The 45040-nt window shown below is 38.9% G+C and carries 39 protein-coding genes, 1 tRNA gene and 1 pseudogene (1 of these 41 only partly in view); 26 read left to right on the top strand and 15 right to left on the bottom strand.

Going from position 1 to position 45040, the window contains the following annotated elements; all coding sequences use genetic code 11:
- The 16 genes and pseudogenes from B9T27_RS12895 to htpG form a co-directional block, all read left to right on the top strand.
- Window positions 1-286, top strand: a pseudogene (locus B9T27_RS12895) (elongation factor Tu); the annotation flags it as partial.
- Between the two features lie 55 nt (window positions 287-341).
- A tRNA-Trp gene (locus B9T27_RS12890) sits at window positions 342-417 on the top strand.
- 78 nt (window positions 418-495) lie between these two features.
- Window positions 496-936: a preprotein translocase subunit SecE gene (secE, locus tag B9T27_RS12885; RefSeq protein ID WP_086207216.1), complete on the top strand. Its 441-nt coding sequence runs from the start codon at window positions 496-498 to the stop codon at window positions 934-936.
- A 7-nt stretch (window positions 937-943) separates the two neighbouring features.
- Window positions 944-1477: a transcription termination/antitermination protein NusG gene (gene nusG, locus B9T27_RS12880; protein WP_086207215.1), complete on the top strand. Its 534-nt coding sequence runs from the start codon at window positions 944-946 to the stop codon at window positions 1475-1477.
- 118 nt (window positions 1478-1595) lie between these two features.
- The gene (gene rplK, locus B9T27_RS12875) at window positions 1596-2024 is read left to right on the top strand and encodes a 50S ribosomal protein L11 (protein WP_086207214.1); all 429 of its coding nucleotides are present in this window, start codon (window positions 1596-1598) and stop codon (window positions 2022-2024) included.
- Between the two features lie 3 nt (window positions 2025-2027).
- The gene (gene rplA / locus B9T27_RS12870) at window positions 2028-2723 is read left to right on the top strand and encodes a 50S ribosomal protein L1 (RefSeq protein WP_086207213.1); all 696 of its coding nucleotides are present in this window, start codon (window positions 2028-2030) and stop codon (window positions 2721-2723) included.
- A 319-nt stretch (window positions 2724-3042) separates the two neighbouring features.
- Entirely contained in the window at window positions 3043-3558 is a 516-nt protein-coding gene (gene rplJ / locus B9T27_RS12865) for a 50S ribosomal protein L10 (RefSeq protein ID WP_086207212.1), read from the top strand.
- 42 nt (window positions 3559-3600) lie between these two features.
- Window positions 3601-3966, top strand: coding sequence for a 50S ribosomal protein L7/L12 (gene rplL / locus B9T27_RS12860; RefSeq protein ID WP_086207211.1), 366 nt, complete (start codon window positions 3601-3603; stop codon window positions 3964-3966).
- A gap of 304 nt (window positions 3967-4270) precedes the next feature.
- Complete coding sequence (rpoB, locus tag B9T27_RS12855; protein WP_086207210.1) at window positions 4271-8359, top strand: DNA-directed RNA polymerase subunit beta; 4089 nt, start codon at window positions 4271-4273, stop codon at window positions 8357-8359.
- 89 nt (window positions 8360-8448) lie between these two features.
- Entirely contained in the window at window positions 8449-12642 is a 4194-nt protein-coding gene (gene rpoC, locus B9T27_RS12850) for a DNA-directed RNA polymerase subunit beta' (protein WP_086207209.1), read from the top strand.
- 175 nt (window positions 12643-12817) lie between these two features.
- Window positions 12818-13174, top strand: a complete 357-nt coding sequence (locus B9T27_RS12845; protein WP_086207208.1) for a DNA transfer protein p32 — start codon at window positions 12818-12820, stop codon at window positions 13172-13174.
- 290 nt (window positions 13175-13464) lie between these two features.
- Entirely contained in the window at window positions 13465-14355 is an 891-nt protein-coding gene (locus tag B9T27_RS12840; RefSeq protein ID WP_086207207.1) for an alpha/beta fold hydrolase, read from the top strand.
- Window positions 14356-14463: 108 nt separating this feature from the next.
- The gene (locus B9T27_RS12835; protein WP_086207206.1) at window positions 14464-15837 is read left to right on the top strand and encodes a Na+/H+ antiporter family protein; all 1374 of its coding nucleotides are present in this window, start codon (window positions 14464-14466) and stop codon (window positions 15835-15837) included.
- Between the two features lie 217 nt (window positions 15838-16054).
- Window positions 16055-16636: an OmpW/AlkL family protein gene (locus tag B9T27_RS12830; protein WP_086207205.1), complete on the top strand. Its 582-nt coding sequence runs from the start codon at window positions 16055-16057 to the stop codon at window positions 16634-16636.
- 137 nt (window positions 16637-16773) lie between these two features.
- Window positions 16774-17121 carry a lysozyme inhibitor LprI family protein gene (locus tag B9T27_RS12825; RefSeq protein WP_086207204.1) on the top strand — a complete coding sequence of 116 codons (348 nt, stop codon included), beginning with the start codon at window positions 16774-16776 and terminating at the stop codon, window positions 17119-17121.
- A gap of 94 nt (window positions 17122-17215) precedes the next feature.
- Window positions 17216-19135, top strand: coding sequence for a molecular chaperone HtpG (gene htpG / locus B9T27_RS12820; RefSeq protein ID WP_086207203.1), 1920 nt, complete (start codon window positions 17216-17218; stop codon window positions 19133-19135).
- Between the two features lie 60 nt (window positions 19136-19195).
- Here htpG and B9T27_RS12815 read toward each other — a convergent pair whose 3' ends face one another.
- The 5 genes from B9T27_RS12815 to B9T27_RS12795 all read right to left on the bottom strand — a co-directional run bounded on the left by B9T27_RS12815 (window position 19196) and on the right by B9T27_RS12795 (window position 24005).
- A complete protein-coding gene (locus B9T27_RS12815) occupies window positions 19196-19924 on the bottom strand; it encodes a hypothetical protein (protein WP_086207202.1) in 729 nt (242 codons plus the stop codon).
- A 290-nt stretch (window positions 19925-20214) separates the two neighbouring features.
- Window positions 20215-21348 carry a hypothetical protein gene (locus tag B9T27_RS12810; protein ID WP_086207201.1) on the bottom strand — a complete coding sequence of 378 codons (1134 nt, stop codon included), beginning with the start codon at window positions 21346-21348 and terminating at the stop codon, window positions 20215-20217.
- 729 nt (window positions 21349-22077) lie between these two features.
- Complete coding sequence (locus B9T27_RS12805; RefSeq protein WP_086207200.1) at window positions 22078-22779, bottom strand: DsbA family oxidoreductase; 702 nt, start codon at window positions 22777-22779, stop codon at window positions 22078-22080.
- A gap of 115 nt (window positions 22780-22894) precedes the next feature.
- Window positions 22895-23557 (bottom strand): CDP-alcohol phosphatidyltransferase family protein, encoded by a 663-nt coding sequence (locus B9T27_RS12800; protein WP_086207199.1) that lies wholly within the window; start codon window positions 23555-23557, stop codon window positions 22895-22897.
- A 40-nt stretch (window positions 23558-23597) separates the two neighbouring features.
- Window positions 23598-24005 (bottom strand): hypothetical protein, encoded by a 408-nt coding sequence (locus B9T27_RS12795; RefSeq protein ID WP_086207198.1) that lies wholly within the window; start codon window positions 24003-24005, stop codon window positions 23598-23600.
- A gap of 181 nt (window positions 24006-24186) precedes the next feature.
- Here B9T27_RS12795 and B9T27_RS12790 point away from each other — a divergent pair, with 181 nt between their 5' ends.
- Window positions 24187-24933: a hypothetical protein gene (locus B9T27_RS12790; RefSeq protein WP_086207197.1), complete on the top strand. Its 747-nt coding sequence runs from the start codon at window positions 24187-24189 to the stop codon at window positions 24931-24933.
- A gap of 127 nt (window positions 24934-25060) precedes the next feature.
- Here B9T27_RS12790 and B9T27_RS12785 read toward each other — a convergent pair whose 3' ends face one another.
- The 3 genes from B9T27_RS12785 to fadB all read right to left on the bottom strand — a co-directional run bounded on the left by B9T27_RS12785 (window position 25061) and on the right by fadB (window position 29287).
- Window positions 25061-25546, bottom strand: a complete 486-nt coding sequence (locus B9T27_RS12785; RefSeq protein WP_171263400.1) for a hypothetical protein — start codon at window positions 25544-25546, stop codon at window positions 25061-25063.
- Window positions 25547-25948: 402 nt separating this feature from the next.
- Entirely contained in the window at window positions 25949-27121 is a 1173-nt protein-coding gene (fadA, locus tag B9T27_RS12780) for an acetyl-CoA C-acyltransferase FadA (RefSeq protein WP_086207195.1), read from the bottom strand.
- A 12-nt stretch (window positions 27122-27133) separates the two neighbouring features.
- Window positions 27134-29287 (bottom strand): fatty acid oxidation complex subunit alpha FadB, encoded by a 2154-nt coding sequence (gene fadB, locus B9T27_RS12775; protein WP_086207194.1) that lies wholly within the window; start codon window positions 29285-29287, stop codon window positions 27134-27136.
- Between the two features lie 664 nt (window positions 29288-29951).
- Between fadB and uvrC the strand changes: the two genes are divergently transcribed.
- The 3 genes from uvrC (at window position 29952) to pgsA (ending at window position 33399) form a co-directional block, all read left to right on the top strand.
- A complete protein-coding gene (uvrC, locus tag B9T27_RS12770) occupies window positions 29952-31751 on the top strand; it encodes an excinuclease ABC subunit UvrC (protein ID WP_086207193.1) in 1800 nt (599 codons plus the stop codon).
- Between the two features lie 152 nt (window positions 31752-31903).
- The gene (locus B9T27_RS12765) at window positions 31904-32698 is read left to right on the top strand and encodes a thioesterase family protein (RefSeq protein ID WP_086207192.1); all 795 of its coding nucleotides are present in this window, start codon (window positions 31904-31906) and stop codon (window positions 32696-32698) included.
- Between the two features lie 113 nt (window positions 32699-32811).
- Window positions 32812-33399 carry a CDP-diacylglycerol--glycerol-3-phosphate 3-phosphatidyltransferase gene (pgsA, locus tag B9T27_RS12760; RefSeq protein ID WP_086207191.1) on the top strand — a complete coding sequence of 196 codons (588 nt, stop codon included), beginning with the start codon at window positions 32812-32814 and terminating at the stop codon, window positions 33397-33399.
- Between the two features lie 108 nt (window positions 33400-33507).
- Here pgsA and B9T27_RS12755 read toward each other — a convergent pair whose 3' ends face one another.
- Window positions 33508-34317: an IclR family transcriptional regulator gene (locus B9T27_RS12755; RefSeq protein ID WP_086207190.1), complete on the bottom strand. Its 810-nt coding sequence runs from the start codon at window positions 34315-34317 to the stop codon at window positions 33508-33510.
- Between the two features lie 329 nt (window positions 34318-34646).
- Window positions 34647-34808 (bottom strand): hypothetical protein, encoded by a 162-nt coding sequence (locus B9T27_RS14930; RefSeq protein ID WP_171263399.1) that lies wholly within the window; start codon window positions 34806-34808, stop codon window positions 34647-34649.
- Here B9T27_RS14930 and B9T27_RS12750 point away from each other — a divergent pair.
- The 3 genes from B9T27_RS12750 (at window position 34807) to B9T27_RS12740 (ending at window position 38185) form a co-directional block, all read left to right on the top strand.
- Window positions 34807-36894 carry an FUSC family protein gene (locus B9T27_RS12750; protein ID WP_086207189.1) on the top strand — a complete coding sequence of 696 codons (2088 nt, stop codon included), beginning with the start codon at window positions 34807-34809 and terminating at the stop codon, window positions 36892-36894. The two genes, B9T27_RS14930 and B9T27_RS12750, sit on opposite strands and share 2 nt — an antisense overlap.
- A gap of 2 nt (window positions 36895-36896) precedes the next feature.
- On the top strand, window positions 36897-37103 hold the full coding sequence (locus tag B9T27_RS12745) for a DUF1656 domain-containing protein (RefSeq protein WP_086207188.1): 207 nt from the start codon (window positions 36897-36899) through the stop codon (window positions 37101-37103).
- 68 nt (window positions 37104-37171) lie between these two features.
- Window positions 37172-38185, top strand: coding sequence for an HlyD family secretion protein (locus B9T27_RS12740; RefSeq protein WP_086207224.1), 1014 nt, complete (start codon window positions 37172-37174; stop codon window positions 38183-38185).
- A 55-nt stretch (window positions 38186-38240) separates the two neighbouring features.
- On the opposite strand, the gene B9T27_RS12735 is transcribed toward B9T27_RS12740, so the two are convergent.
- From B9T27_RS12735 to recN, 4 genes are all read right to left on the bottom strand, one after another.
- On the bottom strand, window positions 38241-38954 hold the full coding sequence (locus B9T27_RS12735; protein WP_086207187.1) for an SDR family oxidoreductase: 714 nt from the start codon (window positions 38952-38954) through the stop codon (window positions 38241-38243).
- A gap of 14 nt (window positions 38955-38968) precedes the next feature.
- On the bottom strand, window positions 38969-39412 hold the full coding sequence (gene ruvX / locus B9T27_RS12730) for a Holliday junction resolvase RuvX (RefSeq protein WP_086207186.1): 444 nt from the start codon (window positions 39410-39412) through the stop codon (window positions 38969-38971).
- On the bottom strand, window positions 39405-39959 hold the full coding sequence (locus tag B9T27_RS12725; RefSeq protein WP_086207185.1) for a YqgE/AlgH family protein: 555 nt from the start codon (window positions 39957-39959) through the stop codon (window positions 39405-39407). Before B9T27_RS12725 ends, ruvX begins: the two co-directional genes overlap by 8 nt.
- A 334-nt stretch (window positions 39960-40293) precedes the next feature.
- Window positions 40294-41967: a DNA repair protein RecN gene (gene recN, locus B9T27_RS12720; RefSeq protein WP_086207184.1), complete on the bottom strand. Its 1674-nt coding sequence runs from the start codon at window positions 41965-41967 to the stop codon at window positions 40294-40296.
- 356 nt (window positions 41968-42323) lie between these two features.
- Between recN and B9T27_RS12715 the strand changes: the two genes are divergently transcribed.
- The 3 genes from B9T27_RS12715 to B9T27_RS12705 all read left to right on the top strand — a co-directional run bounded on the left by B9T27_RS12715 (window position 42324) and on the right by B9T27_RS12705 (window position 44565).
- Window positions 42324-42647 carry a pyrimidine/purine nucleoside phosphorylase gene (locus B9T27_RS12715; RefSeq protein ID WP_086207183.1) on the top strand — a complete coding sequence of 108 codons (324 nt, stop codon included), beginning with the start codon at window positions 42324-42326 and terminating at the stop codon, window positions 42645-42647.
- A gap of 137 nt (window positions 42648-42784) precedes the next feature.
- The gene (rlmB, locus tag B9T27_RS12710) at window positions 42785-43531 is read left to right on the top strand and encodes a 23S rRNA (guanosine(2251)-2'-O)-methyltransferase RlmB (RefSeq protein WP_086207182.1); all 747 of its coding nucleotides are present in this window, start codon (window positions 42785-42787) and stop codon (window positions 43529-43531) included.
- 104 nt (window positions 43532-43635) lie between these two features.
- Complete coding sequence (locus B9T27_RS12705) at window positions 43636-44565, top strand: DMT family transporter (protein WP_086207181.1); 930 nt, start codon at window positions 43636-43638, stop codon at window positions 44563-44565.
- A gap of 16 nt (window positions 44566-44581) precedes the next feature.
- Here the strand turns inward: B9T27_RS12705 and coaE are convergent, their stop codons facing one another.
- Window positions 44582-45040: the 3' portion of a dephospho-CoA kinase gene (coaE, locus tag B9T27_RS12700; protein WP_086207180.1), read on the bottom strand. The gene runs 144 nt beyond the window's last position; 459 of the gene's 603 nt are visible here — the last part of the coding sequence; the start codon falls outside the window, past its right edge; the stop codon is at window positions 44582-44584.

Below are 45040 nucleotides of genomic sequence, written 5' to 3'. Positions count from 1 at the left end.
ACCGCATACTAAGTTTGATGCTGAAGTATATGTACTTTCGAAAGAAGAAGGTGGTCGTCATACTCCGTTCCTTAACGGTTACCGTCCACAGTTCTATTTCCGTACAACTGACGTAACTGGTGCTATCCAATTACAAGACGGCGTTGAAATGGTTATGCCAGGTGACAACGTTGAAATGTCAGTAGAACTAATTCACCCAATCGCAATGGACCCAGGTCTACGTTTTGCGATCCGTGAAGGTGGTCGTACAGTTGGTGCTGGTGTAGTTGCTAAAGTAACTGCATAATAGAATTGAAGTATATTCATGCCGAGAATTTCGATTTTCGGCATGTTTTTGTAAAAGGTTAGTAGTTCAATTGGTAGAGCGTCGGTCTCCAAAACCGAATGTTGGGGGTTCGAGTCCCTCCTGGCCTGCCAAATTATTTTTTTAATAAAAAGCTTGATGCCAGCTAAATTGTCATATAATAAGTCGCGAAACCTACGACGAGTACAAAAATGTCGAATGATAAATCACGTGACGCCATGGGCGACGCAGCAATTCCTCAAAGAAATAATTCAGCTGAAGTAGTTGGTTCTGGTTCTCCACTCGATATTGTGTTGTGGATTATTGCATTGACTTTAATCATTGCTGCACTTATGGTGAATCAATTCTTACCTGGATATTGGGCGCCAGCAAATAGTATTTGGGTACGCATCGGGGTAATTATTGCTTGTATCGTTGTGGCTTTGGGTTTATTATACGCCACCCATCAAGGCAAAGGCTTTGTTCGTTTGCTTCAAGATTCGCGTATAGAATTACGTCGAGTAACTTGGCCAACGAAACATGAAACAGTAACCACTTCATGGCAGGTTTTACTGGTCGTTGTTGTTGCTGCAATCGTTTTGTGGTGTTTTGACTACTTAATTGGTTGGTTTATGAAGTTTATTATCGGGTAAGAGAGCTATGAAACGTTGGTACATTCTTCATGCCTATTCAGGTTATGAAAAACAAGTGATGCGTTCACTTAATGATCGAATCCAGCGTAGCGCTGTTGCTGATAGTTTTGGTGAAGTCCTCGTTCCTACCGAAGAAGTGGTAGAGATGAAGGATGGTAAGAAACGTAAGTCAGAGCGTAAATTCTTTCCAGGCTATGTATTGGTCGAAATGGAAATGAATGATGATACTTGGCATATTGTCAAGGAATGTCCAAAAGTATTGGGCTTCATTGGTGGTACAGCAGAAAAACCTGCGCCAATTACGCAAAAAGAAGCTGATGCAATTCTTGCTCGTGTACGCAATACTGGTGAAGCACCTCGTCCTAAGACAATGTTTGAGCCAGGCGAAGAATTATTAGTTACAGATGGTCCATTCACAGACTTTAAAGGTGTGGTGGAAGAAGTCTTGTACGATAAGTCGCGTTTAACGTTGACGATTAATGTATTTAATCGACCAACTCAAGTTGAATTGGAATTTCGCCAAGTCGAAAAAACAATTTAATTTCAATTGGTTGGAAAAACGCCCGATTTATCGGGCATTATTATTATAACAATGATTTATTGTTGTTATACGTAGACTTGGGGAGCCTAGCGGCGTTTGTACCCAGAGGTAATTTGAAATGGCTAAGAAAATTGACAGCTATATCAAGCTGCAAGTTCCAGCTGGTAAGGCAAATCCATCTCCACCGATTGGTCCTGCATTGGGTCAACGTGGTGTTAACATCATGGCATTCTGTAAAGAATTCAATGCTGCGACACAAAAAGTTGAAGTTGGTCTTCCAATTCCAGTTGTGATTACTGTGTATAACGATAAATCGTTCACATTTATCATGAAAACTCCTCCTGCTGCTGTTCTTCTTAAGAAAGCTGCTGGTATTCAAAAGGGTTCAGCTGTACCTAACAAAACTAAAGTTGGTACGTTGACTCGCGCTCAGTTAGAAGAAATTGCGACTACTAAAGAACCAGATTTAACTGGTGCTGATTTAGACGCACGTGTACGTACCATTGCTGGTTCTGCGCGTTCTATGGGCTTGGAAGTGGAACTATAAGACATGGCTAAGTTAACTAAACGTCAAAAAGCTATTGCTGCTGCTGTTGAAGCTCAAAAAGTTTATACTTTGGAAGAAGCGGTTCAGGTTCTTAATGAACTTTCAGCTGTTAAATTCAAAGAATCTATGGATGTATCGGTAAACTTGGGCGTTGACCCACGTAAATCGGATCAAGTTGTTCGTGGCGCGACTACACTTCCTGCAGGTACTGGTAAAACTGTACGTGTTGCTGTGTTTGCTCAAGGCGCTGCTGCTGAAGCTGCTAAAGCTGAAGGCGCGGACATCGTTGGTTTTGATGATCTTGCTGAAAGCATTCAAGCGGGTAACTTGGACTTTGATGTTGTAATCGCAGCTCCTGACGCTATGCGCGTTGTAGGTAAGTTGGGTACAATTCTTGGTCCACGTGGTTTAATGCCTAACCCTAAAGTGGGTACTGTAACTCCTGATGTAGCGACTGCAGTTAAAAATGCAAAAGCTGGTCAAGCGCGTTACCGTGTTGACAAAGGTGGTATCATCCACGCTGCGATTGGTCAAGTTGGCTTTGAAGCTGCTGCTATCCGTCAAAACCTTGAAGCTCTTGTAGCTGACCTTAAGAAAGCAAAACCTGCGACTTCTAAAGGTATTTATATCAAGAAGATCACTTTGAGCTCTACTATGGGTCCAGGTTTGATCATTGATGTAGCAAACGTTACTAAGTAATTTTACGTTTCGTAAAATTATTACAGAATTTTAAAGCCCTGTATTAACTTTGAAGCATAGCTTTAAAGTTGGCATGAGAATGTTGGATTCCATTGTTCTTGTGTTTTTCAGGCGAACTTTGAATTGATAAGTGTAAATTTATCAGCGTCAAAGACCTCGGGCGAGGAGGGCTCTTCGGAGCTTTCTTCTTAAAATTCCAGTCCGAGTAGACGCGGTGGTGTGATTTATTCCTCCTCCGCGTGTAAGTCAAATGTTTAGTGACTTACGAATTGGGAGTGTACTCGTTTGAGTACATAAATCACTGTTAGGAGGATTTACAATGGCTCTTCTTATAGAAAGCAAAAAACAGATCGTTGCTGAAGTGGCTGAAACTGCTTCTACAGCTTTCGCTGCCGTTGTTGCTGACTACCAAGGTTTAACCGTTGGGCAATTAACTGCTCTTCGTGTTGAAGCTCGTAAACTAGGTGTTGCTACACGTGTTGTACGTAATACTTTAGCTAAACGTGCTCTTCAAGATACGCAATTCGCTATTTTGAATGACACCCTTGTTGGCCCAACAATCTTAGCATTCTCAACTTCTGAAGACGATATGGGTGCAGCTGCACGCTTGTTCGAAGAATTCGCTAAAACTAATAAAGCATTTGAATTAAAGGCTGCTGCATTTGACGGCAAACTTTATCAAGGTGAAGAAATTAGTGTTATCGCGAATCTTCCAAATCAAGAAAAAGCGCTCACTATGCTCGCATCTGTTCTTCAAGCTCCTATTTCGAAATTGGGCCGCTTACTTACAGCGCTTCAAGAGAAAAACGAAGCTCCAGAAGTTACAGAAGCTTAAATCTACTTTCACACCATTCAATACCCATTTGGAGTTACTCTCATGGCTTTAACAAACGAAGAAATCCTAAACGCAGTTGCTGAAAAAACTGTTCTTGAACTTGTTGAACTTATTTCTGCTTTCGAAGAAAAATTCAACGTATCTGCAGCTGCTGTAGCTGTAGCTGCTGGTCCTGCTGCTGCTGCTGCTGAAGAGCAATCAGAATTCAATGTTGAATTGACTTCTTTTGGCGCGAACAAAGTAGCTGTAATTAAAGCAGTTCGTGAAGTTACTGGTCTTGGCTTGAAAGAAGCTAAAGATTTAGTTGAAGGTGCTCCACAAATTCTTAAAGAAGGTGTTTCTAAAGAAGATGCTGAAGCATTGAAAGCTAAACTTGAAACTACTGGTGCTACAATTACTGTTAAGTAATTTGTGCAGGAGTTGATTTTTTATAATCGGCTCCAAAAATGGCTGATGGCTCTTGGGTCATCAGCCTTTTTGCGTTACAATAATCGGCTCGATTTTGAGTTGATAGTTAAAAAATCGTCAATTTATAAAATAAACGATTAAAATCAAACATTTACCAATATTTTTCACTATTAAAAATATTGTTAAGCGTTTTAATACCACCGAAAAATTGCAGCATTTGTAAAGGTGGTGGTCATATCGACCTGCGTAATTCCTTCTGAGCCCGTTCTGCAGGCGGGCTTAGTTTACTTTCCGAGGACTCCAGATGGCATACTCATATACCGAAAAGAAACGGATCCGTAAGAATTTTGGTAAATTGCCCCAAGTGATGGATGCTCCGTACCTGCTCGCGATTCAAGTCGACTCGTACAGAACATTCCTACAAGGCGGTAAAACTCCAAAAAATCGCGAAGATATCGGTCTCCAAGCGGCATTTCGTTCAGTGTTTCCAATTGAAAGTTATTCTGGCAATGCTGCTTTAGAATTCGTTGAGTATAGTCTTGGTAAACCAGAATTTGATGTACGCGAATGTATTCTTCGTGGCTCAACTTTTGCGGCACCAATGCGCGTAAAAATTCGTTTGATCATTAAAGATCGTGAAACGAAATCAATCAAAGACGTTCGTGAGCAAGAAGTGTACATGGGTGAAATGCCACTCATGACCCAAAATGGTACTTTTGTGATCAATGGTACAGAGCGTGTAATTGTATCTCAGTTACATCGTTCACCAGGCGTATTCTTTGATCATGATAAAGGTAAGACGCATTCAAGTGGTAAAGTGCTGTATTCAGCACGTATCATTCCTTACCGTGGTTCGTGGTTAGATTTTGAATTTGATGCCAAAGATTTAGTTTACGTTCGTATTGACCGTCGTCGTAAATTGTTAGCAACTGTCGTTTTACGTGCTCTAGGCTATAACAACGAACAAATCCTAGATATGTTCTATGAAAAAGTGCCAGTATACCTAGATATGGGTAGTTACCAAATTGACCTCGTACCTGAGCGTTTACGTGGTGAGATGGCACAATTTGACATTGCTGATAATGATGGCAAGGTTATTGTTGAACAAGGTAAACGTATTAATGCGCGTCATGTACGTCAAATGGAAGCATCTGGCTTAACTAAGCTTCCTGTACCTGATGAATACTTATATGAACGTATTGTTGCTCAAGATGTACCTTTGCATAATGGCGAAGTTATTGCTGCAAATACAGTATTGAGTCATGAAGTGATGGTACGTTTGGCTGAAGGTGGTGTTAAGCAATTTAACCTACTGTATACCAACGATATCGACCGTGGTTCATTCGTTGCTGATTCTCTACGTGTGGATGCGACTGAAGGTCGTGAGCAAGCACTTGTAGAAATCTATAAAGTGATGCGTCCAGGCGAGCCACCAACAAAAGAAGCGGCAGAAAATTTATTCAATAACTTGTTCTTCTCGACAGAGCGTTATGATTTATCGCCTGTAGGTCGTATGAAGTTCAACCGTCGTTTAGGTCGTCCTTACGAAGTTGGAACAGATCAGAAATCACGTGAAGTTGAAGGTATTCTTTCAAACTCAGACATCATTGACGTACTTAAAACACTCGTTGAAATCCGTAACGGTAAAGGCGAAGTGGATGATATCGACCATTTAGGTAACCGTCGTGTACGTTCTGTTGGTGAAATGACAGAAAACCAATTCCGTGTTGGTTTAGTTCGTGTTGAACGTGCTGTTAAAGAACGTTTAAGCCAAGCTGAAACAGATAACTTGTCTCCGCAAGATTTAATCAATGCGAAGCCAGTGGCTGCGGCAATCAAAGAATTCTTTGGTTCAAGCCAATTGTCTCAGTTCATGGATCAAAATAATCCATTGTCTGAAATTACACACAAACGTCGTGTATCAGCGCTTGGGCCTGGTGGTTTGACACGTGAACGTGCTGGATTTGAAGTACGTGACGTACATCAAACTCACTATGGCCGTGTATGTCCAATTGAAACGCCAGAGGGTCCAAACATTGGTTTGATCAACTCGCTTTCTGTATATGCAAAAGCAAACGATTTTGGTTTCTTAGAAACCCCGTATCGTAAAGTTGTTGATGGCCAAGTTACACTTGATATTGAATATCTTTCTGCAATTGAAGAAGTGGGTACTGTGATTGCACAGGCCGATTCTGCATTGGATAAAGATGGTCGTTTGGCTGAAGAATTTGTTTCTGTACGTCATGAAGGTGACTTCGTTCGTATGCCGCCTGAAAAAGTGACGCATATGGATGTATCTGCACAGCAGGTTGTTTCTGTTGCTGCATCACTTATTCCATTCCTTGAACACGATGATGCCAACCGTGCATTGATGGGTTCAAACATGCAACGTCAGGCAGTACCGACTTTGCTTGCTGACAAACCACTTGTTGGTACAGGTATGGAAGCGAATGTAGCACATGACTCAGGTGTATGTGTGATCGCTGGTCGTGGTGGACGTATCGAGTTTGTAGATGCATCACGTGTCGTTATTCGTGTGAATGAAGACGAAATGATTGCAGGTGAAGCAGGTGTAGATATCTATAACCTGATCAAATACACACGTTCGAACCAAAATACATGTATCAACCAAAAAGTTCTTGTGAACCTGGGTGATAAAGTTGGTCGTGGCGATGTATTGGCTGATGGTCCATCTACAGACGGTGGTGAATTAGCACTCGGTCAAAATATGCGCGTTGCATTCATGACTTGGAATGGTTACAACTACGAAGACTCAATCTTACTTTCTGAGCGTGTGCTTCAAGAAGACCGTTTGACTTCAATTCACATTCAAGAATTATCATGTGTAGCGCGTGATACGAAGTTAGGTGCAGAAGAAATTACTGCGGATATTCCTAACGTTGGTGAAGCTGCACTGTCTAAATTGGATGAGTCAGGTATCGTTTATATCGGTGCTGAAGTGACTGCGGGTGACATTCTTGTTGGTAAAGTAACCCCTAAAGGTGAAACGCAATTAACACCAGAAGAAAAACTGCTTCGTGCAATCTTTGGTGAAAAAGCGGCTGACGTGAAAGACTCTTCTTTACGTGTTCCATCGGGCACTAAAGGTACAGTCATTGACGTACAAGTATTTACACGTGATGGTATTGAGAAAGATGAACGTGCTCAAGCAATTGAGAAAGCTCAACTTGACGCTTACCGTAAAGACTTGAAAGAAGAATACAAAATCTTTGAAGAAGCAGCACGTGAACGTATTGTTCGCTTGTTGACTGGCCAAGAATCGAATGGCGGTGGCACGACTAAACGTGGTGACAAACTTTCTGAAGATATGTTGTCTGGTTTAGAGTTTGTTGATCTACTTGAGATTCAACCGGCTGATGAAGGCATTGCTGAACGTTTAACTCAAATTCAAGTGTTCTTAAAAGAGAAGAGCATTGAAATTGATGAAAAATTTGCTGAGAAAAAACGCAAACTTTCTACAGGTGATGAGCTTACAACTGGTGTATTGAAAGTTGTTAAAGTGTATTTAGCTGTAAAACGTCGTATCCAACCAGGTGATAAAATGGCGGGTCGTCATGGTAACAAAGGTGTTGTCTCTAACATCTTACCAGTCGAAGACATGCCACATGACATCCATGGTGTTCCTGTTGATATCGTACTTAACCCATTGGGTGTACCATCACGTATGAACGTGGGTCAGATTCTTGAGACTCACTTGGGGATGGCAGCAAAAGGTCTTGGCGATAAAATTGACAAGATGTTGCAACAACAACGTACCATTGCTGAAATGCGTATCTTCTTAGACAAGATTTATAACAAAGTTGGTGGCGAGCAAGAAGATCTTGATAGCTTAACTGATGATGAAATCTTAGCGCTTTCTAAAAACTTGCGTAAAGGTGTTCCTTTAGCAACGCCAGTATTTGATGGTGCTAATGAAGATCAAATCAAAGAGTTACTTGAGCTTGCTGACATTCCACGTACAGGGCAAACAGTCTTGTATGACGGACGTACAGGCGAACGTTTTGACCGTCCAGTAACTGTTGGTTATATGTACATGCTGAAATTGAACCATTTGGTTGATGACAAAATGCATGCACGTTCTACTGGTTCTTACTCTCTTGTAACGCAACAACCATTGGGCGGTAAAGCTCAGTTCGGTGGTCAGCGTTTTGGTGAGATGGAGGTCTGGGCACTTGAAGCATATGGCGCGGCGTATACGTTGCAAGAAATGCTAACAGTTAAATCGGATGATGTTGAAGGTCGTACTCGCATCTATAAAAATATTGTAGATGGTAACCATTATATGGATCCGGGCATGCCTGAATCGTTCAACGTATTGACCAAAGAGATCCGTTCTTTAGGTATCAACATTGAACTGAAAAATGGTGATTAAGCTTTAGGCTTAATCCAAATTTTCAGGAAAAAACAATATTTGTGACCCAGTCGGGGAGTGAACAGCTCCTCGACACACGGAGAAAAAAATTGAAAGACTTGCTCGATATCATGCGCAAAAAGACGGATTCAGACGGTCATGCTCCAGTAGAGTTTGATCGCATCCGTATTGGTCTTGCGTCACCAGAAATGATTAAGTCATGGTCTCATGGTGAAGTTAAAAAACCTGAGACGATTAACTATCGTACCTTTAAACCAGAACGTGACGGTTTATTCTGTGCCAAGATTTTTGGACCAGTAAAAGATTACGAATGCTTGTGTGGTAAATACAAGCGTATGAAATACAAAGGCGTCATTTGTGAAAAATGTGGCGTTGAAGTAACTACTGCAAAAGTTCGTCGTGAGCGCATGGGTCATATTGATCTTGCATCTCCAGTGGCGCACATCTGGTTCTTGAAATCATTACCGTCCCGTATTGGTCTATTATTAGACATGACTCTACGTGATATCGAACGTGTATTGTATTTCGAATCATACGTTGTGACTGATCCTGGTATGACTCCAATGGAGAAATATCAACTTCTTAATGATGAAGAATACTTCACTGCATTAGAAGAACACGGTGATGAGTTCAGCGCGAAAATGGGTGCAGAAGCGATTCAAGACTTGTTGAAAGACATCGATCTTGAAGCTGAAATTGCTCGTTTACGTGAAGAAATTCCACAAACAACTTCAGAGACGAAGCTTAAAAAAGCGTCTAAACGTTTGAAGTTGATGGAAGCATTCAACGATTCGAACAACAAACCAGAATGGATGGTGTTGACTGTACTTCCAGTTCTTCCACCTGATCTTCGTCCGTTAGTTCCACTTGAAGGTGGTCGTTTCGCGACTTCTGATTTGAACGATCTTTATCGTCGTGTGATTAACCGTAACAACCGTTTAAAACGTCTTTTAGACCTTGCTGCTCCAGACATTATCGTACGTAACGAAAAACGTATGTTACAAGAGTCTGTAGATGCATTGTTAGACAACGGTCGTCGTGGCCGTGCGATTACAGGTTCGAACAAACGTCCTCTTAAATCTTTGGCAGATATGATCAAAGGTAAACAAGGTCGTTTCCGTCAAAACTTGTTGGGTAAACGTGTGGATTATTCAGGTCGTTCGGTAATTACCGTTGGTCCTACTCTACGTTTACACCAATGTGGTCTTCCAAAGAAAATGGCACTTGAATTATTCAAACCATTCATCTTTGCAAAACTACAAGCTTCGGGTCAAGCAACCACCATTAAAGCTGCGAAGAAAATGGTTGAGCGTGAAACTCCAGAAGTTTGGGACGTGCTTGCATCTGTTATTCGTCAACATCCAGTGATGTTGAACCGTGCGCCAACGCTTCACCGTTTAGGTCTTCAAGCATTTGAACCTATTCTCATTGAAGGTAAAGCGATCCGTTTGCATCCGTTAGTCTGTGCTGCGTTTAACGCCGACTTCGACGGTGACCAAATGGCGGTACACGTACCATTAACCATTGAAGCTCAGTTAGAAGCTCGTGCGTTAATGATGTCGACTAACAACATCTTGTCACCTGCAAATGGTGAGCCAATTATCGTACCTTCTCAAGACGTGGTCTTGGGCTTGTATTACATCACTCGTGATGCAATCAATGTCAAAGGCGAAGGCATGGTGTTCTCGGACACAGATGAAGTAAATCGTGCATTGGCAACGGGTCAAGTGAACTTACACGCTCGCGTTAAAGCACGTGTACACCAGACTGTGATTGATGAAGATGGTAATCGTGAACATCAAACGATTATTGTGGATACGACTCCTGGTCGTTGCTTACTTTGGGAAGTTGTTCCTGAAGGTATGGATTTCCAACAAATCAACGTTGAGATGACTAAAAAGAACATCTCTAAATTGATTAACTCTTGCTACCGTAAATTGGGTTTGAAAGATACTGTTATCTTTGCTGACCAATTAATGTACTTGGGTTTCCGTCAAGCGACTCGTTCAGGCGTTTCTGTGGGTATGGAAGACATGCTCATTCCACCACAAAAACAAGCAATTATCGAAAAAGCAGAAGTTGAAGTTCGTGAAATTGAACAACAATTCGAGCAAGGTTTCGTAACTGCTGGTGAGCGTTATAACAAAGTCGTCGATATTTGGGCACGTACCAATGACCAAGTTGCGAAAGCGATGATGGATAACTTGTCTTTCACTACTGTTAAAAACAAACAGGGTGAAGATGAGAAGCAAAAATCATTCAACAGTATCTACATGATGTCTGACTCTGGTGCCCGTGGTAGTGCGGCGCAGATTCGTCAGCTTGCAGGTATGCGTGGTTTGATGGCGAAGCCAGATGGTTCGATCATTGAAACCCCAATTAAAGCAAACTTCCGTGAAGGTTTGACAGTACTTCAGTACTTCATCTCAACACATGGTGCGCGTAAAGGTTTGGCCGATACAGCACTTAAAACAGCGAACTCAGGTTACTTGACTCGTCGTTTGGTTGACGTTGCACAAGATTTAGTAATTACAGAACCAGATTGCGGTACTTTAGACGGTCTAGTAATGACACCATTCATTCAAGGTGGTGATGTTATTGAGAACCTTGGTGCGCGAGTATTGGGCCGTGTTGTTGCTGAAGATGTGAAACGTGTTGGTTCTGACGAAGTTCTACTTCCACGTAATACTTTAATTGATGAAAAACTTGCTGCATTTATTGAAAATGCGGGTGTTGACGAAATTAAAGTACGCTCAGTTGTAAACTGTGCTTCTACTTTCGGTGTATGTGCTAAATGTTATGGTCGTGACTTGGCTCGTGGTCATCAGGTAAATCCTGGTGAGTCTGTGGGTGTTATGGCTGCACAATCAATTGGTGAACCGGGTACCCAGTTAACCATGCGTACATTCCACGTGGGTGGTGCTGCAAGCCGAACTTCTGCTGCAAATAGCGTTCAAGTACGTAACAAAGGTACAGTACGTTTCCATAACGTGAAAACTGTACAACATGCTAAAGGTCACTTGGTATCTGTTTCGCGTTCAGGTGAAATTGGTATCGCGGATGAGATCGGTCGTGAACGTGAACGTTACAAACTGCCATATGGTGCGTCAATCTTGTTGAAAGATGGTGAAGCTGTTGAAGGCGGTGGTATTGTTGCAACTTGGGATCCGCATACACATCCACTTGTTACAGAAGTAGCAGGTAAAGCACGTTTCAGCCAAATTGCTGATGGTGTAACTGCAACATCGAAAACTGATGATGCAACGGGTATGACCACGACTGAAATTTTACCTGTAACAGCACGTCCTGCTTCTGGTAAAGATTTACGTCCTGCAATCGTGTTGGATACAACCGATGGTGGCGAACAGTTCTACTTCTTGCCACAAAATACCATTGTAACTGTCCGTGATGGCGAAACGATTGGTGTCGGTGACGTTATTGGTCGTGTACCACAAGAAACTTCACGTACACGTGATATTACCGGTGGTCTACCGCGTGTAGCTGATTTATTCGAAGCACGTAAACCGAAAGAACATGCAATCTTGGCTGAAATTTCAGGTGTTGTAAGCTTCGGTAAAGAGACCAAAGGTAAGAATCGTCTTGTGATTACACCGGATGATGGTTCTGAAATTTATGAAGAACTAATTCCGAAATGGCGTACCATGAACGTGTTCGAAGGTGAACATGTAAACCGTGGTGAAACCGTTTCTGATGGTCCACAAAACCCGCATGACATTTTACGTTTGAAAGGCGAAGTTGCACTTACAAACTATGTTGTAAATGAAGTGCAAGACGTTTACCGTCTCCAAGGTGTAAAAATCAATGATAAGCACATTGAAGTCATCGTACGTCAAATGTTGCGTAAAGTTGATATCACTGATGGTGGTGATACGAGCTTCATTAAAGGTGAGCAAGTTGAGTACATCCGCGTGGTTCAAGAAAACCAAGCAGTATTGGCTCAGAACAAGTTCCCTGCGAAGTTTGAACGTTTGTTAATGGGTATTACCAAAGCATCGCTTTCTACTGACTCGTTTATCTCTGCTGCATCGTTCCAGGAAACCACTCGTGTGTTAACTGAAGCGGCTGTAACAGGTAAAGAAGATGAATTACGTGGCTTGAAAGAAAACGTAGTTGTGGGTCGTTTGATTCCAGCGGGTACGGGCCTTGCTTACCATTTAGAACGTCGTCGTCAAGAAGCTGAAGCTGCAGAGCATGAGTTAGTGAATGACTTCTCTGATGTAGATCAAGCATTCTCTCAAGCATTAAACGAAGATTCTTTCTAAGTTTAATGTTTGAACAAAAAAAGGCGCCTTAGGGCGTCTTTTTTTGTTTTTTATAAAATTCAAATATATAAAGTTTTTTAAAGGCTCAATTTGATAAAAGTAACAAAAAATACTTATTTAATCGATTAAACAGGAATAAGCTAATTCTAATAAAAGCTAATGAGGATGTTATCCAATGAAAAAAATTATTGTGGTTTTATTATGTGCTGCATTTCCATTGATGACTTTAACGGGTTGTACCAATATGGCGGGTAATGAAAAACAAATTGGTACTGCCGCTTTAGGTGGTGCAATCGGTGGTGGTCTTGGAAACAGTGTTGGTGGTGGTTTAGGTGCAGCTGTAGGTGCTGGTGGTGGTGCAGCAGTCGGCAGTAAAGCTCAAAATGGTTCTAACCGCAATGCAACGTACAGTGGTATTGGAGCAGGTATTGGGTCTGTAGTTGGTAAAGGTCTTTTCGGTGGTAATGCGGGTGCTGCCATTGGTGGTGCGATTGGTGGTGGTGCAGGTGCTGCCATAGAGCAAAATAAATAAGTGAAGAAAAAAGCGCGATTCAGCGCTTTTTTTGTGTCTGAAATTAAGGCATGAATTGGTTTGTAAATGTATTTTGATTTTTAAGTGTGTACCTTTTAGTGATGTCTATTGATTGAGCATAAGAAAAGGAAAAGGGGGGATTGTCTGTATTTTTTGGATAATTTTTTGCATAGTCAATTCTAATTGCGAAATTTTAAATCATAATAAAGAACAAAGTGACATACGGCATTAATAAAAATGTCCGTCACAACACATGAATAATCAATTTAAAATAACAAATAGGTGACTCAATGCACGCTCAGACTCATTGGATTTCAACTCAAGATGAGCAGAAACTTTATGCTAAAACTTGGGGTGATCAAAATAAAGCGGCTATAGTATTGGTACATGGTTATCCAGATAACCAAGAGGTTTGGGAGCCGATCATTGAAGAGCTTATTCATGATTTTTACATTATCACTTATGATGTTCGTGGTGCAGGACAATCCACAGTTCCAAAGCGAATTCGTGATTATGCTTTAGCCCGCTTATCTTTAGACTTAGAATGTGTAGTAAATACTTTACTACCCAATCGTCACTTTCACTTAGCTGCACATGATTGGGGATCTATTCAATCTTGGGAATCAGTGACTGAACCAAAATTTAAAGATCGTATTCAGTCTTATACCACTATGTCTGGGCCATGTTTAGATCATGCAGCCTTTTGGATGCGTGATCAATTTACCCATGAAAAGAGTACATTTTTTAAACAACTGGTCAAGTCATGGTATATCGTTGCTTTCCAATTACCAATTATTGCACCCACTATCTGGCATTTTTTTAGTCCTGAGCGATGGGGTAAAGTCCTAAGTCAATTAGAAAAAAAGCAAGATTTACCATTGAATCAAAATATTTCTGCTGATGGCCAGCATGGTATTGGATTATATCGTGCCAACTTTATTCCACGTTTAACCCGACCAAGACAACGTTTTGCAATTTGTCCTGTACAAGCGATAGTGCTACAACGAGATAACTTTGTAAGCCCTGAATTAATTGATGAAATGCCAAAATGGGCGAGTGATTTTGAACGTGTTGAAGTGGATGCGAATCACTGGGCGGTACTGAGTCGTCCTCATGAAATTGCGCAATATATCAAAATCTTTGCACAGAAAAATGAGTATAAGTCGCTAAAGAACGCATAATAAAAAGAAAAATATTGCCAGATTTTATTATGCGTGAATAGACTTAGGGGGAGTAAATTAAAAGATTAATTTCTGATAAAATGCCTCCTTTTTCAAAAAACTTTTCTTATGATTGCAATTATCGCTGCTATCGTGGTCATGTTCGGACTTTCTTTAGCCCGTGTACCTGTTGTTTTTGCACTTATTATTGGTGCAGTGACTGGTGGACTTTTGGCTGGCTTAGGCTTACAGGGGACTTTAGAGGCATTTAATAATGGTTTAGGTGGCGGTGCTAAAATTGCTTTAGCCTATGGTGTGCTGGGTGCTTTTGCTCTGGCTTTGGCGCGTTCAGGTTTACCTGATTTACTGGCTTATAAGTTGATACGAATTTTAAAAACAGATAGCGACAGTCAATCTCAAAATAAAGTGAAATATATTATTTTTGTGACCATCGCTTTAGCTGCAGTCTCTTCTCAAAATTTAATTCCAGTACATATTGCATTTATTCCAGTATTAATTCCGCCGCTATTGGGCGTATTTAACCATTTAAATTTAGATCGACGCGCAGTAGCTTGCTTATTAACCTTTGGTTTGTGTGCAACCTATATGCTGATTCCAGTCGGTTTTGGTGCAATCTTTCTGAATGATATTTTGGCACAGAATATTAATACTTTTGGTAAACCGTATGGATTTGCGGTGAATAATGAACAAATTCCACATGCTATGCTCATTCCAGTAGTGGGTATGTTTGTCGGTTTATTGATTGCATTATTTATTAGTTATCGTAAACCACGTTATTATCAAGATATTCAAGTTGAAGCCAAAGTTCACAGCATTACGGGTGAAATGACCACCGATGAAGCTGATGATGCTGTGCCAAAAATTGCGAAATTCACTTTGTTTATGGCTGCTTTTGCAGTTCTGGCAACGCTATCCGTGCAATTGTATTCAGACTCTATGATTCTTGCAGGACTGGTCGGGGTTGCGATTTTGAGTTGTGCTGGCATCTTTAAATGGAAAGAAGCGGATGATGTCATTATTACCGGCATGCGGATGATGGCATTGGTTGGTTTTATTATGATTGCTGCGCAAGGTTTTGCTGCGGTGATTGAGGCGACACATCAGGTTCCCGCTTTGGTTGAAGCATCTGTCCACTGGATTGGAGATAGTCAGGCTTTAGCGGCTTTTTTAATGTTACTGATTGGTTTATTGATTACTTTAGGCATTGGTTCTTCTTTTTCAACAGTACCAATTTTAGCGATTATTTATGTACCGCTGTGTATTCAGTTTGGATTTAGTCCTATGGCCACGATTGCCATTATTGGTACAGCAGCAGCTTTAGGGGATGCTGGTTCTCCTGCTTCAGATTCAACTTTAGGACCGACTTCTGGTTTAAATATGGATGGACAGCATGATCATATGAAAGATAGTGTTGTTCCGACCTTCCTACATTTTAATATTCCATTATTGGTTTTTGGTTGGATTGCAGCCATGGTTTTATAATAAAAAGTAATTAAATTAAAATATAAAAATATTTTTATAATAAAATAAAGTATATTAATTAGGTTGGATTTAAAACCAACCTAATTAATATGATTAAATTTAAGCAATTGATTTTAATTGTAATTTAATAATGTATTTAAAAAACATTATTTATATGTTTGCATTGAATTTAAATGTGTGTTTATTATGCATTAAAATAACACTGTGGAAATTTAAAATGTTAAAACAAGCTATTATTATTGCTTTAATGGGGATTTCATCAGCGACTTTTGCTGATTGGCAAGTAAAAGTTGGAGCTTCAGCAATCGCATCAACGAATGATACTGTTATTGCACCTGGTGCTGTGGTAAAAGCAGACAATGAGATTGCATTTACACCATCTGTCGAATATTTTTTTGCTGATACACCTTTTTCTGCTGAGTTATTATTGGCAACACCAGTCAACCATGACATTTTATTGAATGGTACAAACGTCGCAAAAATTAAACATTTACCACCGACGATTACGGCAAAATATAATTTTAAAAATATGACCCGATTTACTCCATATGTCGGTCTTGGTGGGACTGCATTTATTGCATGGGATGAAGAAGGTGTAGCTAAAGATGTTAAAGAAGCTTTTGGTGTAGCGGGTCAATTGGGTTTTAACTTCCAACCTGCAGATGCAAAAAACTGGGGTGTGTATGTTGATGTGCGTTATGCTAAATTAAGTCCTGAAGTGACCTTGGTTGATGGTACTAAATTTGATTTAGATATTGATCCAATTGTATATACATTAGGTTATAGCTTTAAATTTTAATTTTAAAAATAAGTATAAAAAAACCTCAGATATGTACTGAGGTTTTTTTATTGAGGTATGATAAAAATCAATCAAAAATTTGTTTGGGCTAACTTTAATTCTTAATGCTACTTATTCATTGAATTGGAATTGATGACATGAAAAAGATAACTTTTGCTTTCATAGTTTTTAATTTATTGACTGCTTCCTTGAGCATTCAAGCTGCGAGTTTTAAGTGCGAATCTGCACAAACCAAAACAGAACATGCGGTATGTGAACATCGTGGTTTAAATGATGCAGATGTCAAAATGGTGACTACTTATAATATTGTCCGCAAGCTGGTAGCCATGGGGACTCGTGGTGTGATTCAAGATCAGCAGGTAAAATGGTTGGCTTTACGTAATCAATGCCAAGATAATGTCAGTTGTTTATCTGAGGTTTATAAAATGCGTCAGCAAAAATTAGATATCTATATGAATTATATCTATGAACAAGGACCTTTTTAATAAAAAAATTGATTTTGCTATTGAAAAATCCAGCTCGCACTCCAATTCATTAAACATTCGATAAAAAGATCGTGATGTATTTAAGGAGTGATTTATGAGCGAACAGAGTACACAAAAATATAGTTTCCAAGCCGAAGTAGCACAGCTGTTACATTTAGTGACGCATTCTCTCTATTCAAATCCAGATATTTTTTTACGTGAATTGATTTCCAATGCCTCTGATGCGTGTGACAAATTACGTTTTGAAGGGATCAATCATCCTGAATATTATGAAAATGATCCAGACTTACATGTTCGCGTTAGCCTAGATAAAGAACTTAAAACCATTACTATCTCGGATAATGGAATTGGTTTGAGTCAACAAGAAGCGATTGATCATTTGGGTACCATTGCAAAATCGGGTACCAAAGACTTCATGTCAAAACTCTCAGGTGATCAAAAGGCAGATGCACAACTGATTGGCCAATTTGGTGTCGGTTTCTATTCAGGCTTCATTGTTGCAGAAAAAATTACAGTAGAATCACGTCATGCCGGGCTTCCAGCATCTGAAGGCGTGCGTTGGATTAGTACAGGTACAGGTGATTTTGAAGTTGAGCAAATCAACAAAGCCTCACGTGGTACCGATATTATTCTGCATTTACGTGATGATGCACTAGAGTATTTAGAGTCTCATAAAGTCAAACAGATTATTAATAAGTATTCTGATCATATTAGCCTGCCGATAGAAATGCAGAAAGAAGTTTGGCAGCCAGAAGAAGTTGTTGAAGGTGAAGCAGCAAAACCAGGTCATATGGTGAAGACGGATGAGTGGGAAGCGATTAACTCAGCCAGTGCTTTATGGACACGTAATAAAAATGAAATTACTGAAGAACAGTACATTGAGTTTTATAAAAATTTAACCCATGACTTTGATGCACCATTGGCTTGGGCGCATAATCGTGTTGAGGGTAGTACTGAATATACGCAGTTGCTGTATGTTCCAAGCAAGGCTGCAAGTAATATTTTTACTCGTGAAGCCAAAGCAGGCATTAAACTGTATGTAAAACGTGTCTTTATTATGGATGAGGCGGATAATCTAATTCCAAATTATCTACGTTTTGTACAGGGTGTGGTTGATAGTGCCGATCTTCCTCTGAATGTAAGTCGTGAGCTGTTACAAGAAAGCCGTGATGTTAAAACTATTCGTGAAGGCAATGCACGTCGTGTATTAACCATGTTGGATAGTTTGGCGAAATCAGAAGAAGTTGCAGATCAGGAAAAATTCAAAACCTTCTATACTGAATTTGGTTCAGTACTTAAGGAAGGCTTAGGTGAAGACCAGACCAACCGTGAACGCATTTTAAAACTACTTCGCTTCGCGACTTCAACCAATGATGATATTTCAACCTCATTGGCGGATTACAAAGCACGAATGAAAGAAGGGCAAAAAGCGATTTACTATGTGACTGCCGATAGTTTAAGCGCTGCAAAAAATTCACCACAGCTTGAATTATTTAAGAAAAAAGACATTGAAGTTTTATTGATGGCTGATCGTGTGGATGAATGGGCGATGGAATTCGTGCATGAATTTGATGGTACGCCGCTGCAAAATGTATCTAAAGGAGCTGTTGATCTGGGCGATTTGCAAGATGCTGAAGAGAAGCAAGCACTTGAAGCCGCTGCTGAACAATTTAAGCCTGTTGTAGAACAGCTCACAGCTGCTTTGAAAGCAAAAACTAGTCAAGTCCGTGTTACCACGCGTTTAGTCGATTCACCTGCTTGTTTAGTGACGGGTGAGGGTGAGTTATCACCACAATTACTGCGTATGTTGAAGCAAGCAGGACAAGCTGTTCCTGAAAGTAAGCCGATTTTGGAAATTAACCCTGAACATCCTTTGGTAAAAAAATTGCAAGGTTCTGAGCAATTTGATGATTTAGCCAGTGTGATTTTTGATCAAGCAGTTATTGCTGAAGGTGGGTTACCTGATGATCCTGCTGAATATGTAAAACGTATTAATCAGCTATTGTTGAAGTAATCTTTACATAAAAAAAGGGCTATGAGATATAGCCCTTTTTTATGTTGGTTTTGAGCTGATTTAAAAATGTAGCTCAAAACCCAAACGACTTCCTAAAGTGTGATCCATTCCATTTTGCTTGTTATTGTAAAAATTCATATCACTTTGAATATATAACCAATTTCGCCATATGGGTTGCTGCCATGAAAGATAGGGCCCCCAACTGTTTAAGGTCATTTCCTTATCATAATAACCACTGCTATACATGCCTAGAATAAGTGCATGATTTTTTAGAAATTGATATCTTTGATAAGTTCGATCCTCCCAAATCAAATTTTCTTCTTCATGCTTAATATAGGTCAGATTAAATTGATTATAAGCGGAAGCTCTTTGGGATTGGGCATGGCTCAGTTTTAGCTTCGTGTTGAAATAGTTTTTATTGTCGACACCATAACGATAGGTCTGCGAGGCATCTAATTTTAAGTTTCGATCAAGAGTCCAATTTTGTGATGCATTCAGCTGAACATACATATCTTTATTTGAATTTGAACCTAAGCGCATTTCATTTTTAAAAGGTAATAGCTGCGATAGGTTGGATAATGCTTCAGTTAGGATATCAACATGTCGTTTTTTCTGCGTGGTTAAATGCTTTTTTTGGGTTTGTGAATTAAATTGGTATGTAGCTTGAGGATTCAATTGCTCCGCTTGTTGGGTTCGTTGTTGCAGTGAATCTGTGCCAAAAACCTGCATTAATGATTGAATATATTCTTCTGTTACGGGCGTATTGTTATCAATAGCAGCAACAGTCATTTCACTCTTTTGAATTGAGTTAATCCTGTTTTTGGGGACATGGCATGTATTTTGGTATCGAAAATTAAAACGACGTAGAGGATATTGATCATCGCGAAAAGTGCGAGCTTTCTGATTTATGTTAGTGAGTTGATAAAAATTAAAGTCATAAAATTCCATGCCGTTCAATAATATAGACAGCAGAATGCTCATTTTAAAAGACTGTACCTGATAAAATCTCATTTAGATCAATTAAAGTGATCCAATTTTTAGCGCAGTATACTCAGGATTTCTTAAAAAATATTTAAAAACTAAAACAGTGCTTCTAAACGGATCAATGCACTGAAAAAATTGCTTCGATCTTCTCGATGATCATTAAAATAGTTTAAGTCACCTTGTACAAAAAACCATTCTCGCCATAACGGTTGACGCCAAGATATGAAGGGCCCCCAACTGTTTAAACGTAAATCGCTGTCATTGTAATAACCACCCGTATAGATGCCATAGTTAAACCGATTATTTTGGAAAAATTGATGTTGTCGATAAATACGATTATCCCAAGTCAAATTGTCCTCTTGATCATCTGCATAAGTCAGACTAAATTGACTGGATAAAAAGGCTTCATGAGGACGTGCATGGGTCAGTTCTAAGTTGGTTCTTAAATAATTTTCACTTTTGATTCCATAACGGTAAATTTGTTCTGCATGGAATGAAAAATTATTGGATAAGTCCCAATCTTTTTCAGCCTTTAAACGAGCATAAATATCACTACCTGAACGAATACCAAGATCAGCATCGACGTTAAAAGGTAGTTTTTTACTCATTTGTGACCAACGTAATGCGATTGACCCGTTATCATCTTTAATCTGTTTACGATCCAGACTTTTATTGGAGGTATTAGTGGGATTGTCGTTGGTAATCGCAATATTATTATAAATTTCATTATCTAGAGAGTCATCACCAAAGACCACACTTAAGCGTTTTTCTAAAGTGGGTAGTCGAATTTTTCCTCGAATTCGCGGCTGAATTTCATAATTATCATATTTATTCCAGCTGTTATCAGCCAAAATTCGTAGTGTTGCTGTTGCAGGCTTATCGGGATTGCTTTCTCCAAACCAATTGTCCATTTTGACAGCAGTCTGGTCGGCCCAATTCCGGATAGATTTTTGTGTTTGGTCAGCCCAAGTCCGATTTTCAGTTTCAGTGGTGGTTGGAACCTGGGGCAGGTCAGACTGTTCAGGTAATAATGTGGGGGTGGTATCAATGATCTTCGGAATATAGCTCAGCCAGCCCGAATGATCTTCTTTTATTGTGGGACTGACAGAAGCAGCATTATTTGAAGTTTCCTGAGATACATCTTGTGCACAGCTATAACCACTGAATAAACAGCCGACTAATAGGGCGCAATACTGCTTTGAAAATAAGCGTTTTTTATCTTTAGACATAGTCACTCTTGTTCTAATATTGAATTTATAGGCTTGGAATATGGTGGATATTTAAAGTGTGAAGCAAATCAGGCGATACAAATGGAAATCATACGATGACTTAGTTTTATCAAACTTAGCACTGAAAATAAAGCCTTTGCTATGATAAAAAATAACAGCTGAATAGCGTCTTATTCATTGGCTTAGTTTGTTGAGATTAATAAATTGATTTTATTTGGTTTGTTGGTGATTAAATTTATCTACGAAAGCTAGAATAGCGGAGCTTCTATTCTAGGAATTATCTTTAAAATTATGTACTTAAATTCGAATTTATATAACAGAGTTATTTAGGATGAATCATGCTAAAAAACTGTAGATCATTTGGTCGTAACTTAGTCTCGTCTATTGTTATTTTATATATTGGATATACCTTTAACATGCTGAAAAATCAACCATAGATCTTTGGAGAGCATCCTATTCGCATTATAACTAGATTTATACTTTTAGTTGGCTTAATGATTCAAACCATAGAAACTAAAAATCCTCCAATTTGGAGGATTTCAGTCTTATAAAATAAGAAAAATACAAAAGAAACAACAGCGCATAAATACGTAAAACGTAAATTTAGCTTTAGATTTTAATTAAGTTTAATAAGCTTGAGCAATCCTATTTTTGCAACGCTGCATTGCAAAAATAGAGATATATGCAATTCTCACCAGTTATTCTTACTTGAATAATGATATTTGGGTATTATTTTTGTGGTAGATCACAAGAGTCATCATCGCAAACTGGAGCATCTTCTTGGGTAACGCCATCGTTTTTAGCCGTTGATAATGCTTGTTGCATGACCTGTAAGAACACTTCACGAGGTTGCGCACCTGAAAGTGCCAGTCGTTGATCAAAAACGAAAAAAGGTACACCCGTTACTTTTAACTGTTCATGTGCAGTTTTTTCATCATGACGAACGAAATCTGCAAACTCTTCAGAGTCTAATACGTATTCTACTTCGGTATGATCAAGGCCGATGCGTGAAGCCACATCTTCAACAGTCTCACGCTCACCAATCAGCATGCCTTCAGTCATGTAGGCATGGAAAAAGGCTTCTTCTGCTTCATTACCTAAGCCTTTACTTTGTGCAAGGTGGATAATACGGTGTGCATCAAAGGTATTTCCAGAATTGGCTTGTTCCCAGTTAAATTGGATGCCTTCTTCTGCCGCAACTTGTGCGATATTTCTTTCCATTTCTCGAGTTTGCTCAATGCTACGGCTGTACTTTTTCGCTAAACGTTCAGTATTTGAAGTATCGTGTTTTGCTGGTGCATTGGGATCAAGTTCGAAACTATGCCAAATAATCTCTAATTCAATTCCAGCCTCAGCTGCGACATGTTCTAAGCGTTTTTTGCCGATATAGCAAAACGGGCAAACTACATCTGACCAAATATCTACACGCATGCGAATTCTCAAAAATAATAGATTAAATAAGTAGTGGGGGCTCAACTTTAAAATTTAAAGTTGAGCTGGCTTGAGTGGAGTTAAATTAAACGAAAGAAAATTACCAATAATGAACTTAGTTGGCTTTTTCTAGGTATTGATAGGCTGCGGAAGTACGTCGTAGCAATGTCCAAATACAGCCAAAATTCATGAGGATTAAGGCAATCAGCATGGCATAATCTTGTTGCCAAAAATAATATTCTATAGCGACTAAGATACAGCTGACCGTCAGTAAAGCCATACGCTGTTGCTTTGCCATGGGGCCAGTGAAATTGGATGGCGCGCCAATAGATACAGCCAGTGTACGTACATAGGCAGTTAACACGGCCAATAGTGCTGCCAACCAACCCAGTGTTTCACCCCAAGAGACACATAAAATAGAATAACCTGCAGCAATGATAATGATCGGATCGGAAATACGATCTGGAATATCATTAAATAATTCACCAGAAGCTGTTGATTTTCCACCTTCAATAGCCACCATGCCATCAAATAAATTACATAACAGGCGTGCTTGAATAAACAGCGCTGCTGCGATCATCCAACAGGGGCGGTATGCAAGATTATGTATCGACATAATGAAACAAAATCCTGAAAAAAGTGCAAATACAATACTTAATACAGAAATTTGATTGGGCGTAATCGATTTCTGGCTGAGCCATTTAGCACAATTTTTACTGAGCTGATTACCGCGTACTTTAAGTGGGCGTCTAGCATCGAGTTGATTGGGATCTTGCATGGTATGCTCTCTATTATTCTGTCATTGGTTCTAAATTGATTTAAGGCATTTGATATTGTTTATAGTGTTGGTAGAGCTTGAAATTGGTAAAAATAGCAAAAAGAAAGGCGACAGTTAAAACGGGAGTTAAGGTATATAAAATTGAAGGTGTGCCAATTAAATGATGAACCAAGATGAGAAAACTTCCAGTGAATAACACAGTTAATATTGGTGGCAAGAATAGTTTTATTTTTAAATTTTTAAAATAATTAAATTGTTTATCAATGATAAAGGTCATAAAAAGAGTAATCACAAAGCTACAGATTCCTTGAGTTAAGCCGGAAATGATGCCGTGTTTTAAACTACCTTGTTGGGTGTTGATATAGAAGGTCCAACCGCCCCACAATAAAAAAGCAAAACAGGCAGAGATCAGATTATAGCGACGACTGGTTTTTATGATTTGAGTCATGAGGTGATTGAACGTTAAATATTGATGATATTTAATACGATAAGGTGGTTAAAAGACAAGCACTATATATAATGATTTATTTTTCAATTGCTTGAAGTTAATTGCTTGAAAAACATTCAATAAACTCAAAAATATAGTTATGCTAAAACCAAATTCATTAAAAAAATAATTTGAGGTGTTTATGCGCCGTATTTTAATTGTTGTCGGAATAATACTGCTTGTCATTGCGGCCTTTCTATATATTGAACATTCCTCGGTGAAACGCAATGAAGCCAATCGTCAGATGTTTGATGTGGTGATGTCTGAAAAAATGAATGAACTTTATAGTCAAGCACAAGACTGGTCTAAGCCAGTACAACTGAATGTGCATGATGATCGTTTAAATGGTGACTATAAGATTTTATCAGAATTTTTATTGAACTATTGGATGAGCAACGTTGAAACTCGTAATCAATATTTACGTGAGCTGAAAGCCGCGAAGTGGGATCAGTTTTTAGATGTGAACCGTTTGGATGCTGATCGTAAGAATGGCTATAAAGAAACTGAAAATATGCTCAAAGTTGCACATAAAGTGACGGAACAGTATCAAAAACAAAATTTACAGAATAAGAAAGAGGCTTTAGCCAAAGCCAAATCTTTACCGATTGATCGAGATATACGTGACCCATTACAGGCTAAATTAGAACAAAATTTAAAAGTTGATCAAGAAAATTCTTTGATTTTACTAGAGTTACAAATCCTAACCAAAGCTGATGCAATGTTTGAAATGTTGAAGAGTTACAAGTGGCAAAAGCAGGGTGATAAAATTTTATTTGCTCAAGATGCACAAGTAAAACAGTTTAATGCGTTATATCAGGATATTTTGCGGTTAAATCTAGAAATTGAGCAGAAGAAAAAGCAAAATACTTTAGCCGTGCAACAACAATGATCGGAGTTAGGGATTCATTCCAGAATTACTGATCATGATGCTTTATTTAAGCATATATTTCGATCTAAAAAAGGATCTCTAATAAGTAGAGATCCTTTTTTAGATAACTTAAAGAAGTGTATTTAAATTAATCTGCTTTCTTTTTGAACCAAGAAAAGAAAGATTTTTTAGTTTTTTCAGCTTTTTCAACAGTCGCATCTTTTACTTCAGTCGCTTTCTCAGCAGTTGCTTCGCTCAATTGTTCTGTTTTTTCAACAGTCGCGTCTTTTACTTCAGTTGCTTTCTCAGCAGTTACTTCACCTAATTGTTCAGCTTTTTCAACAGTCGCATCTTTTACTTCAGTCGCTTTCTCAGCAGTTACTTCACTTAATTTCTCAGCTTTTTTAACAGTTGCATCTTTCACTTGTACTGCTTTTGTTTCAACAGCATGTGCTGCAACTAATGTTTTCTCTTTTGCTGCAGATACAACTTGAGCAGCATCCGCTTCAACTTGTTCTACAGGCGTTTGTGTCGTTTTGATAGATACTGCAGGTGTAGTTTCAACAGTTGCTGCGATTGCAGTTGCAGAACTAACCAGTAAAGCAATAGATAAAGTGGTTTTGATCATATTCATGGGAGGCATCCTGAATTTATTGTGTGAAGTTTTGAAAGGTCAGTATGGTATCGCTTATTGGTGTTGAGTTTAGACAAGTAAAGAAATTTTTCAAATTAAGTGCATGTAAAACAAACCAAAATTACAGAGGTATAACATTTTGTTGCACAGTAGATACATGTTTTGATTTTTTTATTTAAACAATCGTGTGTAAAAAAGTATCCATCAGCTCATTTTATCTGTATTTATTTATAAATATTAATATAAAACAATGGATTTTTTTTAAAATTTGGCACAGTTACTGAGACTTTTATATGGGATTGGTGAGAGTAAAAATGTTGTTTTGAAATACTATAGGTTAAAAAATTAAGGATAAAAAATCCCCGCATTAAGCGGGGATTTTTTATTGATCAATCGTATTGATTAAACACGTTCGATAATCGTTGCAATACCTTGACCAAGACCGATACACATCGTCGCAAGACCAATTTGAGTATCTTGTTGCTCCATGACATTTAGTAATGTCGTGGTGATACGTGCACCAGAACAACCCAATGGATGACCTAACGCGATTGCACCACCATTCAAGTTAATGATGTCTTGCTTGTCATAAATGCCTAAGCCTTTCATAACAGACAAGCCTTGAGCCGCAAATGCTTCATTCAATTCAATCGTTTGAATATCATTCATAGTCAAGCCAGCACGTTTAAGCGCTTTTTGAGTTGCTGGTACAGGACCATAACCCATAATTGCCGCATCACAACCTGCAACAGCCATAGAGCGAATCACAGCACGTGGTTTTAAACCAAGTGCTTGAGCGCGTTCAGCAGACATCAATAACATTGCAGAAGCACCATCAGACAAAGCTGATGACGTTGCAGCAGTTACCGTACCACCTTTAGGATCAAATACAGGACGTAAAGCTTTGAACGTTTCAATGTTGGCATCTGGACGAATCACTTCATCGATGTCACATAGGATTTTGAAGCCATTGGCATCATGACCTTCAACACCGACGATTTCATTTTTGAAACGACCTTCTTGCGTTGCAGCCCAAGCACGACGATGCGATTCAACACCAAAGGCATCTTGCTCTTCACGGGTAATACCGTTCATACGACCTAACATTTCAGCCGTTAAGCCCATCATGTTCGATGCTTTTGCATAATGCTTAGATGCTTCTGGGTTTAGGTCGATGCCGTGCATCATACCTACGTGACCCATATGCTCTACACCACCGATGATGAAAACATCACCTTGGTTAGTCGCAATTTGTGCCGCAGCAGTATGAATAGACTGCATAGATGAACCACAAAGACGGTTTACAGTTTGACCTGCAACCGTTTTTGGTAAATCAGCCAATAACGCAATGTTACGACCGATGTTCATGCCTTGTTCTAAAGTTTGGTTAACACAACCCCAAATTAGGTCTTCAACTTCATTAGTATCAAACTGATTACGAGCAACTAAAGCACGTACTAATTCAGCAGATAAGCTGTCAGCACGAACATTGCGGAACATACCGTTTTTGGTTTTACCCATTGCTGAACGTACGCCATCAACGATGACAACGTCACGGGGATTTAAAGTAGCCATTCACGTTGCTCCTTAACCGTAGAATTTTTTGTTGTGAGTAGCCATATTACGCAACATCTGTGGCGCTTCATAAGCTTTACCTAAGTGAGCATACTTGTCGCAAAGCGCAACATACTCAGCTACACCCGTTTGGTCGATGTAACGGCATGGGCCACCACGGAATGGAGGGAAACCAACACCCATAATCATTGCCATATCTGCTTCAGCAGCGGTAGCAACGATGTTGTCTTCTAAGCAACGAACTGTTTCGTTACAGAAAGTCAGCATCATACGATCAATGATTTCTTGTGCATCAAACTCGTGTTTTTCAGTCGTTGCCATAGATGCAACAAGCTCATACGCTGTTGGATCAACAGTTTTCGCTTTCTTACCTTTACGATCAAGTTCGTACTTGTAGAAACCAACGTCATTTTTTTGACCAAGACGTTTGTTTTCGTACATGATTTCAATCGCGCCTTTGTAGCTAGGCTTCATGCGGTCTGGGAAACCTTCTGCCATGACTTCAGCACCATGAACACCTGTATCAATACCGACAACGTCGATAAGATAAGCAGGGCCCATTGGCCAACCGAATTTTTCCATGACTTTGTCGACTTGTTGGAAGTCAGCGCCATCTTTAAGCAGTAGGTCAAATGCACCAAAGTAAGGGAACAAGACACGGTTTACAAGGAAGCCTGGGCAGTCATTGACAACGATTGGTGTTTTACCCATTTTTTGAGCAAGAACCACAGTCGTCGCGATTGCTTCATCCGATGTCTTTTCACCACGAATCACTTCTACCAATGGCATCATGTGTACTGGGTTGAAGAAGTGCATACCAACGAAGTTTTCAGGGCGTTGTAGCGATTCAGCCAAACGTGTAATTGAAATCGTAGAAGTATTTGATGCAATAATGGTATTTTCACGAACTGATTTTTCAGTATCCGCAAGTACCGCAGCTTTAATCTTCGGATTTTCAGTCACAGCTTCAATCACGATATCCACGTCTTTAAACTCATCTAAGCTTAAAGTTGGGCGGATACGCGCCAATGTTTCACCCATTTTTGCAGGGGTCATCTTTTTGCGTTCAACTTGTTTAGTCAACAGTTTAGTTGCTTCAGACATACCCAATGCTAATTGTGGATTTCCAATATCTTTCATGATAATTGGTGTGCCTTTGCTTGCCGCTTGGTAAGCAATACCGCCACCCATGATACCCGCGCCCAATACAGCAGCTTGGTTAACAGGATGTGCACCTTTCTCATGTTTTTTAGAGGTTTTCTTCACCAGTTGGTCATTGAGGAATAAACCAATCAATGCGCCCGCTTGTGGAGTAACTGCTGCTTTAGCAAATGCTTCAGCTTCAGCTTTAAGTGCTTCATCACGTGGCAGACTTGCGCCCGCTTGTAAAGAATCAAGTAAAAGTTTTGGTGCAGGGTATTGAGCAGGATTGGCTTTAGCAAGAACCACGCCTTTAGATGAGTTAAACGCCATCATCTGTTCAAGCATGTCTAATTTAACAGGCTCTAATTTTTCTTGACGTTTTGCTTTCCAGTCTAAACGACCTGAAATAGCTTGTTTAACTAAATCAATTGCAGCATCTTGTAATTTGTCAGCAGCAACAACCGCATCGACAGCGCCATCTTTGAGTGCTGCTTCTGGACGTTTGTTTGCAGAAGTTGCAATCCACTCAACTGCATTATCAATACCAATAACACGGCTTAAACGAACTGTACCACCGAAACCAGGGATGATCCCAAGCTTCACTTCTGGTAAGCCAACTTGAGCAGCTTGAGACATAACACGGTAGTCACAGACTAAGCACATCTCGAAACCGCCACCCAATGCAATACCATTGATTGCAGCGACTTTAGGAATTTCTAAATCTTCAAAACTATTAAACACGTCGTGAACAGGCATTGCCCATTCTACAATTGCTTTTTCACCTTGAGCGAAGTTGTCGCCAAACTCAGTGATGTCCGCACCTACAATAAATGTAGATTTAGCAGAAGTAACGATTAAACCTTTGATAGAACTGTCAGCTTTAACGGCTGCAATTGCGGCTTTAAAATCTTCAATCGTTGCACGGTTGAATTTGTTAACCGACTCACCTTGTAAGTCAAAGCGGAATTCTGCAATTCCGTCCGCAAGCATTTGGACGGTAATGGCATTGCCAGCGTGGATCATGCCCTGATCTCCTTTTTTGGAGGACTTCTAAGTTGATGTTTTGAAGTATGTGTACTTTTTCCACACATATTTTTACTTCACTAATCTTACGATAACTATAGCTAAAAAGAACATAACAAGTTGTATCAAGCCGTGACGCAAGGGTCATCAATTTTTTTGTAGCAATATTTTGTAATCTGTCGCTTTAAATGTTATCTGATCTTTAAAAAAATGATGAAGTTTTTGTTTTAGTAAATTTTTTTATTCAATTGTGAACTTTAAAATGGAGGATGAAATACTTAAATACTTGTCTCAAAAATGAGAGATATTAGGTCAAAATGGTCAATAGCCTAAAAAATTAAAGCTGAGCTTTTTAGATTCGTTTTCTGCAAAATAGTTGAATAAGTCCGTTTATGTACTAAGTTAACGTCTTTTATGGCTCGTATTTAAACTTTGCCAAGAATTTTGACATTCGTCCAGTTGAGCTTTATGCCTATGATGTTTTATCTAAGCGATCTGCACTATATTTCGCTGTGGACATATTTATTTCCGTAAGAAGCATCAAAGGTTTCACGTGAAATTAAGTGCTATTTTCAGAGTTTATAGGTTGAAGATCGTAAATTCGCTTGAAAAAGGTGCTAAAAGCAGCACATTATGTCTTGGTAATAAGGATGATAGGTCTGCTGTGAACGAAAATGCACGTGAAAATATCGAAAAGATTTTAGCCAGTATGACCCAACTGCCAGGCGTATATAAAATGCTTGGGAAAGAGGGCGAGCTTTTATATGTAGGCAAAGCTAAAAATCTAAAAAATCGTGTATCAAGCTATTTTGTTAAAAACATTGAGCATCCTAAAACACAGGCTTTGGTGGCTCGAATTTATGATATTGAAACTTTAATCGTTCGTTCTGAAACAGAAGCACTCTTACTTGAACAAAATCTGATTAAGCTGCATCGTCCGCCCTACAATATTATGCTGCGGGATGATAAATCCTATGTCTATATCTTTGTTTCAGCAGATCAACCTTATCCCCGCATTGCCAGTGGTCGTGGCAAGGGTAAGCATCAGGTCGGTAAGTTTTTTGGGCCGTATCCTAGTGCTTATAATGCACGTGATACATTGTTGGTCTTACAAAAATTATTTAATGTCCGGCAATGTGAAAATAGTTATTTTTCACAACGTAAACGACCCTGTTTGCAATATCAAATTAAACGTTGTACCGCACCGTGTGTCGGACTCATTTCTCCTGAAGATTATCAAGCCGATGTAAAAGACTCGATTCGTTTTTTACAAGGCGATACGAAAGAACTGAATCAGGAGTTGATTCGTAAAATGGAGCAGGCAGCAGAAAGCTTAGAGTTTGAAAAAGCCGTATTTTACCGTGACCGTATGGCATTGTTACGTGAAGTACAGTCGCAACAGGCGATTTATAAACTAAAAGGTGAAGCTGATATTCTGGCAATTGCTTATCAGGCTGGGGTTACCTGCGTACAGATTATGCATGTGCGGAATGGCAAAATGTTAGGCGGTAAAAGCTATTTTCCAGATATGTTAGATGATGACTTAGGGCAAATGTTATCTGATTTTATGGCCAACTTTTATTTCCAAGTGGCAGATGAAGTTCCAACTGAATTGATTATTAATGTCGACATTCCAGATCGGAAAGAAATGGAACAGGCATTACAACAACAATTTGAGAAAAAAATTCAGATTAAGCCAAATGTTCGTGAAACGCGTGCGGAGTGGCTCGAGTTGGCCGAGATGAACGTGCAACATGCGATTAAAGGTAAGTTAGCGAATCATTTGGAACTGAATGAACGTTTCCATCAATTGGAAACCATATTGGATCGGCCTATTGATCGTATCGAGTGTTTTGATATTTCACATACCATGGGAGAAGCGACGATTGCATCTTGTGTGGTCTTTGATACTGGCGGTGCGCGTAAGCGTGATTATCGCCAATTTGCGATTAATGATATTACCGCAGGCGATGATTATGCAGCAATGCGCCAAGCCTTAACCCGTCGTTATAAAAAAGCCATGTTACCTGACTTGCTGTTGATTGATGGGGGGAAGGGACAGTTAAATATGGCGAAAGAGGTGATGCAGGAACTGGGTTTAGACGCTTTTATGGTTGGAGTATCCAAAGGAGAGGGACGTAAACCTGGCTTAGAAACGCTGCATTTTACCGATGGTACTAAAATCCAATTACCTGAAGACAATAAAGCCTTACATTTAATTCAGCAGGTACGTGATGAAGCTCATCGTTTCGCGATTACCAAACATCGTGCCAAAAGAGATAAACGCCGTGGCGGTTCAGTGCTTGAAGCGATACCAGGGCTTGGCCCTAAACGTCGACGTGATTTATTGACGCATTTCGGTGGTATTCAAGGCGTACTCAAAGCCTCCGAGAATGATTTAAAATTGGTTCCAGGTTTGGGGGATGTCATGGCACGAACGATTTATAAGATTTTGCATGAATAGTGTCGCCTAATCGCTAGTATCTAGAATGCGGCTCTGTAAAAAGTAAGGTGATTTGCCACAATGCTCACTGACGCATCAGTCATTGATCATTCACAACACTAGGTACAATATGAAATAGTAGCGGATATAGAATAATCGCTTGAGGATCAGCAATGTCATTAATCCAAATTTTCAAAGACATTGAACAAAATGAATGGATTGATATTCCGAAAGGATGGTTACAAGGACGGACTATTTTTGGTGGTTTAGTCGCGGGTTTATTGATGCATAAAGCGGTTGCCACCATCAATGATCCCTCAAAGCATTTATTGAGTGTCAGTGTGACTTTTGTTGGACCGGTTCAAGAGGCCAAAGTTAGACTAACGGCTGAAATATTAAGACAAGGTAAATCAGTCACCACCATTGAAGTCCGCTTATGGCAAGACGATGCGGTACAGAGTATTTTATTGGCAAGTTTTGGTAGGCATCGTGAATCGAGCATTCATGTTCGAAATGAAATTCAAGCACCTGATTATCCTACGGTTGATGAATTAAAAATTCTGCCCAAGAATGCTTTTGCACCACAATGCTTTCAACAATTTGAATTGGCTTGGGCTGAGGGGCATTATCCATGTTCAGGCAGTGAAAAGCCTGATTTTGGCGGATGGTTTAGATTTGATCCGGAATTACATGAGAATAGAACCATGTCCGTTGCAGATCTCATGACTTTATTTGATGTATGGCCGCCAGGCGTATTACCGATGTTTAAAAGTATGCTACCTGCAAGCACGCTCACATGGCATGTGACTTATGTACATCCAATTCAACATCAAATACACGACTGGTTTAAATATAAAGTCGTGACGGAATATGCGGGTGATGGCTATGCAACTGAATATGCACATATTTGGGATGCTGATAATCGTTTAATTGCGATTTCTAGACAAACCGTGACGGTATTTGCCTAGTCGACAGTTTCACGTGAATCGTTTAAAGTATTGGCAAGATTAGAGGTTTTCTCTATACAGCTTTTTTCCTATAACACATATATAGGTAATTAGGGGACAAACTGGCGGTGTCTATGACTACAGGTCGAATCCTGAATATTCCAAATATCTTGACGCTGGCACGAATTGCGTTAATTCCAGTATTTTTAATTATTGCGTATTGGCCACCTGCAATTGGGGTTGGTGGTCATGAAGGCAGTATCATGCGGCATATGATTTTGACTGCTGTTTTTGTCATTGCTGCAGTGACTGATTGGCTAGATGGATATCTGGCACGTACCTTGAATCAATCTTCGGCATTTGGGCGCTTTTTAGATCCAGTCGCAGATAAATTAATGGTGGCTGCTGCATTGATTGTATTGGTTCAATGGCAACCAAATATTGCTATGGCTTTTGCTGCAATTGTGATTATTTCACGTGAAATTACCGTTTCGGCGTTACGTGAGTGGATGGCTGAATTGGGTGCACGAACCAATGTTGCTGTATCCACTGTTGGTAAATATAAAACGGCCTTTCAAATGATTGCCATTACGGTATTTTTATTGAATTGGCAGCCGCTTGAAATGTTAGCGTATGCGTTGCTGTACACCGCGGTTATTTTAACGTTATGGTCGATGATTATTTATTTAAAAGCGGCTTGGCCATATTTAAAACAACCTTAAACTAAGTCGATCAATCAAAAAAAGCTTTTCATCATGAAAAGCTTTTTTTGTGTTTAAAATTGAATCAACCCTCTAGACTTTCTAGTGAATTGATTGTGGTGTACTCCGTTATTCCAATTTTTCTTCAGTGGTATAATGATAGCCCGTTAACTGGTGATTTTCTGAAAGTGCTAAGAAACGCTTTTCTATTTGTTCAGCATTTTCCTTTAAAATTTCAATTAGTTTATCGATATTAATAAATTCAAAACGATTTTTTGATGCCACCACCGTCAGTGCCAATGGGGCTTCTTTGCTTGAAAATTTTACTGGTACTGATAAGCCTGAAACATTGGGATCGAGTTCACCACGTGATAGATAGTAGCCTTGCTTCTTAATTTTCTTCATTTGTGCAATAAAGGCATCTTCGCTATGCGCAAATCCAACCTCATCTAATTCAGTTGAAAATTTTTGATAGTATTCATGAATTTTTTGCTTAGAGAGATGTGCCATGATGACTTTGGGTGAAGATCCCATAAATACGGGACGAGGGCAGCCGCGCCCATACGAAAGTAGTTGTGCATCTTTAAAAACTTCATGATGAAGGTCAATGCAGTAAGCGCTATTTAAATGGGTCAAAAGGCAGCATAATTCCGTTTTTTCAGAAATTTCCTGCATAAAGGGAATACTAATTTGGACTAAAGGATCAGTGGTCCGTGAAATATAATCCATCACGGCAATTTTCGGCCCTAAAGTGTAGTCTCCAGAAGTACCACTTAAGCGTTGTAAAATATCAGCGGAAACCAATTCTTTCAAATAACGATAACTGGTTGGTTTAGATAAACTGAGTTCTTCACAAATCACGTCAACATTGATGATTGGACGCGAGACAGAAAATAAATCCAGTACGGTGAGAATTTTACCAAAGCTTGAAAGCGCCATTGATGACCTACTATATCGCTGAACATCAGAAAAAAGAATGTAGTGTTACTTTATAACAAAAACTGCGGATATTGCCGAGGAATTTATCAATTGCATATGCGATTTAAAGTATTTTTATACTTTAGCTTTAAATTATGGATCAGTTTATTTTTAAACGTAAAATATATTAAATTTAGATCATATTATCAATATGTGATATTTTAATTAAATAAAAATTTATTTTTAACATTAATTGTAGTATAAATGTCCAATAGTGAATTTACATTGATTTTTTGCTGTAAATTTAGCCAAGCTTTCTCATTTCTATGACTAAACTTTTCTTCAATGGGTTAAATACCGTTCTCCGTATTTGATTTCAGAGTTGCATGATTGAATGTCTCTAGCTCTACACGCCCCATTTGTGCATGTAAATGTTTTCTGTCATTCACAGAAGAATATAAGCATGTAGAGAGGTAACGATATTTCTGTGCATTCAATCGGATCATTTCCATGTTTTTATTCAAACCATTATTGGCTTTTCGACCCAGTAAGATGGATCTTATTTTTGCGACGAAAACTTTTATCGCAGGAATGCTTGCACTTTATATTGCCTTTGCGTTGAATTTGGCATATCCGATGTGGGCAATGGGTACGGTCTTTATTATTGCCAATCCCTATGTCGGAATGATGTCATCCAAAAGTATTTATCGTTTATTTGGAACAGTGGTGGGAGCCATTTTTGCAGTCGCAGTGATGCCATCTCTCATTAATAGCCCCTTGCTGTTGACTTTGGTACTTGCGGCTTGGGTCAGTATTTGTTTGTATATTTCATTGTTAGATCGTACCCCAAGAAGCTATGTTTTCATGCTTGCGGGATATACCGCCGTGCTGATTTGCTTTAATGCAATTGCGTATATCGATACGGTGACGATTTTTGATATGGCATTGGGCCGTTGTTTAGAGATAGCTTTAGGCGTGGTGTGTAGTGCAGTGGTTTCGGTTACGATTTTTCCGATGCATATAGGACCAATATTACAACATCGTATTCATAAAACCATGCAGGATACTAAAGTTGTATTTGATCGTATTTTATCGGATGAGCAGCATCAAGAAAATTACACCACTTTACTGGCTCATATCACGCGAGACACTTCAGATCTTCATGCTATGGCGGTGCATTTGAATTATGAACAATCTAAATTCAAAGGAATGACCAAGCCAATACAAGAACTATTACATCAAGTCACCATGCTGATTGCCAATTTGGTTGCCATGGCTGAACGGTTCAAGCAACTGGATCAAATTGATCTGTCTTATCGAAAAAATTTAAAAAAATTACACGATCATGTTGTGGCTTTTCTCAGTGATGATCATCCCATTCAAGAAGAGGAGTTACATCATTTACCACTGACTTTTGAGGCAGATTTTGATTTGATTTTGCAGCAAGCCAAAGCCGAGCAACATGTTATGTTAAACAGTGTCAAAATGGATATTCGTCATTTTATCCAGAATGTACGTGCTGTGAAATTGATTTGGCAGCGGATTCAAAATGGTGAGCAGAGCTTACCCGAATCCATTACAGCGTTGACGACGACTTACCCCAGTTTACATCGTGATTATGGTGTTGCTATTCGCGGTGCTATTTCTGTCTTTATGACCATATTGATTGCAACGGGACTTTGGATTTTAAGTGGCTGGAAATCAGGTTTTATGATGGCGCAATTGGCTGTGATTTGTGCTTGTATTTTAACGGCATTAGATAATCCAGTACCTGCCTTAAAAGTGTTCGTTCGTGGCAGTGTTTATGCTGCGATTATTATCTTTATTTATGCCTATGGGATCTTTCCTTATGTAACGACGTTCTGGCAATTGGTCGTGGTATTGGCACCTTTCTTGATTTATGTTTTAAGTATGTTTCCACATCCACAATTAGTGGGTTTGGGCTTGCCTTTGGTGATGGGGGCGGTGATGGGGCTGAATTTACATAATAATTATTCATTGGATCAGGTGATGTTTTTTGACAGCTCAATTGGTTCCATCTTAGGTCCTATTATTGCAATTTTTGTCATTCATTTGGTTCGAGCGATGTCTCCAGATATGACAGCTCAGCGAATGCTGTCTGCACATTATAAAGATATGCGTCAGGCCATTGGTATGAATTATGGCTTAGCATTTAGAATCCATTTGCGTGGCATGTTAGATCGAATTGGCTTATTAAATACCAAACAAGTTCAGTCCGATGAACTGAAAGTTGAAATTAATAATGCTTTGATTGAATCCAGTGCCATTATTGATTTATCACGCTTACACGAATTGGTCAAAAAGTTATCTGCTGAGACTGAGGTCATGAATTTGATTGAACAGTTACAACAACAACTCTATCAATGGTTGGAAGATAAATCTAAGAATTGCACCGATAGTAATCAATTTAAAATGATTATGTTACAGCTTCAGAAAGTGAATGTGGCAGCACAAAATATGGGTGATGAAGATCTTCGTCTGCGCATACAAATCTCAGTAAATAATATTCGAAATAGTATTTGTCATGATAATGGTTTAAGTCTGGAAAATGCTGATACCGCTTGGGTTGGAGCATAAATATGGGTGAGCTGAATATTTATGGTGTCTATGTTCCTGTATTTTTAATCCAAGCTATTTTGGCTTATATCCTATTTAAGGTCGTAACTTTAGTGACTGATCAATGGATTGCTAAAGCTTGGATTGCTGCCCCAGGCATATTTCATCTGTGTATTTACATTATTTTATTGGGGTTGGTGCATTGGTTTTTTATTTTGGGTTTAGCTTAAGGACTAAATTTTAGCTATTGAATTGTTCAGGTGGGTTTTAAAGTTTGATGAATAAATGGGTTGCGAGAATGAATACTTTTGATAGACGTAAAGTGATACGACCAATAGCGTTATTGGTGGTTGCTGTGATTGCTATTTTCTGTGTGATACATATTTGGAATTATTATAATGCAGAACCATGGACCCGTGATGGTCGTGTGCGTGGCGATGTGATTCAAGTTTCATCTGATATTGCGGGATTAGTCACGGAAGTTTTAGTTCAGGATAACCAGACCGTGAAAAAAGGACAGGTTCTTTTTAAAATTGATCTTGCACGGCAAACTTTAGATGTTGAACAAGCTAAATCAGATCTTGCTAAGGCAAAATCTGGACTTGCAGAAGCGGAAGCAAGTTTAGCCCAAGCCAAAGCCAATGTGGTGAAATCTCAAGCGAATATCAAACTGACCGATAAAACGGCTAATCGTTATTCAGACTTAATGGAAGGAGCAATTTCGAAACAAGAACAAGATCAGGTCTTTGCAACCCGAGATCAATCTCATGCTGAACATGAACAATTACTTGCGGCGATTGAACAAGTTCATGCCAATATTAAACAGCAACATGCTTTAGTTGAAGCAGCAACCAGTAATTTACATTTGGCACAGCTGAATTTAAATCGAGCTGAAGTCGTTGCACCTGCCGATGGGACATTATCAAATTTTGATCTGCGCGTGGGGAATTATGTCAAAGTTGGACAAGCTGTTGCGGCATTATTAGACCGCAAGCAACTATATGTGGTTGGTTATTTTGAAGAGACAAAACTGAATAAGATTCATGTTGGTGATTCTGCCAGTATTCAATTAATGGGAGATTCACAAAAAATTAAAGGTCATGTACAAGGTGTGGCATCTGGTATTGAAGACCGTGAACGGACTACATCTTCAGGCTTACTGGCTAATGTTAATCCAACCTTTAGTTGGGTGCGTTTAGCACAACGTGTCCCTGTTAAAATTGTATTGGATGAAGTCCCACAAAATGAACTGGCTTTTGTTGCTGGTCGTACTGCAACAGTGCATATTTTAGAAAAGAGCCAAAATAAATAAAACTATTTTCAGTGGCTAAATAAACCCATCGAAAGATGGGTCTACACTTGATCATTTACATATTTAAGTCAGCCATTGCAGGCATATCAATTTCTTTTACACAGGATGCTTGACTGGTCGATAAAATAAATTGAATCGCCAATAGGACATCTTGCAAAGGAATCAATTCTGCATTGGTTTGTCGGACAACATCTTCGCTGCTCGTCTCAAGTGTAAATTCGGTAGCTAAGTAACCTAAATTTATAATACTGATACCAATTTTGTCAGATCTTAAGGTTTCCCGAAGAGAATGAACAATACCTCTAAGTGCATATTTTGTTGCTGAAAACACCACTTCCTTTCCATTGTGATTATCTAAACCCCATGTTGAACCAATTAAAATAATTTTTGCATTTTTAGATTGCTTTAGGTTTTCTATAAAAGACTGAATCGCTAAAATGCAGGAATGTAGATTGGTTTGAAGGAGCTGAGAAATTTCCAAATCGGAACTGTTTTGAAAGTTATAATCTGCACTAAACGCTGCAGCCTCCCAAATTCCTACGTTATAAATTAAATAATCGACTGGCTTGGACTGTATTTGTGCTTTGATTATATCTCTGGCTGATTTAGGTTGGGAGAGATCAGCAGAAATCCAATGAAAATTTGAATGTTGAAAAGTCGGTTTAAATCGAGATATTCCGTAAATAGTATCTTCTGCTTGTGGGATTGCTTGAATAATTGCATGACCTAAACCTTTACTTACGCCATAAACAATAAAAGTTTTAGTCATCTTTATATTCTCAATTAAGGTGTTAAACCTTCAGGGTTTCGATACCAACTTTCAATAAATAAAGCCGCAGCAATGCTATCCGCAGCAAGATTTTTAGCACGCCCCTGAGCCTGATAATGATCTAATTCTTCACGAGCTTCTCGAGTCGTCAAGCGTTCATCAACCATTAAGGTTTCAATATTAGTTTGATGACGTAAACGCCGTGCAAATTTACGTGCACGTGCCGAGAGTTCAGATTCTGAGTCATCCATATTTAACGGTAAACCAACTAAAAATAGATTGGGTTGATGTTGTTTTACGATCTTTAAGAGTTCATCCCAATTCGGAATTCCATCTCTCATCGAGAATAATGCGAGTGGCGTGGCACTTTCAATTATAGAGGAGCCAACCGCCATTCCCATTTTTTGTGTTCCAAAATCAAAAGCAAGAATCAATTGTGGTTGTGATAAATCAGGCATGTCCAATCTCAGAAGATAACCAAGTGCGGTCTACTCCTATTTTACGATATGCGGCATCCCAACGGTCGCTATATGGTAAATTAAAAATTAAATCCATATCAGAATCACAAATTAACCAATCACCACGGGCAATTTCTTCTTCTAATTGATGCTTCGTCCAACTGGCATAGCCCAACGCAATTTGATAACGACCAACTCCCTCATTATGTGCAATTGCATCTAAAATATCTTTACTGGTGGTGATACAAACATTTTCACCCACTGCAATAGATGAATGCCATGTAGGTTGTCCCGTATGTAGAACAAATCCAGCTTCTGGACGCAAAGGTCCACCTTGTAAAACTTCATGCGGATTGACATGATCGGCATTGATATCTAAGTCGTTTAATAATTCTTTAATTTGTAGACCTGATGGACGGTTAATAATAATTCCTTGTGCACCTTCCGCATCGTGGCGAGCTAAATACACGACTGTATTGGCAAAAAAATCATCTACCATGTTGGGAGGGGCAATTAGACAATGATGCATTAAATATTGTTTAGGCACCGAAGAGCTTCTCCTATTTATGACTGAATTTTAATGATTCAGTTTTATCGTATATTCATGTTTTTATTACCATAGCGTATTTAAGCGATATTGAACATGTCATTTCAAATATAAAATAATAAGTAAACATAAATTCTTGAGATGCTACAGCTAGTTTTATATTTATTTTCACTTAAGGTATTAATATAGCAACAGTTCAAATACTGATTTTAATTATTTATAAACTTCTACCGATCATGATGAAAGTAGATTGGATTGGGTGAAAAAAATTCAGTAGAGAGTTTCGATTTAATGGCTTAAAAGACCAGTCGTTTGGACGGCTGATCTTAGGATTTTATGCATTTAATTTGATGGCTTGAAACTTTAACTGACGTAATTGCTTGGCATGTTGCAGTGTCGTTTCACTAATTTCAACGCCACCAGTCATACGTGCTAGTTCTAAAATACGTTGATCTTCTTCTAACACCAAAATGGTACTGCTTGCTGGATCTGTCTGTAATTTTTTGACCAATAAGTGTTGATCAGATTGAGCTGCTACTTGAGCCTGATGGGTAATACAAATAATTTGTACGTGTTGACCTAAACCTGCGAGTAATCGACCGACAATTTCAGCAGTACCACCACTAATTCCTACATCAATCTCATCAAAAACTAAAACTTCAGCTTCAGTTTTTTCTGCATTCATGACTTGCATGACTAAGGCAATACGTGACAATTCTCCACCCGATGCAACACGAGCTAGTGGTTGCGCGGGGATGCCTTTGTTGGCTGTAAATAACAGCTGAATAAAACTCAAACCTTCAGCAGAAACTTGCTCTAAAGGTTCAAATTTAAATTCAAAATAGGCTTCTGGTAGTGCAAGTGTTTTAACTTGTTCAGTCAATTGTTTGGCTAAAGGAATAGCTGCTTCACGACGAATCGTATCGAGGTGTTGGGCTTTTTCTATAAAGAGTTGATATGCAATTTCAACGTGCTCGGCTAAGGTTTCAGGATCCTCAAGTTGATGTAATTGTTCAAATTCTTGTTGCCACTCTAGATGTTGATTTTTTAATTGTTCTGGTTGAATACGATATTTTCGGGCTAGACGATGGAATACCTCTAATTGAGTATTTAATTCTTCCATTCGTTCGGGATCAAAACTTTGACGATCAATAAATTGTCGTAAATTAGCTGTTGCATCATCAATTTCACTGTGTGCATTGACTAAAGAGTTATAAATTTCAGCAAGTTGTTCGCTCCGTCCCGCATGGAGTTCTAAGCGACGAATAATTGAAGAGATTTCTTGAGCAAGGTTTTGCTCAGATTCATCTAATACATTTAGACTGTAGCTACAGTCTTGCATGATATGTTCATGATGGCTAAGACGATCAAACTCTTGTTCGGTTTCTTTATAGTCAATTTGAATAATATCTTCGAGTTCTTCAAGCTGTAATGTTAATGTTTCAATACGTTGCAAGCGATTGGTTTGTGCATCAATGGCTGCTTGATGAGTGCGAATATTTTTTTGCCATGTAGCATAGGCATCACGAACATCTTGCGCTGGTTGATAAAAATTATAATAACGGTCTAACCAGTGCTTAGGATAGGGTGGTTCTAATAATTGTTGCTGACTATGTTGGCTATACAGTTGAACCAAAAGGCGTCCAATTTCTTTTAATTCAGATAAGCTACTGGGACGGCCATTAATCCATGCTTTACTTCTTCCTGTGGCAAAAATAACGCGACGCAAATGAATTTCACCCGATTCATCATCTAGTTCATGAGTTTTTAACCAGAGTGCTTCAGAACTATGCTCTTGGTAGCTAAACACAGCGGTCACATCTGCTTTTTCAGATCCATATCGAACATAGTTGGTGTCGGTACGTTCCCCTAAACAGGCAGATAAGGCATCCAGTAATAAGGATTTTCCGGCACCTGTTTCCCCAGTGAGTACGTTGAACCCTTGCTCAATATCAATGGCTAAATTATCTGCTAAAGCAAAATTGATCAGATTTAAGTGTGTCAGCATAAACGCATCCAAGCTGCGAAAAGTGTTGTTATAAGATAGTGAAGTTTTGTTTTAGTCACAAGTCACTTGATATTCGAATATCCAGTGATTTTATAATTCTAACTTAAATTTTAGATAGAAATTAAAATCTTACTCAAAAAATGATCTATATAAACAAAATTAGAAAACTAGGTGCAAGTGATGGTTCAATTTAATTTGCAAGAGAAGCTCTTTATCATTGCAATATTTAAGCAAACTTTTACAACAAGAGCTCTTTAAATTGATCCAAATGAAACATTGATTGATTAGTTGATCGGGCACAATTAAACTGTCAGCATGATAATTTATATAAATGCGCATTATTTGGGAGAATACGCATGTCATCACAATTTGATCATGTTTCAGTAGTAAAAAAATCAAATGTTTATTTTGGTGGTTTGTGTGTGAGTCATACCGTTCAATTTGAAGACGGGACGAAAAAAACATTAGGAGTTATTCTTCCAACTGAACAAGCATTAACATTTGAAACGCATGTGCCTGAACGGATGGAGATTATTTCGGGTGAATGTCGCGTGAAAATTGCAGATAGTGAAGAGCATGAATTGTTTCGTGCTGGACAGTCTTTTTATGTGCCAGGTCACAGTAAATTTAAAATCGAAACTGATGAAATTTTAGATTATGTATGCCACTTAGAAGGCTAATTGCTGTAACTATTCGCCGTATTTTAGCCAAGAAATTTTAACCAAAATCGGTTAAACTAGAATACTAATGAAATCCTGTAAAGTCAGCTTTGCAGGATTTTTCTTTTCTATTATGAAATCGTAAATTGAGGTCGTTCATGGCTAAACCCGAATATTATTATGGCGTTCATTCTGTGGAGTCATTATTGGAGCTTGAACCTGAACGCGTACTGACTTTGTTCACTTTGAAAGGTCGTGATGATCAACGCTTGCAAAAAGTTTTGCAGTTGGCTGAACCTTTTGGAATTAGTGTACAGCAGGCGAGTCGTGATAGTTTAGAAAAACTAGCAGGTTTACCTTTCCATCAAGGCGTGGTTGCGGCAGTTCGTCCACATCCTATTTTAAATGAAAAAGATTTAGATGACTTATTAACTGCAACACCAAATGCATTTCTATTGATACTTGACCATGTGACTGATCCGCATAATTTAGGTGCATGTGTTCGTACGGCAGCAGCGATGGGTGTTGATGCGGTGATTGTACCTCGTGATCGTGCTGCAAGCTTGACCCCGACTGCACGTAAAGTGGCAGCTGGTGGTGCTGAAAAAGTGAAATTCATTCAAGTAACGAATTTGGCACGAACATTGGGTCAAATCCAAGATGATTTTAATGTGCGTGTTATTGGAACTATGCTTGATGATAATGCTTTGCCTTTACATAAATGCGACTTCACTGGGCCAATCGCAATTGTGATGGGTGCAGAAGATACTGGTCTGCGTCCAATTACACAGTCTAAATGTGATCAGACTGTGTACATCCCAATGGCAGGAAATTTACAAAGCTTAAATGTAAGTGTCGCAACAGGTATGGCTTTATACGAAGCTTGCCGTCAACGCCAAGCTTAATTATTTTATGTTATTTGACTCGATTGATTTTTTAAAAATCAATCGAGTCACTTAGTGATGTGCCAAAAGCTTCTCCTCAATTTTAATCCGACCTGAGAAAGATCATGATGACCTCTCGTACTCAAGGCTATATTTATGTAGCAATTACCATGTGTATTTGGGGGGGATTCACAATTACTGCAAGACTCAATGCCATTTGGCATATTAGTGCATGGGATATTGCGGCTTTACGTTTTGCTTTGGCATTTTGTATTTTAATGCCAATTTTAATCTATAAAAAAGATACTGCATTTTTGTTAAAAAAAGAGCCATTTATATTGGCCATGATTGGTGGTGTTGCATATTGTTTAACATCCTATAGTGCTTTTCATTATGTGCCTGCTGCACATGCTGCTATTTTTTTAAATGGCTGTATTCCCTTATGTACTGCATTAGCAGCGTATTTTCTTTTTAAACAGTCTTTTGATAAACATACTTGGATAAGTCTCATCATTATGCTCGGTGCGATTTCAGTCATGAGTCTATTGATGTATGAGGAAACTGGTGTTGCTTTTGGTTTTGGTGATTTATTATTTTTGATCAGTGCAATGTGGTGGGGGATTTTTACGGTCTTATTGAAACAATGGAAACTCTCAGCATGGCATTCGATGGCAGGTGTAGCGATTTGGTCTGCAATAGTTTATGTACCAATTTATTTATTATTTCTGCCTAAGCATTTAGATCAAGCATCATTGCAGCATATTGTTATGCAAACCATTTTTCATGGAATTTTTGTGGTGATTATTGCAACACTCACTTATGTTGAGGCGATAAAACGGCTCGGAGCATTTCAAGCTGGTAGTGTTGTGACCTTAGCCCCTTTTATTGCTGCAATAATCGCTGTGCCATTATTAGGTGAACCACTAAGTTTTGCTATTATTTGTGGCTTGGTTGGTATGGCGATAGGGGCATTGCAACCATGGCGTTGGCTGGGGCGTCAAGATAGTCTTAAGCTTGCTTTAGATCAAAAAAATCTAATCAATAAGAATAAATAACCTCTTAGAGTAAGTTTCAGCCTAACTCACTTTGCGCTAAATATTGTAAATGAAGGGGCTTAAGCTGAGCATACAAATGTTCTAAATGCCCATCATTCAATACGATATCATCTGCTAGTACCTTTTTTTGCTGCCGTGGCATTTGTGCTGTCATAATTTTACTGATTTGCTCGATATTTTGACCATCTCGTGCAGAGGCTCTTTGGATTTGCACATCTTCAGTTGCATCAATTAGTAAGGTGCGTTGTGTGAGTTGATGTTGATTGGTTTCAAATAACAAAGGTGAAACCAAGATTACATAGGGGCTGGTTGCTGCCTGTAACTGTTGGATAATCAAAGTTCGAATCGCAGGATGGGTGATTTGTTCCAATTGCTGTCGTGCATCTGCTTCTTTGAAGATATAGTCACGTAACGCTCGACGGTTAAGTTCACCATTTTCAAGCAAGACCCAGTCACCGAAATTTTTTTGGATTTG

Origin of the sequence: Acinetobacter sp. ANC 4648 (assembly GCF_002135345.1) — a bacterium.
Taxonomy (GTDB): domain Bacteria; phylum Pseudomonadota; class Gammaproteobacteria; order Pseudomonadales; family Moraxellaceae; genus Acinetobacter.
This window is presented reverse-complemented; position numbering and strand designations above follow the sequence as displayed.

Excerpts from the sequence above, each read along its gene's own strand:
- B9T27_RS12830 (WP_086207205.1), top strand. The coding sequence starts at position 16,055 with ATGTTAAAACAAGCTATTATTATTGCTTTAATGGGGATTTCATCAGCG.
- B9T27_RS12805 (WP_086207200.1), bottom strand. The coding sequence starts at position 22,779 with ATGCGTGTAGATATTTGGTCAGATGTAGTTTGCCCGTTTTGCTATATC.
- B9T27_RS12800 (WP_086207199.1), bottom strand. The coding sequence starts at position 23,557 with ATGCAAGATCCCAATCAACTCGATGCTAGACGCCCACTTAAAGTACGC.
- B9T27_RS12790 (WP_086207197.1), top strand. The coding sequence starts at position 24,187 with ATGCGCCGTATTTTAATTGTTGTCGGAATAATACTGCTTGTCATTGCG.
- B9T27_RS12835 (WP_086207206.1), top strand. The coding sequence starts at position 14,464 with ATGATTGCAATTATCGCTGCTATCGTGGTCATGTTCGGACTTTCTTTA.
- B9T27_RS12755 (WP_086207190.1), bottom strand. The coding sequence starts at position 34,317 with ATGGCGCTTTCAAGCTTTGGTAAAATTCTCACCGTACTGGATTTATTT.
- B9T27_RS12825 (WP_086207204.1), top strand. The coding sequence starts at position 16,774 with ATGAAAAAGATAACTTTTGCTTTCATAGTTTTTAATTTATTGACTGCT.
- B9T27_RS12810 (WP_086207201.1), bottom strand. The coding sequence starts at position 21,348 with ATGTCTAAAGATAAAAAACGCTTATTTTCAAAGCAGTATTGCGCCCTA.
- rlmB (WP_086207182.1), top strand. The coding sequence starts at position 42,785 with ATGGCTAAACCCGAATATTATTATGGCGTTCATTCTGTGGAGTCATTA.
- rplK (WP_086207214.1), top strand. The coding sequence starts at position 1,596 with ATGGCTAAGAAAATTGACAGCTATATCAAGCTGCAAGTTCCAGCTGGT.
- recN (WP_086207184.1), bottom strand. The coding sequence starts at position 41,967 with ATGCTGACACACTTAAATCTGATCAATTTTGCTTTAGCAGATAATTTA.
- rplJ (WP_086207212.1), top strand. The coding sequence starts at position 3,043 with ATGGCTCTTCTTATAGAAAGCAAAAAACAGATCGTTGCTGAAGTGGCT.
- rplA (WP_086207213.1), top strand. The coding sequence starts at position 2,028 with ATGGCTAAGTTAACTAAACGTCAAAAAGCTATTGCTGCTGCTGTTGAA.
- B9T27_RS12785 (WP_171263400.1), bottom strand. The coding sequence starts at position 25,546 with ATGAATATGATCAAAACCACTTTATCTATTGCTTTACTGGTTAGTTCT.
- B9T27_RS14930 (WP_171263399.1), bottom strand. The coding sequence starts at position 34,808 with ATGGAAATGATCCGATTGAATGCACAGAAATATCGTTACCTCTCTACA.
- B9T27_RS12765 (WP_086207192.1), top strand. The coding sequence starts at position 31,904 with ATGTCATTAATCCAAATTTTCAAAGACATTGAACAAAATGAATGGATT.
- rpoB (WP_086207210.1), top strand. The coding sequence starts at position 4,271 with ATGGCATACTCATATACCGAAAAGAAACGGATCCGTAAGAATTTTGGT.
- B9T27_RS12740 (WP_086207224.1), top strand. The coding sequence starts at position 37,172 with ATGAATACTTTTGATAGACGTAAAGTGATACGACCAATAGCGTTATTG.
- B9T27_RS12750 (WP_086207189.1), top strand. The coding sequence starts at position 34,807 with ATGTTTTTATTCAAACCATTATTGGCTTTTCGACCCAGTAAGATGGAT.
- secE (WP_086207216.1), top strand. The coding sequence starts at position 496 with ATGTCGAATGATAAATCACGTGACGCCATGGGCGACGCAGCAATTCCT.
- B9T27_RS12845 (WP_086207208.1), top strand. The coding sequence starts at position 12,818 with ATGAAAAAAATTATTGTGGTTTTATTATGTGCTGCATTTCCATTGATG.
- nusG (WP_086207215.1), top strand. The coding sequence starts at position 944 with ATGAAACGTTGGTACATTCTTCATGCCTATTCAGGTTATGAAAAACAA.
- B9T27_RS12795 (WP_086207198.1), bottom strand. The coding sequence starts at position 24,005 with ATGACTCAAATCATAAAAACCAGTCGTCGCTATAATCTGATCTCTGCC.
- rplL (WP_086207211.1), top strand. The coding sequence starts at position 3,601 with ATGGCTTTAACAAACGAAGAAATCCTAAACGCAGTTGCTGAAAAAACT.
- ruvX (WP_086207186.1), bottom strand. The coding sequence starts at position 39,412 with ATGCCTGATTTATCACAACCACAATTGATTCTTGCTTTTGATTTTGGA.
- pgsA (WP_086207191.1), top strand. The coding sequence starts at position 32,812 with ATGACTACAGGTCGAATCCTGAATATTCCAAATATCTTGACGCTGGCA.
- B9T27_RS12840 (WP_086207207.1), top strand. The coding sequence starts at position 13,465 with ATGCACGCTCAGACTCATTGGATTTCAACTCAAGATGAGCAGAAACTT.
- B9T27_RS12715 (WP_086207183.1), top strand. The coding sequence starts at position 42,324 with ATGTCATCACAATTTGATCATGTTTCAGTAGTAAAAAAATCAAATGTT.
- B9T27_RS12815 (WP_086207202.1), bottom strand. The coding sequence starts at position 19,924 with ATGACTGTTGCTGCTATTGATAACAATACGCCCGTAACAGAAGAATAT.
- htpG (WP_086207203.1), top strand. The coding sequence starts at position 17,216 with ATGAGCGAACAGAGTACACAAAAATATAGTTTCCAAGCCGAAGTAGCA.
- fadA (WP_086207195.1), bottom strand. The coding sequence starts at position 27,121 with ATGGCTACTTTAAATCCCCGTGACGTTGTCATCGTTGATGGCGTACGT.
- B9T27_RS12735 (WP_086207187.1), bottom strand. The coding sequence starts at position 38,954 with ATGACTAAAACTTTTATTGTTTATGGCGTAAGTAAAGGTTTAGGTCAT.
- fadB (WP_086207194.1), bottom strand. The coding sequence starts at position 29,287 with ATGATCCACGCTGGCAATGCCATTACCGTCCAAATGCTTGCGGACGGA.
- B9T27_RS12745 (WP_086207188.1), top strand. The coding sequence starts at position 36,897 with ATGGGTGAGCTGAATATTTATGGTGTCTATGTTCCTGTATTTTTAATC.
- B9T27_RS12705 (WP_086207181.1), top strand. The coding sequence starts at position 43,636 with ATGATGACCTCTCGTACTCAAGGCTATATTTATGTAGCAATTACCATG.